Consider the following 57,671-nt stretch of genomic DNA (forward strand, 5'->3'; position numbering starts at 1 on the left):
ATGACGGGCGACCGCCTGGCGATCCCGCTTGCCGTTCACGAGGGAGGCGACCGATGAGTGCGGATGTCATCGTGGTCGGCGGCGGCCCGGCAGGTGTGTCGGCGGCGCTGGAGCTGAAAGCGCGCGGTATCGCCCGCGTGATGATCCTCGAGCGTGAGCCGGCCCTTGGTGGCGCAACCCGGCATTGCCTGCATTCGCCCTTCGGCATGCGTGAATTCGGACGCGTCTATTTCGGCCCGGCCTATGCGCAACGCCTGCAGCGGCAGGCGCAGGATGCGGGTGTCGATATCCGCACCGGTCATTCCGTGGTGGAACTCGGGCAGGATGGCGCGCTGCTCGTGACGTCGGCGCGCGGCGTCGAGACGCTGAAGGCCCGGCGTATCGTGCTTGCGACCGGCGCGCGGGAAAAACCACGCTCCGCGCGTCTTCTGCCCGGCGACCGGCCGGTGGGTGTGGTCACCACCGGCACGCTGCAATCCTATGTCGCCTTTCACGGCATCATGCCCTTTCGTCGGCCGCTCATCGTCGGTTCGGAACTGGTTTCCTTTTCCGCGCTTCTAACCTGCCTGACGCATCGCGCCCGGCCGGTGGCGATGATCGAGCCGGAACCGCATCCGCTGGCGCGGTCGCCTTTTCAATGGTTTCCCCGACTGGCCGAGGTGCCCTTTCATTGTGGCGCGGTACTTACGGATATTCGCGGACGCGGCCGGGTGGAGGAGGCCGATATCCGTCTGGCGGATGGTCGCATCATGACGGTCCAATGCGACGGTGTTCTGCTCACCGGGCGCTTCACGCCGGAAGCAGCGCTTCTCAATGCATCCGCCGTGGATGTTGCGGCAGGCAGTGCCGGGCCGCTGATCGATCAGGACGGACGGATGCCCAACCCGATATTCTTCGCCGGCGGGAATGTCTTGCGAGCCGTGGAAACGGGCGGCTGGGCGTTTCGCGAAGGGCGTCGGGTTGGCGCGGCGGTGGCCGACGATCTCGCCCGGGAACCATGCGGCGCGCCGGGAGTGCCCGTCACCTTCGCCGATCCGCTCAAGCTGGCGGTTCCCGCCATGTTGCGGCCGAGTGGGCTCGACAGACCCGCATTTCGCGATTTTCAGCTTCGTTTCACCAGACCCGTTCAAGGCCGGCTTTCGCTGCATCTCGACGGGACGGACGTGTGGAGCAAGACCGGCCGTTGGCGTCCTGAACGCCGTGTGTTGGTGCCCATTCCCGGCGCTGCGTTTGAAGCGGGGCGGATTGCTTTTCACTTTCAGGAGACCAATTGATGCGCATTGCCGCAATCGATCAGGGAACGACATCGACCCGGTGCCTTGTGGTGAGCGATGGCGGCACGGCGGAGGTCGTGGCCAGCCGGCGTCACGCACAATTTTATCCGGCCGCCGGCCATGTGGAACATGATCCGGATGAACTGCTGGGCAATATCCGCGCAGTGCTGGCTGCCGCCGGGCCGGTGGATGCCATCGCCATCGCCAATCAGGGCGAGAGTTGCCTGGCGTGGGATGCCGTGAGCGGCGAGGCGCTGTCGCCGGTCATCGTCTGGCAGGATGCCCGCACCGCCGAAGCGCTCTCCGCCCTGCCGCCTTCGGCAACGGATCGTTCGAAAGCGATTTGCGGGCTGCCGCTCGATCCCTATTTTTCGGCCAGTAAACTGGCCTGGCTGGTCAGGCACAATCCAGCGGTGGCACAGGCACGCGCCGCAGGCCGTTTGCGGCTGGGCACCACCGATGCTTTTTTTCTGGACCGGCTGACGGGCTGTTTCCGCACCGACCTTGCAACGGCGTCGCGCACGGGTCTGCTCGATCTTTCAACCGGAGACTGGAGCCCGGAACTCTGCGCGCTTCACGGCGTGCCGCTGGATTGCCTGCCCACAATCGGCCCTGTCGATGGTGGCTTCGGCGCGGTTGACGGAACGCCCATCCGCGTTTCCATCGTCGATCAGCAGGCAGCGCTTTATGGGCATGGCTGCCGCAAAGCCGGCGATTGCAAGACAACCTTCGGAACCGGGGCCTTTCTACTCGCCGTTGCCGGTAACGGGCGGCCGTTGACGGGAGAGCTTCTGCCGACCATTGGCTGGCAAATGCAGGGGGCGCCTGTGGTTTTCGCCATCGAAGGCGGGATCTATGATGCCGGCGCGGCGCTCGAATGGGCGAAAAAGATCGGCCTCTATGCTGAAAATGCCGAACTCGACGGTTTCGAGGGACCATCGGCCATTCGCCGCGGCCTTGTCTTCGTGCCCGCCCTTTCGGGCCTTGCCGCGCCCTATTGGGACAGGCAGGCGGTGCCTTTGTTCATCGGCATGGACCACGCGACCGAGCGGCGTGACATGGTGCGCGCCGTGCTGGAAGGCATTGCCCTGCTGACGGCGCGGTTGATCGAGGCGGCATCGGCGGTCGCCCCCATAGGCGATACGATCTCCATCGATGGCGGCTTGTCGAACAGCCGCTATTTCGCCCGCTTTCTGGCTGCCGCCAGCGGTCGAACCATCTGCGTGCCCGCCATGCGCGAGTTGACGGCGCTCGGCCTGGCGGAACTGTGCGGCGTCGATGTCGCGGCCCTACGAGGCGATGCCGAGATATTCGCGCCCGACGGATCGGTCGATGCCAAAGACCATGCTCGCTTCGCACGCGCCATAGACAGTGCACGGAGCTGGCAACGATCCCAAACCTGCACGAGTGCGGTTCTGTCGACCATGCCGGCAGCGGGCATCTGATTTCTCCAATTTAAAGAACAGGCGACAAAGGCGACAGAATTTGATAAATTACAAAACAGCCGGTTGCGGTTTGACGCGTCGATAGAGGTCACCGAGCGTTCCTGTACCGCCAGCCGGATCATGGCGCAGGAGGAGAAGTGCTATGACGGCATTCCATGTCATGGCCGGTGCGAGTGGCGAATTTGCCCGCCCGGAAGTCCGCAAGATTGGCATCCCGGATATTGTGGATGCGTTGAAGCTGGGACTTGAGGACTTTAAAGAAAAGCCGTCCCACTATGTTTTTCTCTGTCTTATGTATCCGATCGCCGGTGTTTTTCTGGTGATGTGGAGTTCCGGCGCCAATCTGCTGCCGGTTATTTATCCGCTGATGTCGGGTTTTGCACTGATTGGTCCGATCGCGGCCATCGGGCTTTATGAAATCAGTCGACGACGCGAGCAGGGGTTGGATAGCTCCTGGCGGCACGCACTGGAGGTTCGGCACTCTCCGGCCCTGCCGTCGATCATCGCGGTCGCCGTCATGCTTTTCGTGCTTTTCGTCGTCTGGTTGATTGTTGCGCAGAGCATCTACACTGCGACTTTCGATGCGACCGGTCCGGTTTCCCTCTCCACCTTTCTGTCGGACGTATTGACGACCTCGCAAGGTCTCTCCCTCATCGTCTGGGGCAATCTGGCCGGCTTCGTTTTCGCGGTCGTCGTGCTGGCGACAACGGTGGTGGCGTTCCCACTGCTGCTCGACCGGGATGTCGGCGCAGTTGCGGCGGTGGATGCGAGCATCCGCGCCACGCTTGCCAACCCGGTTCCGGTGGCGCTTTGGGGATTGATCGTCGCGGCCTTGCTCGTCGTCGGCACGATCCCGGTATTTATCGGCCTCGCGGTCGTCATGCCCATCCTCGGCCACGCGACCTGGCACCTCTATCGGAAACTGATCGTGTCCGATTATTCACGCCGTACGCCCTGAATTCATAGAGGAAATCTATCCGTAGATCATCCTTACTGCCGTTGCGGCCCCGCTGAGGAAGCCGCAGCGGTTGGGATGACCATGGAGAGTGCGGGGATGCCATGTGGTATCGTTTCTTCCGATCTGTCTGCTTTCCGCGAGTGCCTTCTTGATTGAGGCCGTAGTACAGGAAGGGGACCCTGCCGCAGGCGCTACCATAATTGCTCGCCCGATCAATTTATGAGATAATTCTAATATACCTCGCGATGGAGTTGTGAAGCGTTCGTGGCCGGGTCACGGGAGGAGACGATGGCTGTCGTTGTGATTCTCGTTCTGCTGGTGGTGGGATCGATCGTATTCCACCTGCTAAGCCCGTGGTGGTGGACGCCGATAGCCTCGAACTGGAGCTATATCGACAATACGATCATCATCACTTTCTGGATCACCGGCTTCGTTTTCTCGGCCGTTGTGCTGTTCGTCGCCTATTGCGTGTTCCGCTTCCGGCACCGCGCCGGAAACCGGGCGGCATACGAGCCCGAAAACAAGCGCCTGGAATGGTGGCTGGCGGGCGGAACCGGGGTTGGGGTGGCTGCAATGCTTCTGCCGGGCCTCTTCGTATGGAACCAGTTCGTGACCGTACCGGACGGTGCGAGCGAGGTGGAAGTCGTCGGTCAGCAATGGCAATGGAGTTTCCGCCTGCCGGGAGCGGACGGACGGCTCGGGCGGGCGGATACGCGCGCTATTGGACCCGGCAATCCGCTCGGCCTGAACAGGAACGATCCCGCCGGAATGGACGACGTCATCATTGAAGGCGGAGAGTTGCATCTGCCCGCCGGCAGGCCGGTGAAAATGCTGCTGCGCGCGGTCGATGTCGTGCATGATTTCTATGTGCCGGAGTTCCGGGCCAAAATGGACATGATCCCCGGCTCGGTCACCTATTACTGGTTTACGCCGACCCGGACGGGAACTTTCGAGGTTCTCTGCGCGGAACTGTGCGGTGTGGGCCATCCGCAGATGCGCGGTACCGTCGTCGTCGATACCGAGACCGATTATCAGGCCTGGCTGCAGCAGCAGCCGACTTTCTCGAAACTGCTGGCTTCGGCGGAAACGTCGGCGGCCAGATAAGCGCCGTGCAGATTGGAAGGGAAGGCCGCATCGGGAGAACAGGGAGGATGGAACATGGTCGAGATTGGATCCGGCGCCGGGCAGGTCATTCAGCCCGCTGAAGTCGAGGACGTCGAGCTTTATCACCCGAAAAACTGGTGGACGAAATATGTCTTCAGCCAGGATGCCAAGATCATTGCCATTCAATATTTCCTGACAGCCATCGCAATAGGCATGGTGGCGCTGGTGCTTTCCTGGCTGATGCGGCTGCAGCTCGCTTTTCCCGGCTATTTCTCCTTCATCGATGCGGAACATTATTATCAGTTCATCACCATGCATGGCATGATCATGGTGATCTACCTGCTGACTGCATTGTTTCTCGGCGGTTTCGGCAACTACCTGATCCCGCTGATGCTCGGCGCGCGCGACATGGTGTTTCCCTATGCCAATATGCTGAGCTACTGGCTCTACCTTTCCGCCGTCCTTGTGCTGGTGGCCGGTTTCTTCGCACCCGGCGGGCCGACGGGCGCCGGCTGGACGCTCTATCCGCCGCAGGCGCTTCTTTCGGGAACGCCGGGCGGGCGCGACTGGGGCATCATCCTGATGCTGTCATCGCTGATCCTGTTCATCATCGGCTTTACTTTGGGCGGGCTGAATTACGTCGTCACCGTGTTGCAGGGACGCACGCGGGGCATGACGCTGATGCGCATGCCATTGACGATATGGGGCATATTCACGGCGACGGCCATGGCGCTGCTCGCTTTCCCGGCGCTCTTCGTCGCCGCGGTCATGATGCTGTTCGACCGGCTGCTCGGCACGAGCTTCTTCATGCCGGCCATCGTGGAGATGGGCGAACAATTGAAGCAGGAGGGCGGCAGTCCCATCCTGTTCCAGCACCTGTTCTGGTTCTTCGGCCATCCGGAAGTCTATATCGTCGCACTTCCCGCCTTCGGCATCGTCTCGGATCTGATCAGCACCCATGCGCGCAAGAATATCTTCGGCTACCGCATGATGGTCTGGGCGATCGTCATCATCGCGGCGCTGAGCTTCGTCGTCTGGGCGCATCATATGTATGTCAGCGGCATGAACCCGAATTTCGGGTTCTTTTTCGCAACCACGACGCTGATCATCGCCGTGCCGACGGCGATCAAGGTCTATAACTGGGTGCTGACGCTCTGGCGCGGGGATATCCATCTCACCCTGCCGATGCTGTTTGCGCTCGCCTTCATCGTCACATTCATCAATGGCGGATTGACGGGTCTCTTCCTCGGCAATGTCGTCGTCGATGTGCCGCTTTCGGATACGATGTTTGTGGTCGCCCATTTTCATATGGTGATGGGGGTCGCGCCGATCATGGTGATCTTCGGTGCGATTCACCACTGGTATCCGAAAGTCACGGGCCGGATGCTGAACGAGGCGATGGGGCACGTCCATTTCTGGATCACCTTTCTCGGTGCCTATGCCATCTTCTTCCCGATGCATTATCTCGGGCTGATGGGCGTGCCGCGCCGCTATTACGAGCTGGGCGAAACCGCCTTCATTCCAGATTCGGCGCACACGTTGAACATATTCATCACCGTGGCCGCGCTCATCGTCGGTGCGGCTCAACTGCTATTCGTGTTCAATCTCGAGTGGAGCCTGCGCTGGGGCAAAAAGGCGGTCGGCAATCCGTGGCGGGCCACGACACTGGAATGGCAGACGCCGCAGACCCCGCCGGTTCATGGCAACTGGGGCAAGGAACTGCCGGTCGTTTATCGCTGGCCGTATGATTACAGCGTGCCCGGCGCGGCTGAGGACTTCCTGCCGCAAAACCAGCCGGCGGCTGCCGGGCCTTCCGAAAGAGCCGTGTCATGAGCGCCATCCTCGTCTTCATGGCCGGGATCGCCGGCATCATCGGCTGGTGGATGGCGCGGCAGCGGCTGGCCTCGAAGCCCTGGCTGGAAGTCGGTTTGGCAGGCGATGCGCAGCAGATGCAGGGATCGTCGGCGACGATTGCGAAAGTCGGACTTGGGATATTTCTGGCGGTTGTCGGTGCGTTGTTCACCTTGCTCATCAGCGCCTATCTCGGCCGCATGGGCGGCGCCGACTGGTGGGGTATCCCGATCCCCAGACTGTTATGGGTGAATACTGCGACGCTTGCCGCCAGCAGTCTGGCGCTGCAATGGGCGAAAACCGAAATCCGTCCAGATCATCGCGACAGGCTGAACGCGGCTCTTGTGACAGCCTTTGCAACGGCTGTTTTCTTTGTCGCCGGTCAATTCCTGGCGTGGCAGCAACTCATCTCCGCAGGCTATGTTCTGGCGGATAACCCATCGAACAGCTTCTTCTACATGATCACGGGCCTGCACGGCCTGCATATATTGGGCGGGCTCTTCGTGCTTGGACGCACCGCAATCCGTGCCCGGAGCGAGCCCTTGTCGGCAAGGATGCGCCTGAGTGTGGAGCTGTGCGCCATCTACTGGCATTTCATGCTGATCGTCTGGCTGGTCCTTTTTGCGCTTTTCGCCGGTTGGGCGAACAGTTTCGTCGATCTCTGCCGTCAATTGGTCACCTGAGGAGTGTCGATCATGGCCGCATCCATGGAGGAAAGACCGGTAAGTGATCCGCATCTGCGGCCGGCGGGACTGCGCGGCGTCGCCGCCGATCTGTCATCGGACCAGCGGGCGTTCAAGAACGTCTCCTGGGGCAAGGCGATGATGTGGATATTCATCCTGAGCGATATCTTCATTTTCGGCTGTTTCCTGCTGGCCTATATGGCGGCGCGCATGTCGGCCACCGCGGCCTGGCCCAATCCGAGCGAGGTTTTCGCGCTCACGATTGCCGGCCGGCACATTCCGCTGATCCTGATTGCCATCATGACCTTTGTTCTCATCAGCAGCAGCGGCACGATGGCCATGGCCGTCAACTTCGCATATCGCCGCGACCGTCGCAAAACCGCCGCGCTGATGGTGGCGACGGCAGCGCTTGGAGCGACATTCGTGGGAATGCAGGCATTCGAATGGAGCAAGCTGATCGCGGAGGGCGTTCGCCCCTGGGAAAACCCGTGGGGTGCGGCGCAGTTCGGTTCGGCTTTCTTCATGATCACGGGCTTTCACGGCACCCATGTGTCCATCGGCGTCCTGTTTCTTCTCATCGTCGCGCGCAAGGTGTGGCGGGGAGATTTCGATGAAGAAAGGCGGGGGTTCTTCACCAGCCGCAAGGGGCAATACGAGATCGTCGAGATAACCGGGCTTTACTGGCACTTCGTGGATCTGGTGTGGGTCTTTATCTTCGCATTCTTCTATCTGTGGTGAGTGAGGATGGCATTATGGCACAGCAACAGTCACAACAGGGACAGCAGCATCCGATAAGACTTTACATGGTGGTCTGGGGACTGCTTTTCGTCCTCAGCGCCTTCTCCTATATGGTCGATTATCTTGGCATTCAGAGTTATCCGAGATGGTCTCTCATCATCCTCTTCATGATCCTGAAGGCGGGGCTGATCATGGCGATTTTCATGCATATGGCCTGGGAACGGCTGGTTCTGGTCTACGCCATCCTGCTTCCGCCGGTTCTCGTGCTCGTCTTCGCAGCCCTGATGGCCTCGGAATCCAGCTATACGGCTCTTACCCGGCTGACCTTCATGGGGGCGGGTTCCTAGAACAGAGGCAAGATTTTCAGGATTGTGGAAGCAGCACGCCGACGGCGAATTCCTCTTCGGTTGCGACGTGGCCGGCCTGAGTCTTGCGATATTCGCTGGGGGTGAAACCGCGCTCGGCTCGTAGCGTGCGGGAAAGGTGCGGCGCATCGCAAAAACCGGTGGCGAGCGAAATCTGGGTGATGCTGTCACGCGTCGTGCGCAGCAGCGACAGAGCGCGATCCAGTCGAAGCTCGAGATAGACCTTCGAAGGCGTTGCGCTGAGGTCTTTCAGGAAACGCCGTTCGAGGCTGCGGCGGCCAAGGCCGAGATCATTCGCCACTTCCAGCACGGTTCTCGGAACCTCGATATTCTGCTGCATCCGCAGGATTGCTTTTTTGACGAGGGGATCGTTGGCCTTGCGCGTGCTCTGCTGGCCGGGTTGAGGCTTTTCGCCGCTCAGCGCGCTGTCGATCATCATGATGTTGAGGCTTTTGATGGCGGCGGACTGGCCGACATGACGCTCGACGAGGAAGGCTGCCAGATGCGCTGCGCCGTGGCCACCGGAACAGGTCAGCCGGTCGCGGTCGATGACGAAGATCTGGTCGGAGATCATCTGGACGGTATCGAAACGGTCGAGAAAATCCTGACGGTGGAACCAGCTTACGCAGCAGCGATAACCATCGAGCAGGCCGGCCTCGTGCAGGATGAAAACGCCGGTGCATAGCCCGACGATGGGAACGCCCGCCGCCGCCCGTTCCTTCAGGAAGCGCAGCGCCTCCTGCGGCAGGGCGCTGTGATCGCTGATCAAACCGCCGACGACGACGATATAGTCGTAGTGCCCGGCGTCCATCAGCCGTGTATCCGGCTGCACCTTCACGCCGCAGCTCGACTGCACGCTGCTCATGGTCGCCGAGAGCACCGACCATTCGCACAGGATAGGCCGTGAACGGTCCGCCTCATCGGCCGCAAGGCGCAGCACATCGACGAAATTCGCGAAGGCCGACAGCGTGAAGCGGTCGGCAAGCAGGAAGGCGACGCTGAGGCGTTTTCTGGCGCGGGGTGAGGTCATGACGCAAATATTCATGCAAACAGACGCGATTGTCCAGCCGGGGCGCGGCAAATGCTCCTAGCTTTTGCGACACGAGATTTTCCAACCATCGGGTCCGCTCATGACGCGTTTTAATGCTTTCAATCTTTTGCGGAATGCCCTGACCGGCCACAAGGACTGGGACGAGCAGTGGCCCGACAGTCAGCCGAAAGCCGAATATGACGTGGTCATCGTCGGCGCCGGCGGCCATGGTCTGGGCGCTGCCTATTATCTGGCCAGCCAGCACGGCATCACCAATGTCGCCGTCATCGACAAGGGCTGGCTCGGCGGCGGCAATACCGGCCGCAACACCACGATCATCCGCTCGAACTATCTCTATGACGAGAGCGCCCGTCTTTACGATCACGCCGTCGATCTGTGGGAGAACTTGAGCCAGGAATTGAACTACAACGTCATGTATTCAAGGCGCGGCGTGCTGATGCTGGCGCATAACGTCCATGACGTGCAGAGCTTCAAGCGCCACATCCATTCCAACCGTTTGAACGGCGTCGACAATCGCTGGCTCACCCCGGAAGAATGCAAGGAATACTGCCCGCCGCTCAGCATTGCGCCGAATGCCCGCTATCCGGTCATGGGCGGCGCGCTTCAGGAACGGGCCGGCACGGCGCGCCACGATGCGGTCGCCTGGGGTTATGCGCGCGGCGCTGCCGCCCGCGGCGTTGATATCATCCAGAACTGCCCGGTCACGGCCATTCGCCGCAATGCCGATGGCTCGGTCGCGGGCGTCGAGACGGCGAGGGGCTTCATCAAGGCGAAGAAGGTCGCGGTTTCCGCCGCCGGCCACACCTCGGTCGTCATGGACACGGCCGGCGTGCGCCTGCCGCTCGAAAGCTATCCGTTGCAAGCGCTGGTGTCGGAGCCGATCAAGCCGATCTTCCCCTGCGTGGTCATGTCGAACGCGGTTCACGCCTATATCAGCCAGTCCGACAAGGGCGAGCTGGTGATCGGTTCAGGTACGGACCAATATACCTCCTATTCGCAGCGCGGCGGCCTGCCGCTGATCGAACATACGATCGCAGCCATCGTCGAGATCTTCCCGATCTTCAACCGCATGCGGATGCTGCGCAAATGGGGCGGCATCGTCGATGTGACGCCGGATCGCTCGGCCATTCTCGGCAAGACGCCGGTTGCCGGCCTTTACGTCAATTGCGGCTGGGGTACCGGCGGTTTCAAGGCCACGCCCGGCGCTGCCCATACCTTCGCCTGGACCATCGCCAAAAACGAACCGCACCCGATCAACGCGCCGTTCACGCTGGAACGCTTCCGTTCCGGCCGCCTGATCGACGAGGCCGCCGCCGCAGCCGTGGCGCACTGAGGATAGAATCATGCTGCTGATCCGCTGCCCCTATTGCAACGAAACTCTGCCGGAAGCCGAATTCACCTATGCCGGGCAGGCCCATATTACCCGCGCCGCCGATCCCTCGTCGCAGACCGATGAGCAATGGGAAGAATTCCTGTTCATCCGCGAAAACGTGAAAGGTCCGCATTTCGAGCGCTGGCGGCACCTGCATGGCTGCGGCCGCTTCTTCAACGCCGTGCGTGATACGGTGAGCGACCGTTTCCTCACGACCTATCGGGCCGGCGAGCCGCGTCCTGAACTTTCTTCCCTGACCCGTGCACCAGCCAGTTCCGAGGTGTCGAAATGAACTCCTATCGCGTTTCCGGCCGTGGCCGCGTGGATGCCGCCCGCTCCGTGAGCTTCACCTTCGACGGCAAGACCTATCGCGGCGTGAAGGGCGATACGGTCGCCTCCGCGCTTCTCGCCAATGGCGTGCATCTGATGGGCCGCTCGTTCAAATACCACCGCCCGCGCGGCCCGGTGGCGGCGGGTTCCGAGGAGCCGAATGCGCTGATCGGCACCCGCCGCGGCGCCGGACGTTTCGAACCGAACACCCGCGCCACGGTGCAGGAAATCTGGAACGGGCTGGAAACCACCTCGCAGAACAAATATCCGAGCCTGAAATTCGATATCGGCGCGGTCAACGACATGGCCTATATGCTGTTTTCGGCGGGCTTCTATTACAAGACCTTCATGTGGCCGAAGAGCTTCTGGAACAAGGTCTATGAGCCCTTCATCCGCGCGGCTGCGGGTCTCGGCGTTTCGCCGACGGAGGAGGACCCCGACACCTATGCCTCGCGCAACCTGCATTGCGATGTGCTGATCGTCGGCGCCGGTCCCGCCGGTCTTGCGGCAGCGCGTGCGGCGGCGGTCGATGGTCTGAAGGTCGTGCTGGTCGATGAAAATGCCGAAGCCGGCGGCACGCTTCTGTCCGAGCCGCAGGCGAAGATCGACGGCAAGCCCGCATGGAACTGGCTGGCGGATGAGTTGAAGGCGCTGAAAGAGCGCGGCGTCAGGGTGATGACCCGCACGACGGCGATTGCCTATTACCACCAGAACATGATCGGCCTTTGCGAAAAGCTGACCGACCATCTGGAAACCGTGCCGAAAGATACGCCGCGCGAGCGCCTGTGGCGCGTTCGGGCGCGCCAGGTGGTGCTGGCGCAGGGCGCGCTGGAAAAGCCGCTGGTCTTCCACGGCAACGACCGTCCGGGCGTGATGCTGGCGGGGGCTGCCCAGACCTATCTCAACCGTTACGGCGTCAAGGTCGGTAACCGGCCGGTGGTGGCGACGAGCCATGACAGCGCCTGGTATGCCGCCTTCGATCTTCAGGGCGCGGGTGCCCGTGTTCAGGCCATTGTCGATATCCGCGCCAAGGTGCGCGAGGAACTGGTGAACGAAGCGCGCGCGCTCGGCATTCCGGTCAAGCTGTCGCATACGGTCACGGCGACCTCGGGCCGGCTGCGGGTCAAGTCCGTCCGGGTCAATGCGGTTAATGGCGCGTCGGTCGGTGCGGGACAGGAGATTGCCTGTGATGCGGTGCTGATGTCGGGCGGCTGGACGCCGTCGCTGCATCTCTTTTCCCATACGCAGGGCAAGATCGCCTGGGACGATGAACGGACTACGTTCCTTCCTGCCCTCACTAACGAGGATTGCGTCATTGCCGGGGCCGGGCGAGGGCTGTGGGGCATCGAGGCCGCGTTGAAGGACGGTGCGGAACGGGGTCGCGAAGTCGCCGCCGCACTCGGCAAGGCCGCCAATAGTTCCAGCCATGCGGTGGAACATGACCGTACCGGCAACGGCGTCTCGCACACGGAACTGCCGAGCGACCGCGATGCCGGCAAGGCCAAGGCCTTCGTGGATTACCAGAATGACGTGACCGCCAAGGATCTGCGGCTTGCCGTGCGTGAGGGCATGCGTTCCATCGAGCATGTCAAGCGCTATACCACCAACGGCATGGCGACCGATCAGGGCAAGATGTCCAACATCAACGGCCTCAACATCGCGGCAGAAGCGCTGGGCAAGCGCCAGCCGCAGGTGGGGCTGACCACCTTCCGTCCGCCCTATACGCCAACGACCTTCGGCGCTTTTGCGGGTTATCACCGCGGTGCGCATTTCGAAGTGACGCGCAAGACGCAGATCGACGGTTGGGCTGAGGAGCACGGCGCGGTTTACGAGCCGGTCGGGCAATGGCGTCGCGCCTGGTATTTCCCGAAGCCGGGCGAAGACATGGATGCGGCGGTCAGCCGTGAATGCCGGGCGGTGCGCCAGAGCGTTGGCATTTTCGATGCCTCGACGCTCGGCAAGATCGAGGTGGTCGGTCCCGATGCGGTCGAGTTCATGAACCGCATGTATACCAATCCCTGGACGAAGCTTGCCGCCGGCCGCTGCCGTTATGGCCTGCTGCTCGGCGATGATGGCTTCATCCGCGATGACGGCGTCATCGGCCGCATGACCGAGGACCGTTTCCATGTCACCACCACAACCGGCGGCGCCGCCCGCGTGCTGAACATGATGGAGGATTACCTCCAGACCGAATGGCCCGATCTCAATGTCTGGCTGACCTCGACCACCGAACAGTGGTCGACCATTGCGCTGAACGGCCCGAACGCGGCGAAGCTGCTCGCGCCGCTGGTGCAAGGCATCGAACTGACGGAAGAGGCTTTCCCGCACATGTCCTGCGTGGAATGCACCGTTGCCGGCATGCCGGCGCGGTTGTTCCGCGTCAGCTTCACCGGCGAGATCGGCTTCGAGGTCAATGTGCCGGCGCCGCTCGGCCGCAAGCTCTGGGAAATCCTGTGGGAGGCCGGCCAGCAATATGGCATCACGCCTTACGGCACGGAAACCATGCATGTGCTGCGCGCCGAAAAGGGTTACATCATCGTCGGCCAGGACACCGATGGCACGGTTACGCCCTATGATGCGGCGATGGGCTGGGCCGTGGGCAAGAACAAGCCGGATTTCGTCGGCAAGCGCGGCCTTGCCCGCCCCGATCTCGTCGCCAAGGGCCGCCGCCACCTCGTCGGTCTTCTGACCGAAGACCGCTCCAAGCTGGAAGAGGGCGCACAGATCGTCTTCGACCCGAAACAGCCTATCCCGATGAAAATGGTCGGCCACGTTACATCATCCTATCACTCGGACGCCGTCGGCCAACCGATTGCGCTGGCGCTGGTTGAGGGCGGCCATGATCGGATGGGCGAGACCGTCTACATTCCGATGCTGGACCGCACCATTGCCGCGAAAATCACCGGAATGGTCTTCGTCGATCCCGAAAATACCCGCCTGAAGATTTGACTAGCGCATATCCAGCGAACACAAGTTCGCCAAATATGCTATAACTCTTTGTTTTTGCGCATTTTCCGGACGTAAAGGCGAATTCGCCTTTACTGGAAATGCTCTAGGAGATGACAATGAACATGCGCGTTTCCTCCCCCGTTCCCGGCACGCTGGCCGAGAGCAAAGCAGTCCGGGTCAGCATTCTGGCCGCGCAGGCGCGGCTGTCGCTGCGGGCGCGCGGCGATCTCGCCCCGCTCAACGCCGCCCTTGGCCTTACCCTGCCGGACCGGATCGGCCTCCGCGCCGCTTCAGGCGACATCGAAGTCCTGCGCCTTGGCCCCGACGAATGGACCGTGCTTGCACCTGTCAGCGCGGTCGATGGGCTGATTGCCGCCTGCGCAGGCGTTTACGCCAGCCATCCGCATAGTCTCGTCGATATTTCCGGACGAGAAGTGACGCTCCTGATCGAAGGTCCGCAGGCTGCCGAATTGCTGACGCTGGGCTGCGCCCGCGACATCGATACGATTGCCGTCGGCGAGGGACGCCGGACGATTTTCGATGGCGTCAGCGTGGTGCTCTGGCGCGATGCGGAAAATCGTTTTCGCATGGATATCTGGAACAGTTTCGTATCGCATCTTGGCCATCTGCTTGAAACCGGCTGCAAGGAACTTGCGGCGGACATCGCCTGATCTCGAAGGAGGAAACAATGCTCAACCGACTGTCGCATAATACCGTTTCGGACACGGTGATCGCCGACGCCATCGCCGAGGAACTCGACCGCCAGAAGACGCAGATCGAGCTGATCGCTTCGGAAAACATCGTTTCCGCCGATGTTCTGGCGGCGCAAGGCTCGGTGTTGACCAACAAATATGCCGAGGGCTATCCCGGCAAGCGCTATTACGGCGGCTGCGAATTCGTCGATAAGGTCGAGGCGGTCGCCATCGACCGGCTGAAGCAGCTCTTCGGCGCGGAATTCGCCAATGTGCAGCCGCATTCCGGCGCGCAGGCCAATCAGGCGGTATTTCTGGCGCTGCTTCAGCCCGGCGACCGGATCATGGGGCTTTCGCTGGCCCATGGCGGCCACCTGACGCACGGTTCGCCGGTCACCATGTCCGGCAAGTGGTTCGATGTGGTCTCGTATGAGGTCGACGCCGAAACTCATCTGATCGATATGGAGAAGGTGCGGGCACGGGCGCTGGAGACGAAACCGAAGCTGATCGTGGCGGGTGCATCGGCCTATCCGCGCCAGATCGACTTCGCCGGCTTCCGCAGAATAGCCGACGAAGTCGGCGCTTATCTGATGGTCGATATGGCCCATTATGCCGGGCTGATCGCCGGCGGCAAATATCCGAACCCCGTGCCGCACGCCCATGTGGTCACCTCCACCACCCACAAGACCCTGCGCGGTCCGCGCGGCGGCGTTATCCTCACCAACGATGCCGATATCGCCAAAAAGCTCAATTCGGCGGTATTCCCCGGCAATCAGGGCGGTCCGCTGATGCATGTCATCGCCGCCAAGGCCGTGGCTTTCGGCGAGGCGCTGCGCCCGGACTTCGCGGATTACGCCGGCCAGGTCATCGCCAATGCGCAGGCGCTTGCCGCCGTGTTGACAAAGGGTGGTCTGGGGATCGTCTCTGGCGGAACTGATAGCCATATGGTGCTGGTCGATCTGCGCCCGAAAGGCGTGACCGGCAAGATCGCCGAAATCGCGCTGGAGCGGGCGGGGCTTACCTGCAACAAGAACGCCATTCCCAACGATCCGGAAAAGCCCTTCGTTACCTCGGGTATCCGGCTCGGCAGCTCCGCCGGCACCACGCGCGGCTTTGGCGTCGCCGAATTCGAACAGATCGGTGCGCTGATCCTACGTGTCATCGATGCGCTGGCGGCTAATGCCGAGGGTGACGCCGCAGTCGAGGCCGACGTGCGGGCGCAGGTCGCAGCACTTTGCGACGCCTTCCCGATCTACGGTTCGTAAGCGGCCCTGCCGGGCTTCGGCAAGTCTCAATCGCCGTCCTGGTCACGGCCGGCGGTTCATCGGCAATCGGCGCGAAAGCGCGGGCGATCCGTCCGCGCCGCAAAGACCCAGGGGAGCAGGATTTGACCACCTATATCATGAAAGTCGCGTGTCCGGCGCGCAGAGGCATCGTCGCCGCCGTCTCCGGTTATCTTGCCCGGTCCGGCTGCAACATCAACGACAGTTCGCAATTCACCGACCAGGAGACCGGCCGCTTCTTCATGCGGCTGAGCTTCGTTTCCGAACAGGGATCGGGACGCGATGCACTGCTTGACGGGTTTGGTTCCGTCGCGGCCGATTTCGATATGGATTACGATATTCATGACCTTTCGCGAAAGACGAAAGTCGTGATCATGGTCTCGCGCTTCGGCCATTGCCTGAACGATCTGCTGTATCGCTCCCGCATCGGTGCGCTGCCGGTCGAGATCGTAGCCGTGATTTCCAATCATCTGGATTATCAGAAGCAGGTGGTGAACGAGGATATTCCCTTTCACCACATTCGTGTCACGCCGGAAACGAAGCCCGAGGCGGAAGCCGCGATCCTGCAGGTGGTGCAGGATACCGGAGCGGAGCTCGTGGTGCTGGCGCGCTACATGCAGGTCCTGTCGGACCGGCTATGTCAGGAAATGTCAGGCCGTATCATCAACATCCACCACTCCTTCCTGCCGTCTTTCAAGGGCGCCAATCCCTACAAACAGGCCTATGAGCGCGGCGTGCGGCTGATCGGCGCGACGGCCCACTACGTCACCGCCGATCTCGATGAAGGGCCGATCATCGAGCAGGATACGATCCGCGTGACCCATGCCCAGAGCGCGATGGATTATGTCAGCCTTGGCCGGGATGTGGAAAGCCAGGTGCTTGCGCGGGCCATCCACGCCCATATTCATCACCGGGTCTTCCTGAACGGAAACAGGACGGTCGTCTTTCCCGCCTCTCCCGGAGAACATGTGTCCGAACGCATGGGCTGAATGCGGGTTCTTGCGGAACCGCGATTTGCGTCTTTCCTCAGTGGCTCGTCGTCATGTCGTCCCGCCAGTAACAGGCGTTGAGATAACGTTTCTTGGACAGGACCGACAACTTGTCCCGAAAGTCCTGCCATTGGGAGAATGCATTGGCGAGCCACAGGAAATAATCATTGGTGGAAGCGGCTGTCTCCATCGCTGCACCGCCAACATGTTCGATGAATTTTGCGGGTGATACCGTCGAGCGCGGCAACCAGCATATTTGCATGCCGGGCGGGGCGACGATGTCATATCGGCAATTCTCGGCCCGAAGGAAAATCTGGCCGTTAACATCCCCGGGCAGGTTCTCGCAGATGCGGGCAATGGCGGGTAAGGCCGTTTCATCCCCGGCCAGCAGATAGTTTTTTGCCGGCTTCATTCCCAGTCCGCATGGGCCGGACATGCCGCAAAGCGCGCCGGGACGTGCATTCCGGGCAAAGGAACATCCCGGCCCCGCATCCTCATGCAGAACGAAATCGATATCGATAAAACCGCTATCGGGATCTATCGCCCGGATCGTGTAATAACGGACAGCAAAGGCATCTGCGTGTTCCGCAGCATTTTTCGTGGCGGGCAGATTGCGGTCGAAGCTCTTGTTCTGCTTTGAGAAATAAAGCCTGACATGGAGGTTTTTCAGCGTATTGAAACGGTGAAGCCCGGTGCCGGTAAAGCGCAGACGCTGCATGAAGGGGGCGAGGCGCTGGCTGTCGACCACTGTCAGAATCCTGAAGCTGTCATCCGCGAATATGGTCATGCGCGCCTTCCGATAAGTACAAGCAAAAACGGCCCGCCAACCACCGTCGCCAGGAGGCCCGCGGGTATCTGAAACGGGAAGATAAGGTTGCGCCCCAGCCAGTCGGCGATGAGCAGGATAAGTCCGCCGATCAGCGCCGCTGCCGGCAATTGCGTGCCGGCGCGCTGGAAACCCGCAAGCCGCGCCAGATGCGGTCCCATCAGTCCCGCGAAACTCAAGGGTCCGACGAGGATCGTCGCGCTTGCGGTGAGAATGGCGGAAAGCGAATAGAGACCGTTACGGCTCGCCACGACAGAGACGCCGGTATTTCGGGCGATATCTTCGCCAAGCGGCAGCACTTCCAGCCAGCGGCGAATGAAGGGAACGAGGGCAAGCCCGCCGGAAAGCAGGAGCGTCGCCATGATGGCTTCGCCCGGCGCGACGGCATAGGTGGAGCCGGAAAGCCAGGCGAGAAGCTGACCGAGCCTCGGGTCCTGCGATGTCATCAATACCGCCATGACGAAACCGGAGACGGAACTGAGCGCAATGCCGATCAGCAGCAGCCGGTCGCCGGAAAAACCCGGCTTGCGCGACAGGGTCAGCATCAGCAGCAAAACCGTCAGCGAACCCACCGCACCTGCGAGGATTTGTGCGCTACGGGTGGGGGCGGCAAGGGTGAGAAGAACCAGAATGACGCCGAGCATCGCCCCGGAAGAGACACCCAGCACCTCCGGCGATGCCATGGGATTGCCGGTGACGCGCTGCAGAATGGCGCCGGCAAGCGCCAGCATCGCCCCGCCGCTGAAGGCCGCGAGCGCCCTCGGCCAGCGCCAGCCGAGGCCATGCAGATCGTAAAGTCCCGATAAAAACCAGCCCTCCGTGTTTTTCCCGACGGAGAGTGCGACACCTGCGGCGACGCAGAAAATGGCGATGAGACCGAGCAAAGCCGGAATGGGTGAGGCGAGACGGGCTGCCGCTGGCTGCGCGCTTGGCTGCGGTGGGGCCGGCATCTCCAGCCGCCGGATCAGCGCGAACATCAGCGGCGCGCCGAGAAGAGCGGTGACGGCGGCGGTCGGGAACAATCGATAGGTGACGGGAAAAAACAGGACGATCTGGTCGGTCAAGGTCAGCAGCAGCGCGCCAAGTGCTGCCGAATAACCGAGCTGCGCCGCCATTCGTCTTGCGCCGCAGGCGCGCGCCAACGCAGGGGCGGCAAGGCCGATAAAGCTGATGATGCCGACGGAGGCGGTGACCACCGCCGTCAAGGCCGCCGCTACCACCAGCGTCATGAGCCGATAAGTGGCAAGCGACAGGCCGAGGCTTTTTGCATTGGCGTCCTCAAGCGTCATGATCGTCAGGGGGCGAAGAAGCAGCACGACTGCAAGGGCGAGCACGGCGAGACGAGGGGCCAGAAAGGAGACGGCGCTCCAGTCCTGCTGATCTAGATATCCAGCACCCCATAAGAAGATGCTGACGAGAAAATCGTGGTTGAACAGCACCAGAACGGCGCTCGCAGCACCGCAATAAAGGCTTACGATCATGCCTGCCAGCGTGAGGGTGACGGGCGACAGGCCTTTGCGCCAGGAGAGTGCGAGGATTGCCAGAAGCGACAGCGCCGCGCCCGCAAAGGCGATCCATTCCCGTGCGCCTATCCATTGCGGGAACCAGAGCGTGGCAATGGCAAGCAGCAGATAGGAACCGGCCGAAATGCCGAGCGTCGCCGGCTCGGCAAGCGGATTGCGCAGAATGTTTTGCAGTATCGCCCCGACAAGTCCGAGCGTCGCACCAGTCATCAGCGCCACCACGATCCTCGGCAGCAAGGTATTGTGCAGCAGCACCTGCGCCGTCATGTCGGGATCGGGGAAAAACAGGGCTGCAAGCGGCGTCCCATCGGGCATGCGCAGGAACAGGTTGAAGCCGGTAAGGCTGGCGCAGACGATGGCGAGCGATGTGACGACGATCGCGGATATGTTCGCCGTCCTCTTCATGGCGATGCCTCACCGACAAGGGCTTCGGAAACGAGGCGGGCGAAACGTCTTGCCGGCGGCAATCCGCCGTAAAACAGCACGTCCCTGATACGCACCAATCGGTTTTCGCGAATGAAGGGCAGGCTTTTGATGACCGGCGCGTTGAGAAGCGTATCCAGCTTCTCGCTGCTGGTATCGCCGATGCACAGAAGCCGCGCCTGCGGATGGCGGGAAAGCTGGTCGGCCGTCACTGTCGTATGACCATATTGCGAGGTGTAGCCATCCCAGGCGTTCTCGATGCCGAATTGATCGAGAACATTCTGGAAAAGGCTGTTCCTGCCGAAAACCAGCAGTCGCCTGCCATCTATGACCGTCGCCAGCAGCAGAGGCCGTCCGTCATAGGCGGAGAGCCGTGCTCGTGCCTGCCGCATCTCCGCGTCGAAACTTTCCTGAAACGCGTCAAACCGGCCGGGATCGCCGATCCGCGCGGCGAGCGCGATGAGAGCGTTTCTGCCACTGACTAAATGGTTTTCACCCGCAGTGACGCCGGAATCGAAAAGGTGGGTGGGGGCGATGGCGGCAAGCCGGCCGGCAGCCATGGTGAAATCGTCGCTGTGCAGGATGAGGCTTGGCCGAAGATAGTCCACAAGTTCCAGATTGGGCTCGGACCGCAATCCAAGCTCGGCGACCGAGGGCGACAGCGCCGGTTCGACGACGAGGCTGCCATAACGTTCCAGTTCCGGCATGGCTGCGGGCTGCACGCCAAGCGCCAGCAGGTTCTGCCCGCTCACCCAGTCCATGGCGACGATGCCGCCGGAACGGGCGGCCGATGACGGCCGGTTTGTAAGGAAAAAAGCACCTGTCCCGCAGAGCAGCGCTCTGCGGGACAGGGAACCGCGCAGCATCATCAGAATTTCGCCTGAACCGAGAAGGAGACGGTTCTCGGCGCACCGAGATAATAGCTGTTCTGCCAGTAGTTCTCATCGGTGATGTTGCTGACATTCAGCCGGAATGTCAGCGGATTGCCGAAGTTTTCGGTGGTGTAACGCAATCCGAGATCGGCGGTGACATAGGAGGAAAGGCGGTCGTTGTTTTCGGATGTCGCCCATTGTTTGCCGGTGTAATAGAGGCCGCCGGTCAGGAAGAGACCTTCGACGGTGGGAACCTCATATTCGGCATAGACCTTGGCGAGAACATTGGCGACGTTCATGGGCCGCTTGCCGTCATAGGTTCCGCCTTCGACCTTGGCGTCAAGGAATGTCACGCCGCCGAGAATGGTAAGGTCATCCGTCACCTTGCCGGTCGCCGTGAACTCGATGCCGCGATGGCGCTGGCGGCCGTCCTGCGTGTAGACATTGGCATCCGTCGTCAGTTCGTAGGCCTTGGAGATGTCGAACAGCGCCGCCGTCAGCAGCATGTCGCCGACATCGCCCTTGATGCCGATTTCCTTCTGCTTGCTGACCATGGGGGCGAGAATCTGCCCGCTATTTGCGGCCGTGTCCGGCGCGACGCCGCCCTGCTCGAGGCCTTCGATATAGCTGCCGTAGAGCGTCACCGCCTCCACCGGCTTGAAGAGCAGCGACGCCGAGGGCGAGAGCCTTGCTTCATCGTAATCCGGTGCGGAGCGGGCGCCGCTGCTGTCCAGCGACTGGCTCTGGATCATGCTGTAATTGGCGCCGACGAGGGCCGACCATTGTTCGTCGAATTCGATCTGGTCGCCGACGACGAAGTTATGATTGCGCACATAGCCGGACTTGTAGAGCGTACCGGTGTTTGGCGGGAAAGTCGGCTCGGCAATATGCCGGGGAGAAGACAGGGGGAAAGACGGCTGCCAGCCGGTATTGGGATTGTAAGTCGTACCCCAGTCCTTGCCCTGATACATGTAATATCCGGCGGTCAGCTTGTGGGAGACCGCGCCGGTCTCGAAGGAGACGTCCGCGAAAATATTCGCGGCGTCGAAGACGTTTTTTGTCCTGCCGGAGCGAATTGCGATCTGGGAATATTCCTCCGCGGACTGGACAAGATTCATCGTATGATCCTGAACCGGCCGGTCGATATATTCCCGCATATATCCACCGCGCAGGGTAATGGCGTCGTTCACATCGTAGGTGAGCTTGGCCGAGTATCGTTTTTTCTCGATTTCGTCGTGAATCCAGGGCTGGCTCCAGTTCCTGCTGGCGTCGGGCGCATCGCCATGCAGCACGCCGTCTGCGAAAGCCCAGTAGGAGTTGGCGGCGTCCAGCTTGTATTTGCTGTAGGAAGCATTGAGTTCGAGCTTCAGCCGGTCGGTGATGTTCCAGTCGAAAGCGCCGCTTGCCAGAAAGCGGTCGACATTCTGGTCGTCGATGGCCGTGTCGCCCGCCGAACGGACGATATTGAGACGATAACCCATGTCGCCTTCCGGATCGATGCGGCCGCCGAAATCGCCATGGACGAAGGCCTGCGCGCCGCCGTAATTGCCGACCGTCACGCTGTTCAAACGTTCCTGCGTCGGGCGCTTGTAGACATAGTTGATCATGCCGGCCGGCGAGGCCGCGCCATAGAGAAAGCCCGAAAGGCCGGAAAGAACCTCGGTGCGTTCCTTGTCTTCCAGCACCGTCGCGTGGCTGTAGGAGCGGCGGAAGCCGTCTTCGGCGGTGTCATAGGTGGTGAAACCGCGAATATTGGCCATCGGCGCCCAGCCGGACATCTGCGGCGTCTGGCTGCGGATGGTCGGCAGGACGCGGTAGATGTCTTCCGGGGATTGCGCCTGGATATTCTGGATCAGCTCCCTCGGCGCGACAGTGACGGAAAACGGCGTATCGCGAATGGCCGTCTGTCCAAGCAGGCCGAGAGAGGACAGTGTCTCTGTCCGGTAACCATCCTGCGCCAGCCCGTCCTGCTGCAATGCGGATGCGCCGCGCGTGCCCTGAACCGTAATGGGTGCGAGGAGGGTGGAGTTTCCGGCTGCCGCAGCACTTGCGGCACTGACCGGCGCGGCGATGACGACGGAGGTGGCGTCGGTGAAGGAATAAACGAGGCCGGTGCCGCGCAGAAGCTCCACGATCGCCTGCTCGCGGGTTGTTGCGCGGCTGACCCCATGCGAAAGTTTTCCGCGTGCAATCGAGGCATCGTAGGAAATTTGCGTCCCCGACAGTTTTCCGAAGGTTGCCAGCGATTTGTTCAGTGGGCCGGCCGGAACCGGATAAACCGCCTGCGCAAAGGCCGGCTGTACCGCGGTGCCGGCGGCGAGCGCCGTGGTCGTCGCCAGAAAGGCGAAAAACAGCGCGCCACGACCCTTACGACCCCTGTTTGTACCCTTATGAGCCGATGAGAACTCATTCCCCATGTGAAAGCCACTCCATTAAATCTGTCCCCGGAGACCGGCCGGCCTATGCTGGCGACGGGTTCTCTGAGGACAATACGAATGGCGTTCGAAAATTTTCCTCTTTTTCTCAAGTTTTCTTAGATGGATGAAATAACGGTCAAAAACGGCGTGACGGCCCGCACCTTGCCGCCGAATGGCCGCACCACCGCATCGAGCGCGCGGATGGGGTCGGCAAGATCGAAGACGCCGCTGACGACGTTGTTTTTCAGGGCAGGGGTGGCTATGACCACCTTGCCTTTTTGCCAGCGGGCGATGCGATTGACCACCGCCGCGACCGTCTCCTTCTCGGCAATGAGCATGCCCGTGCGCCATGCCGCGATTTCAAAAGCCTCCCTGACACCGCGATCCATACGGCGCGATGCCTGGTCGTAGGTCAGCCAGTCGCCTGCAGCCAGTTTCTCTCCGCCGGGAGAGGGCAGATCGGGCGATGTGGCCAGAACCAGCCCATGATCGACGGAGACGGAGATGGAGAGATCGTCGCCCGAAACGTCGAAAGCGGTTCCGAGCGCTGTGACGGTCAACGGTCCGTAGGCGACGGAGAAGGGGCGCGAGGCATCGGGCCGGACATTGAAATAGGCCATGCCGGCGAGGAGGTTCACCCGTCTTGCCCGCTCACCGAAATCGATGGCGATTGCGCTGTCCGGTCCGAGCGTGACCATGCTGCCGTCCTCGAGGGGAATTTCTCTGATCTCGGCCGTCGAGGTCAGGTAGTCGGCGCGGGCGCGTAACGTCACATAGGGTGCCAGCACCGAACCGCCAGCCGCCGCACCGAGACAGAGCACGCCGCCGACAAGCAGAAGACGCCGGTTGGGGTCGAAGCCCTTTTGCGAGGAACGGGCCTCCTCGGCCAGAATCTGGCCGGTCATGCCGTGGATCGCGGCGACCTTCGCCCAGGCGGCGGCATGGGCTGGCCCGCGCTCGATCCAGGCGCGTGCCGTTTCGATGGCGACGGGATTGCCGGGATCGTTCTGCAGGCGAATGGCAATATCCGCAGCTTCACGAAACAGGCGCCGTTCTTCCGACACTTCGTTCATAGCGAGCCTTTCAGGATTGCCGGAGACCGGACAATGTCACAGCCTTTGATATATACGAATGAGAGGCCGCATATTTCCGAATGAAAGAAGTTTAATGCGCAGGCCGGCGATTAAACGGCGATATCTGGAGCAAGACAACGGTTCCCGTCCTCTACAGACCGTTCAGCCGGTCTTCTATGTGTTCATAGGCGTCGCGGATCAAAACCCAGGTGCGGGTGGTGGACATGCCGAGCTTCTGCGCCACTTCGCTGATCGTCAGGCCGCCCATCCGGTGCAGCTGGAAGGCCTCGCGTACTCGCCGCGGCAGTTCCGCAAGCGCCTGTTCCACCAGCTGCAGCCGCTGGCGGTCATAGACGATGGTTTCGGCCGATGGCGACGGATCGATGATGGCATCGAAGGCATTTTGCGGCAGGTCAACACGGCGGAGACTGCGTTCGCGGCGATAATGATCGATGCTGAGATTGCGCGCCACCGTATAGAGATAGGATTTGGGATTGTGGGAAGCGGCACTTGCCGGCGGCGGTGAGGCAAGCACCTTCAAAAACGCATCCTGCGCCAGATCGGATGCCGTTTCAGGATCGATGCCCCTGCTGCGCAGGGACCTGACAATGCCCTTCGCATATAGCCGGAACAATTCCTGCAGATCCCAACTCAAGAGCCTTGCCTTCCGGTAATCGACCCCGTGCCTGCCCGGTGAAGGGACGGTCGGTGTGTCGAACGATGCAGCCGTCGGTCGATTATGTGCAATCGGTGCCGAATTCGAGAATATGCGAAGCGACGGCTTCGATAAGCAGGATCGCCCCGCAGGCATGATATCATCGGCCGTTTATGTTGCCGGTATCATGCTTGCGGGGCGGCGGTAAAGTAAAACAGTCTCTGTACTATGGATTAGTCTGTGACCTTTCCTCCGTATATATCAATTACCGCGCCGAACGATGCAGCGTGCGAGTAAAGGTTGTTATTCGGCGGGCTGCGCCACGGCCTCCATATCCGTCCGTCCGCGATCTCCGGAGAGGCTGCGCTGGCCGAGCGCGATGATGGCGACTGTCGAAAGGCTTGCGGCGACGGAGACCCAGAAACCGTTATCCGGGCCGAAATTGTCGATCACCCAGCCGGAGACGAAGGCGCCGAGCGCCATGCCAATACCGATTCCGGTCATCACCCAGGTCACGCCTTCCGTCAGCATCGATTCCGGCACGCGGCGCTCGATCAGGCCGAATGAGGTGATGAAAATCGGCGAGATTGCAACGCCGCTGAGGAAAACGGCGAAAGCGAGGAGTGCTACCGAGGTGTTGGCGACAAGCAGCGGCAGGGCGGTGAGTGCAAGCACGCTGACGGCGATCAGCAATTGCCGTTGCAGTGGCATTTTGGGGTTGAGCGCGCCGAGAATGAGGCCGACCACGAAGGAGCCAATGGCATAGACGCCGATGACGAGGCTGGCGGCTTCCGGTTGACCAAGCGCCTTGGTGATTGCGACGGCGCTCACCTCGGCCGTGGCGAAAGTGGAGCCGACGAAGATCAGCGCGAGCGTGATGATCTGGACCGGCCGCAGGAAGATGGCCGAACGCTGCCGGCGGCCGCTTTCAACCGGCCGCACCTTGGGCTCGGTCGCGCGTTGCAGAAGGAAGGCAAAGGTGCCAAGCGCCAGGAAGGTGGTGCTGATCATCATGCCCGCTTCCGGAAAGAGCGAAACCGCAAGGCCAACGGAAAGCGAGGCGCCGGAGATGTAGACAAGTTCGTCGGCGGCGGATTCAAAGGCGAAGGCGGTGTTCAACTCCGGCCGGTCGCGGAAGATTTCCGTCCAGCGGGCGCGCATCATGGCGGGAATGCTCGGCATGGCGGCGGCGAGGAAGGCGGAAAGGAACAGTGTCCAGGCGGGCCATCTCTGATTTGTCGCGATAATCAGCGCCGCAAAGGCGATGACCGAGACGATGGTCGCCGGGATGAGGACCTTGCTCTGCCCCTTGCGGTCCACCAGCCGGGAGATTTGCGGGGAGAGGGCGGCGTTGGTCAACGCGAAGGTTGCCGAGACGGCGCCGGCCAGCCAATATTCGCCATGAGTCTGGGAAAGCATGGCGACGATGCCGATCGGGGCCATGGCAATGGGAAGGCGGGCGAAAAAACCGGCGGCGGAAAAGCCTTTTGCGCCTGGAGCCCGGAAAATTTCTCTGTATGGATTAGACATCGGGATGCACCTTGTTCTAAGGGTGTCCACCACATACATACGTGGCGTATGTGAATGAGATAATTGCATACGACGCGTATGTCAACTAATATACGCGTCGTATGTGGAAAATGGAGAAGAAATGCGCAAACCTCGCAGTGAAATGATTGCCGAGACGCGGGCGAAGCTTCTGGCTGCCGGCCGCAAGGCCTTTGGCAGCATCGGTTATGCGGAAGCGTCGATGGACGACTTCACCGCCGAAGCCGGTCTCACCCGTGGCGCGCTCTATCACCATTTCGGCGACAAGAAAGGCCTGTTGCTGGCGGTTGTGGCCGAGATCGATGCGGAGATGACGAAGAGGCTCTGTGACATCTCCTCGAGGGCCGCGACCCGATGGGAGGGTTTCGTCGAGGAGAATGTCGGTTATGTGCGCATGGCTCTCGAACCGGAAATCCAGCGGATCATGTTTCGTGACGGGCCGGCCGTGCTCGGCGATCCGTCGCGCTGGCCGAATGCCAATGGCTGTATCTCGGCTGTCGCCCGAAGCCTGGATGCGCTCCGGGAAGAAGGCACCATCGGCGACATCGATCCGGAGGCATGCGCCCGCTTCATCAATGCGGCGAGCAGCAGCGCCGCCCAATGGATAGCCAATTCCGACGACCCGGAAACGACCTCGAAACGGGCTGTCGGAAGTTTCCGAACCTTTCTGGAGGGATTGCGGGTCAGGAAAGACTGACCCGCAAAGCTGCCGATCTGTTATTCCGCGTCGGCTGGGCGATCATCACGGAAAATGTGTAGAAAGATCTGGAATAGACACAGATCATGTTATTGGTAGCACTTGTTGTGACACTCATGAGGCCAAGGTGATGGTCGGCAAGAAGTCAGACAAAGTCTCCGGAAGCGAGCCATCGGTTGCGACGCCGAAGCTTCTGTCGGGCGGCAATCCCCAGATTGCAAAAGGATATGGCGACGCGCCGGTGCAGGCCTATATCGCCGCCATGCCGGGCTGGAAGAGCACGGTCGGTGGCCGTATCGACAGGCTGATCGAAGGTGCCGTGCCCGGTGTGCGCAAGGCTGTGAAGTGGAATTCGCCCTTCTACGGCATGGAGGACGACATCTGGTTCCTCAGCCTTCACTGCTTCACGAAATATATCAAGGTGACCTTCCTCAACGGCGCATCCTTGCAGCCTTTGCCGCCCGGCACCTCCAAACATCCGAAAGTCCGTTACCTCGATATCCGCGAGGATGCGTTCGATGAAGCGCAGTTCGTGGAGTGGGTGAGGCAGGCAAGCGTGTTGCCCGGCGAAAAAATGTGAGCGAACGGGTTTACCGGTCCCAGAGGCTTTCAAGCACGCGATGATCGCGAAATGGGCGGACGAATCATGCCGGTTTTCCTGCCTCTTGAGGATAGTGTCGCGCCGCGGATGATGAGAAATCGCGGGCTGTCCGATACAGTTTTTCCGGAGCGAAGAAAAACCGGCCGTTCCGGCCGATTTCTGTTTACTTTTGCCGGGGTTGCACGCCATCACGCTCACTGAATTCGCTGCCAGACGTATCGCAAACCACGGAGGATGAGATGAAGGCACTGGTGCTGGAAGAAAAGGGCAAGCTCTCGCTCAGGGATTTTGACATTCCGGGTGGAGCAGGATCCGGTGAACTCGGGCCCAGGGATGTGCGCATCCGCACCCACACGGTCGGTATCTGCGGCTCGGACGTCCATTATTACACCCATGGCAAGATCGGTCATTTCGTCGTCAACGCGCCGATGGTGCTCGGCCATGAAGCGTCTGGAACGGTGATCGAAACCGGCGACGAGGTGACGCATCTGAAGGTGGGCGACCGCGTCTGCATGGAGCCCGGCATTCCCGATCCCACATCGCGCGCCTCCAAGCTCGGCATCTACAATGTCGATCCGGCTGTCCGCTTCTGGGCGACGCCGCCCATCCATGGCTGCCTGACGCCTGAGGTCATTCATCCCGCCGCCTTCACTTATAAGCTGCCCGATAACGTGTCTTTTGCCGAAGGCGCCATGGTCGAACCCTTCGCCATCGGCATGCAGGCGGCGCTTAGGGCACGTATCCAGCCGGGCGATATCGCTGTCGTCACGGGGGCAGGTCCGATCGGCATGATGGTGGCGCTGGCAGCACTTGCCGGCGGTTGCGCCAAGGTCATCGTTGCCGATCTCGCCCAGCCGAAGCTCGATATCATCGGTGCATATGATGGCATCGAAACCGTCAACATCCGCGAACGCAATCTCGCCGAGGCCGTCTCGGCGGCGACCGACGGCTGGGGCTGCGATATCGTCTTCGAATGCTCGGGCGCAGCACCCGCCGTGCTCGGCATGGCGAAGCTGGCGCGGCCGGGCGGCGCGATCGTGCTGGTCGGCATGCCTGTCGATCCGGTTCCGGTCGACATTGTCGGCCTGCAGGCCAAGGAACTGCGGGTCGAAACGGTTTTCCGTTATGCCAATGTTTACGACCGGGCAGTTGCGCTCATCGCCTCCGGCAAGGTTGATCTGAAGCCGCTGATTTCCGCGACCATTCCCTTCGAAGACAGCATTGCCGGTTTCGACCGTGCGGTTGAAGCACGGGAAACGGATGTGAAACTGCAGATCGTGATGCCGCAGTAACGAAGCCAGCCGCTGATGATTGAGCGGCAAAGATGTTGCGGAAAAGTATGAGTGTAGCCTGCCGGCATCCGGCAGGCTACACGTCAAAATTTCAACGAAAATCGCTTCTGGTTGCGCATTGTTTGAGCGCATCACGCCAAATTGAGCGGAAAAATCGGCCCCATCGCCGCGTTTATGGTCAGCCCTTTCGGGCGACTCTTCAATTTTCGACAAAAAAGAGTCAAAAAAGTATCGGCAATTTCTTCGGCGTGATGTGGATGTACCGCAGCCGCCCGCCATATGCTCCTCATCAACGCCTGGGACGAGCCATAAAGAGGAAATGGCTCCTGTCCGCAAATACGGCGGACGCGACTGATGGGAGGAACTATGATGCAGCCCGATCTGGAACTGGTGCACATCCGCAAGGGCGAATCCTTCGCCGCCTGGCGGCATGGCTATCCGTTCCGTACCGTGCGCTGGCATTATCATCCCGAATACGAAATCCATCTGGTCGTCGCCACGTCAGGCACGTTTTATATCGGTGATTTCGTCGGCCGTTTCGGCCCCGGTCAGCTCATCATGACCGGTCCCAATCTCCCCCAGAACTGGATCAGCGAGATCGAGCCGGACGAGATCGTGCCCACACGCTCTCTCGTGATCCAGTTTCCGGAGGCTTTTATCGAGGATGCCTGCGCCTCCATGTCCGAGATGGAGGTGGTGCGTGCGCTGCTGGACCGCAGCCGCCGCGGCATTCTGTTCGACGATGAGACAAGCGATCGCGTTCGTCCGCTGATCCTTCGGCTGATCGAGGCGCAGGGGCTGACGCGGCTCGCGCTTTTCTGGGAAATTCTCGATCTGCTGGTCAACGCGCCGTCGTCCGAGGTGCTTGCAAGCCTGAGCTACGAGCTGGACCTGACCGGCATCGGCGATAGCGGCATCAACCGCGCGCTGTCGCATCTGCGCCAGCACCTGACCGAACAGGTCGAGGAAATAGACCTCGCCGACATGGTGGGCCAGAGCCAGAGCGCCTTTTCCCGCGCCTTCAAGCGTCACACGGGAACGACGCTGGTGCGGTATCGCAATCAGTTACGCATCGATCTTGCCTGCCAGATGCTGCTGGCGGATCAGGAGGTCAAGGTGGCGGAGGTCTGCTACGATGTGGGCTTCTCCAATCTTTCGAATTTCAACCGGCATTTCCTGAAATTGAAGGGAATGTCGCCGTCGAGGTTCCGCACGATATTCGCAGCCCAGAAGGCAGCGGTCATGGCGGATTAAACCAGCGACACATCGCCAATTTCTAAGAATTCGGGCAGAGGGCTGTCCGGAAACGGGGTCTTGTTGCCCCAATTTTCCAACCGGGAGGAAGAGTGAGATGAAAATGAAGTCCAAGTTTCTGATGGCGACAGCCGCAATTGCAATGATGGCCGCTCCGGCGCTGGCGCAGGAAAAGCTGAAGATCGGCATGACCTTCCAGGAGCTGAACAACCCCTATTTCGTATCGATGCAGGAAGCGCTGAAGGAAGCCGCCGCAAGCATCGGCGCAGATGTCGTCGTGACCGATGCCGGCCACGATGTGGCAAAGCAGATTTCCGACGTCGAAGACATGCTGCAGCAGAAGATCGACATTCTGCTTCTCAACCCCACCGACAGCGCCGGCATCGAAGCCGCCGTTCACGCTGCCAAGGCTGCCGGCGTAATCGTCGTTGCGGTTGACGCCAACGCCAACGGCCCGGTCGACACCTTCGTCGGCTCGAAGAACCGTGACGCGGGCTACAAGTCGTGCAAGCATCTCGGTGAGGCGCTCGGTGGCAAGGGTGAAGTCGCAATCCTCGACGGTATCCCGGTCGTGCCGATCCTGCAGCGCGTTGAAGGCTGCAAGGCAGCGCTTGCCGAATTCGCCGACATCAAGCTGGTTGATACGCAGAACGGCCGTCAGGACCGCTCCGTTGCTCTCGGCGTCGTTGAAAACATGATCCAGTCGCGTCCGAACCTCGCCGGTATCTTCTCGGTGAATGACGGCGGTGCGATGGGCGCTCTGGCTGCGATCCAGGGTTCCGGCAAGGACATCAAGCTGACCTCGGTCGACGGTGCTCCGGAAGCTGTGAAGGCGATTGCAGAGGGTGGTCCTTTCATCGAAACCACCGCGCAGTTCCCGCGTGACCAGGTTCGTGTCGGCCTTGCCATGGCGCTCGCCCAGAAGTGGGGCGCTCGCGTCGTGCCGAAGGAAGTTCCGATCGACGTCATGGTCGTCGACAGCAAGAACGCCGGCGAGTTCAGCTGGTAAAGAACTCCTCCCAGGCCCCGTCCCCATCTCGTATGGGGGCGGGGTTAAATCCCGACCATTGAGGAGGGTGAAATGCTGGAACTGAATGGAATAAGAAAAAGCTTTGGCAAGATCGAAGTCCTGCGCGGCGTCGACCTTGAGGCGCGCGCCGGTGAGGTGCATGCGCTTCTGGGAGAAAACGGCGCTGGCAAGTCGACGCTGATGAAAATCCTGTGCGGCATTTTGCAGCCATCGGAGGGAACGATCCGCATTGACGGCAAGGATCGCCGCTTCGCCAATTACGATGAGGCGATTGCCGCCGGCGTCGGCATCGTGTTTCAGGAATTCAGCCTGATCCCTTATCTCAACGCCGTTGAAAACATGTTCCTCGCCCGCGAAATCCGCGGGCCGCTGCGCCTTCTGAACAAGAGCGCGATGCGCAAGCGCGCAGCGGAAATCATGGGCCGGCTCGCCGTAGATGTTCCGCTGGACGTGCCGGTGCATCGCCTGTCCGTCGCCCAGCAGCAATTCGTCGAAATCGCCAAGGCGCTGTCACTGGATGCCCGCATTCTCGTGCTCGACGAGCCGACGGCGACGCTCACCCCCTCCGAGACGGAACACCTGTTCAAGGTCATGCGCGAGCTGCGGCGTCAGGGCGTGGCGATCATCTTCATTTCGCATCACCTCGAAGAAATATTCGAGATTTGCGACCGCATCACCGTTCTGCGCGATGGCGAGTTGATCGGTTCCTGCCTGACGTCGGAGGTCGATAATGACCGTCTGGTCGAGATGATGGTCGGCCGGCGCATCGAAGCCAGTTTCCCGCCGAAGCCAGAGCTCGATCCTTCCGCCGCAAAGGTTATCGAGGTGGAAGAGCTGCAATTGAAGAAGGGCGGTCCTGTCTCGCGTTTCGCGCTGCGCAAGGGCGAAATTCTTGGTTTTGCCGGGCTTGTTGGCTCGGGCCGTACGGAAACTGTTCTCGCCATGCTCGGGGCGCATTCAGCCTCGCGTCGCAAGATCAAGCTCGATGGTGTGGAGACGCGTTTTTCCGGCCCTGATGAAGCGCTGATGCGCGGCATCGGCCTGCTGCCGGAAAGCCGCAAGGAGGAGGGGCTGATTACCAGCTTCTCCATCCTGCAGAATATTTCGCTCAACAATTACCGCAAATACCGCAAGGCCCACTGGTTCCTCGATCTCAAAAAGGAACTGGAACACACGACAAAGGCCATGGCGCAGGTGCAGGTGAAGGCGCAGGGGCCTTATGCCCGCGTCGACACGCTATCGGGCGGCAACCAGCAGAAGATCGTCATCGCCCGCTGGCTGAACCATGACATGCGCGTGCTGATCTTCGACGAGCCGACACGCGGCATCGATGTCGGCGCTAAGGCGGAAATCTATGCGCTGATGCGGGAATTCGCCGCCAGGGGCCATTCGATCATCATGATCTCCTCGGAGCTGCCGGAAGTGATCGGCATGTCCGACAGGGTCTGCGTCTTCCGTTCCGGCGGCATCGTCGCCACCGTCGAGGGCGAAGACATCAATTCAGAAACAATAATGACAAACGCCACCACCGGGAGAGTTGAACATGTCGCTTGATGCAAACACCGGCGTTGCCGCGAAAACGGGCGGTTTCAGTTTCAGCGCCATGCTGCGTTCGCCGCTTGCCCTGCCTCTGGCGGGCCTGATTGTCGTATCGATCCTCATGGGGCTTGCGAGCGACAATTTCTTCAGCCTCAACAACATCATGAACGTGCTGCGGCAGGTTTCTGTCGTCGGCATCCTCGCCGTCGGCATGACCTTCGTCATCCTCACCGGCGGCATCGACCTGTCGGTCGGTGCGGTCATGGCGCTGATCGGAACGTTGTCAGCTGGCCTGATGGTGAATACCGGCCTCTCGCCTGCAATTGCCCTGCCGGCCGGCCTGTTCATTGGTCTCGGCATCGGCATCTTCAATGGCGCGCTCGTCGCCTGGGGCAAGATGCCAGCGATCATTGTCACGCTCGCCACCATGGGCATGGCGCGCGGTCTCGGCCTCATCTATTCCGGTGGCTACCCCGTCAGCGGCATTCCGAGCTGGATTTCCTGGTTCGGCGTCGGCCGTATCGGTGTCGTTCCGGTGCCGGTCGTCATCATGGTGGCGATCTATGCCATCGCCTGGGTGCTGTTGCAGCGCACGGCTTTCGGCCGCCATGTCTATGCTCTCGGCGGAAACGAACTGGCGGCCCGTCTTTCGGGCGTGAAGACGCAGCGCGTCAAGCTCGCCGTCTATGGCATTTCGGGTGTGACGGCCGCTTTCGCCGCGCTCATCCTCACCGGTCGCCTGATGAGCGGTCAGCCCAATGCCGGCGTCGGCTTCGAACTGGACGCCATCGCAGCGGTGGTTCTCGGCGGCACGGCGATTGCCGGCGGCAGGGGCCTCATTCTCGGCACGCTCATCGGTGCGGTGCTGCTCGGCATCCTCAATAACGGCCTCAACCTGATGGGCATCAACCCCTATCTGCAGGATGTCATCAAGGGCGGCATCATCCTGCTGGCCATCTATATCGGGCGCGAATGGCGCTAAGCCGGCCCGGAAACATCTTCATAAACGCAGGAGAATTAAATGTCTGAATCGCTGCAAGGCAAGATTGCGGTCATCACCGGCGCCGCATCCGGCATCGGGCTTGCCACCACAGAAGCGCTGCTGGAGCAGGGCGCAACCGTGGTCATGGTCGACTGGAATGAGAAAGCCTTGAATGATCTGGTCGCCAAGCTCGGCGACCGCGCCATCCCGCAGGTCACCAATCTGCTGGATGCCGACAGCTGCAACGCGATGATCCCCGAGATCCTCAAAAAGGTCGATCATATCGACATTCTCTATTGCAACGCCGGCACCTATATCGGCGGAGATCTCACCGAAACGACGCCCGAAGCCATCGACAAGATGCTGAACCTCAACGTCAACGCCGTCATGAAGAACGTCCATGCCGTCGTGCCGCATATGTCGGAGCGCAAGACCGGCGATATCGTCGTCACCTGCTCGATTGCCGGCCACTTCCCCACCTATTGGGAGCCGGTCTATTCGGGTTCGAAATGGGCGATCACCAGCTTCGTTCAGGGCATGCGCCGCCAGATGATCCCGCACGGCGTGCGCGTCGCGCAGGTGTCTCCCGGCCCGGTCGTTTCCGCACTTCTGGCGGACTGGCCGGAGGAGAATCTCCGCAAGGCCAAGGAATCCGGCAGCCTCATCGATGCGAGCGAAGTGGCCGATGCCGTCGTCTACATGCTGACGCGCAAGCGCACGGTCACCATCCGCGACATGCTGGTCTTGCCGACCAACTTCGACCGCGTTTAAAAATCTCTGGAGCGGCGGGACAACCGGAAACGGTCCCGCCGCTCAACCCTGTTCAAGCACCGGATGATCCGCTCCGAGGAGTATCGCAAATGGCTTCCTATCTGATTGGCGTCGATGTCGGGACCGGCTCGGCGCGCGCCGGTGTCTTCGACCTCGCGGGAAAGCTTCTCGCCACCGCCAAACGCCCGATCGGCATGCATCGCGAGGATGGCGGCATTGCCGAACAATCGAGCGGCGAAGTATGGCAGGCCGTTTGCGACAGCGTTCGGGAAAGCGTTTCCCGCACCGGCATCGATCCCGCCGAGGTCGCCGGTATCGGTTTCGATGCCACCTGCTCGCTGGTGGTGCGCGGACCGGAAGACGAGACCCTGCCGGTTGGCGCGCCCGATCATCCCGAGCGCGACATCATCGTCTGGATGGATCACCGCGCCGTCGAACAGGCGGAGCGCATCAATGCCGGCGAACACGCCGTGCTGAAATATGTCGGCGGCCGTATTTCTCCGGAAATGCAGACGCCGAAACTGCTGTGGCTCAGCGAAAACAGGCCGGACATCTATGCCCGGGCAGAGCACTTCTTCGATCTCACGGACTTTTTGACATGGAAGGCTTCGGGAGCGCTCGATCGCTCCGCCTGCACGGTGACCTGCAAATGGACTTATCTGGCCCATGAAAACCGTTGGGATGCGGAATATTTCACCCGCATCGGGCTTGGCGATCTCGCCGAACAGGGTTTTCGCCGCATCGGTCAAAGCGTCGTCCATCCCGGCACGGCGCTGGGTAACGGTTTGACGGAAGACGCGGCAAACGCCATGGGTCTGGTTGCGGGCACTGCGGTTGCGGCAGGTCTGATCGACGCCCATGCCGGCGGCGTCGGCACGGTGGCTGCGGGCGGCGATGCGTCGCGATGCCTCGGTTATGTTTTCGGCACCTCATCCTGCACCATGACGACCACCACCGAACCCGCCTTCGTGCCCGGCGTCTGGGGACCCTATTATTCCGCCATGGTTCCGGGCGCGTGGCTCAATGAAGGCGGCCAGTCCGCTGCCGGCGCTGCCATCGATTACCTGGTGCAGTTGCACCCGGCCTATGCCGAGGCGAAGGCGCTTGCCGCTAAGGAAGATAAAGCATTGCCGGTTTGGCTCGCTGACCGGGCGCTCAATCTTGCCGCATCCGCGTCCGCTGCCGCAAAGATCGCCGAGGATTTTCACGTGGTGCCGGAGTTTCTCGGTAACCGCGCGCCGTTTGCCGATCCCCATGCCCGCGCCGTCATTGCCGGTTACGGCATGGAGACGGGTGTGGATTCCCTTGTCGCGCTTTATGTGGCCGGCCTTCTCGGCCTCGGTTACGGGCTTCGCCAGATCATCGAAACGCAGGCCCGCAATGGTGCGCCGGTGGAAACCATCAGCGTCAGCGGCGGGGCGGGTGCGCATCCGCTTGCCCGGCAGCTGCTGGCGGACGCGACGGGGCTTCCCGTGGAACTGACTGAATGCGAGGAGCCGGTGCTTCTCGGCTCGGCCATGCTGGGCGCCGTCGCCGCCGGAACCTATCGGGACCTGATGGTCGCCATGCCCGCGATGTCGCGTATCGAGAGCTGTGCTGCGCCAGATCCAGATTTTCAGAAGGTTCATCAGGCGCGTTACGACGCGTTTCTGGCGCTACAAAATGCGGCGCGCGCCATTCGTTCTGCCAGCCATTCCTGAGCGCTGTCAAAAGTTTAGATCATCCGGCCGTCAGGGCCGCAAAATAAAGAGGATTCCATGCAGTTTTCCGGAAAATCCGTCATCATCACCGGCGCAGGCAAAGGCATCGGCCGCGCCTGCGCTCGCCTGATGGCCGCGCGCGGTGCGGAAGTGGTGGCGATCAGCCGCACCCAGTCCGATCTCGACAGCCTGAAAAGCGAAATTGGCGGCCGTTCGATCCGCGTCGATCTCGCCGATGTCGCCGCCACCCGCGCCGCCATGAAGGAAGCCGGCCCTTGCGATTTCCTGATCAACAGCGCCGGCATTAACGTGCTCGAAAGCGTGCTGGATATGAGCGATGCGGGTTATGAAGCCGTTCTCGGCATCAACCTGCGCGCGGCCTTGGTCGCATGTCAGGAATTTGCCCGCGCCCGCGTTGCAAAGGGCGGCGGTGGCGCCATCGTCAACATCACCTCCATCGCCGGTCACCGCGGTTTTCAGGATCACCTCTGCTACGCGGCGTCCAAGGCCGGGCTGGAAGGGGCGACCCGCGTACTTGCCAAGGAGCTTGGCCCGCACGGCATCCGCGTCAACGCGGTTGCACCGACCATCACCCTCACCGAACTGGCCGCGGAAGCGTGGAACGACCCGGCGAAAAGCCAGCCGATGATGGTTCGCCATCCGCTCAACCGGTTTGCCGAAGCGGAAGAGGTGGCTCAGAGCATAGCGCTGCTCCTGTCGGATGATAGCCGCATGATTTCCGGAGCCGTATTGCCGGTCGATGGCGGTTTCCTCGCCGTTTGATGTGCGCGGGGGGCTGACGCGCAAACGCCTGCCCGAAAATAAAAGAACGCCCGGCAAACAGCCGGGCGCTCCTCTTAGTGAATGACAACGCTGTTAATGACGATGCTCGGGCATGTCCTTCAGCTGGTCCTTGGTCCATGAAGTGACCGCGTGGACATCGCCGTCCTCATCCCGCATGAAATCAAGATCGCTGAGCGGTACTGCGACCGGCTTTGCGCCGATACCAAGAAAGCCGCCGACATCGATGATGGCGGTGCTGCCGGCCCCGACGCCGTGGACATGATCGACCTTGCCGACCTTGTGATCGTCTGCACCATAAACGGTGGCGCCTTCAAGAACGGAGGGCGTCAGTTCGGTTTCAACCAGGCGTACGTGATTGGTGTGATCCATTGTTCTTGCTCCTGTCTTGGTTTGCAGAAAACAAACTCCTCGACTGCAAAACCGTTCCATCGAATGTCGACGGGCCGGTGCCAGTCGCTGAGGACCGGTCATTTCTCATCGGTACATTGTTGGGGTTTGCGACGGGCGGTTCCGAAAAGGTTGCGGAATGGTCACACCTTTTCTCCGGAAGACAAGTTTTCGCTAAATTGCAACCGCTAAAGTTGTTGCGATGACGTGTCTGGATGTTATCTCTGCGTCAGGTTGAATCATCAAGGGGATGAGGGATGAAAAAGTTGGGGGCGGTTTTGCTGGTGGCTCTTTTGAGCGCATGTGCAAAGCCATCTGACGGACCGACCGCAGGCAATATCCGATCTGCGACTTTCCCTCGAACCAACGAAAAAATCCCCGTCATCGAGCTGGCGAATGCACCGGCGGCGACGGTATCCGCCGGAAGCCTGCAGAATGCCTCCGGCCCCGGCCTCACAGCACTTCGCAACACCGGTTACAACGCCCAGAGATTGCGTCGCGGCGACGTGATCGACATCACCGTGCTCGATACCGGCGAAGACGGGCTTTTCTCCCCGACGCAAAGCAAGACGCTCAATCTTGGACGCTTTACGGTGGACCAGAGCGGATCGGTGAATATCCCCTTCGTCGGCAAACAGAGGGTGGTGGATTCGACGCCCGAGGGGCTGCAATCGCAGGTCGTTGCCGGGCTCAAGGGATCGGCCGTGAACCCGCAGGCCGTCGTCACCGTCGTCGACAAGCCGACGAGCGCCGTCATGCTGAGCGGTGCGGTGAAAAATCCCGGAAAAATAACGCTCACCGCCCGTCAGGAGCGGGTGCTCGATGCGCTCAATCAGGCCGGTGGCCCGACCGTCGCTCCGGATGCTGCCACGGTTACCGTCGTTCGCGGCTCGCACAGGGCGAGCGCGCCGCTTGACCGCGTCATGCGGGAAGACCGCCAGAATATCCGCCTGTCGCCGGACGATCAGATCATGATCGATGGCGATGCGGCGAGCTACACCGCGCTCGGCGCTTTCAAGAGCGCCGGCGAATTCCAGTTCGAAGCCGGAAAACTGACCCTCGCTCAGGCTGTCGGCCGCGCCGGCGGGTTGCTGGATGACCGTGCGGACGCGCGCAATGTCTATGTCTTCCGCAACGAGATCATTCAGGTGCCGTCGGCAACCGTATCGGGCGCGAAAGGCCCGGTCGCGACGGCCACGACCATGCGGCCGGTGATTTATCACGTCAATATGCGCGATGCTTCCAGCATCGCCCTCATGCAGCTCTTCCAGATGCAGAAGGGCGATGTGCTCTATGCCAGCAACGCGCCGCTGGTGGATTCGGCCAAGCTCCTGACCGTGTTCCAGAAGAGCGTGCCGACGGCGGCAGCACCGCTTCCTGGCAGCGGCAACTGACCAGTGAAGCGCTACAGAAGCTGTAGCGCTTCCATCGCCGATTGCGGGCGCGACGCGGGTTCGTCCTGGCAACAGGCGTCCGCAAAATCCGCCAGCCTTTGCGTTGTTCGCATCTCATCCGTCGCGATAAGCCGCCGGGCAAGCCGCCCCACGGAGAATATATCCTGATCCGGCTTCGCGGTTGCGTCCCGCATCCGTTCCGGCGCTGCAAATTCGCGCGAGGCGGCAAAGCTCATGCCCCGATCTGCGTGTTTTTGGCCGATCTCCAGCGCAATGCCGAAATCGCCAAGCCTGCCCGTTTCGAAATCGCCGTCCTCCAGCAGAATATTGGCTGGCGTTACATCGCAGTGGACGTACCCCCGTGCATGCATGGCGCTCAGCCCTTCCAGCAGGCGGCGAAGGATTGCGATCGCCTGCGGCGCGCTAACCGGCCGCTGCGATGCAAGCGACGCCAATGATTGCGGAAACCATGGCTGCAACAGGCCCGGTCGGCCATCGGCCAGTCTCAGCAGCGCCGATGTTTCCACCAGGCAAGGATGGCGCAATGTCAGGCCGAGCTGCGCCTCCTCGCGTGATCTTTGCAGCAGCGCCGCATCGTTTCTCAACGCCGGCGGCGTGGTTTTCAGGGCGTGAAGGGAGCCGAGATCGCGGTGCCGCACCTGCAGCAGCAGGGTGTTTTCACTCTCGTAGGCAATCCGTTCGAGGGCAAAACTGTCGGCGATCCAGCTTGGTTTTGCATCGGAAAAATGCGAGATTTTCCGGTCCAGCGCATTTCTGACCTGATCGATGAGGTCTTTCTGTTCTTCGGCTGGCCTTTCCCGCGTGCCGTCATGGCGAATGCTTTGCCACAGATCGGAGAAGCGCTCGGCAACCTGCGGATAGGCAGGCCCGTCGCCCGGTTGTCTACCCTTGCTCAAGGCGGTTTCCAATCACGATGGCGCTGACATTCTCGCGTGCGTCCTCGATCAGCGCTTCCTGGATCAGGGCGCTGGCGCAGTCCTTGATCGGGGTTTTGCCGACAATCTCGGCAATGGCCCGCTCCTTCAGGATTTGTACCAGCGGATAGCTGCACAGGAGCAGCCTGTCCTGCGAACCCCAGTCTTCCCCGACGATATCCGGGCGGAACTGCTGGGAAAGGCCAACACATTGCGCGAGCTGCCTTTTCATCCCGACAACGACGTGATCGCGCGAAAGCTGATGCATGGTTCCGTTTTTCAGGAGATAGGCGCGCGCGTCGCCGGACCACAGGACGCTCAACCTTCGGCCGATAATGGAGGCAATGATGACGCTTGCCATCGGCCTGCCGCCAGCGCCCATGGCTTGTCGGGAAAGAAGCAGGCTGTTGACGGTGCCGAGCTTTCCCCTGATCTGCTGCGCCATCACCTCGGGGCTTTCGGCATCGGGCGTCTCGGCAAGAATATTTGTGGCCAGACGTGCGGCTTCCACGGCGCTGTGCGTGTCGCCCTGTCCATCTGCTATGGCGAAGAGGGCAGGGCTCTGGGAAACGAAGAGCGAATCCGCGTTCAGGGAAAGCCGTGTTCCCGGGTGTGTGGCATAGCTGTAGATGACCGATGACGGTTGTTCGGTTGCCGGCGCGGGCGGTTGCGTCATCACCGGCGGAGTTTTGTGTTTCGCACTCTCCTGCGCCTGTACGGGTATCGAGCCGTCCTCTTCGCCCTTGCCTGCCATGTCGCTGAAGAGGCGCAGGAAATCGGAAGCTTTCGGTTTGCCGTCGAATTTGAGGCCGCGGGCGCGGCGGCTGACAGGATCGATGCGCCACCAGAGGCTCGTCGGTGCGCGGCTGCGCACCATTTCCGGCGCGTCATCCTCTTCGCGTGGTTTCGGCAGGCGCAGTTTTTTAACGGAGGTGTTAAACCGGGACATGTCGAAATCGCCCGTCATGGATGTCTCGGCCAGCGCCTCGGCGGCCATGAACCAGGTGTCGTCGAGATAGAGCGTTCTCGGATGTTTCCGGAAGCTATTGAGCTGGGCAATGATGGCAAGCGGATATTTGCGCCCCACCCGGTCTGCACTGGGCGCCAGCACGCCGGCATAGGCGCAGTTTCCCCATATGCCGCTTTCGATGATGAAGCGTATGGGCGGCGATGCCGTGAATATTTCGGGCCATCGGCCCAAAAACAGGTCTGCGCAGGCATGCAGGCCGGATCGCATCCAGTCGTCAAATGTCCCGATCAGCTCCCGTTCAAGCCCGTCGGAAATGAAGTCGCCATGGCTGGGGACCTTGCCGAAGAAACCGATGCGATCACTTTCCGTTGCGGTTTCCGCGGGCCTCGATGCCTGATTGGCCATCAGTCGTTATTGACCGCGGTGCTTTTCGTCTTTGCTTTCATCATAGATCCCCTCCTTGAAAAAAAACGGTGCGCTGCCCCGCGGCTAAAATTGTGCGGGGCAGGCAAAGCCGGCGATGGCGTCCAGCCTGAACGGGTTGAGAACCGAGCCGAACTGAATATCGAATTCGGCAGCCTGAGCGTCATTCGCAAATCGCACCCGCAGCAGGTCACCCGACTGGTTTTCGATATCGGCGCCGTCGAACAGCCGGAATGGTGACCAGTCGCCGTTTTCGGTTTTCGCCTGCTGCCAGCCGCCCGGCTGGAAGGCGATGCGCGACAGGCTGGCCGTGTTTTCACGCGAGGGCCAGGTGATCGATTTCGCCTGAATGGGCCCGTGATAATAAACCACCCGCTCGCCTTCGATTTCCAGCATCACCGCGCTGGAGGCATTGGTGAGCGAAACGGGTTTGACATTGATCGACACCGCCGGCGTCTCGCTGCCATTCGGGAAAAAGGCGCGCGAAATCTTGTCGGCATTTTCGAACTGGGCGACGGCGCTGCTTGGAATGCCGGCGGCGCCGAAAGTGCCTTTCCAACTCCAGGGGTTGGTGGTCTTGTCGACAAAGGCTTCCATTCGCTGTTTGAAGAAGGACTGGAAAACCCCGGTCGGACCGAAAAGACGGGTGAAATCCGCGATGGCGACATCGCGGGAAGACGACCTGTCGAAAGGATAACGCCCGGTCACGATGGAAGAGCACAGCGATGCCGCATCGGCCGCCCAGAGTTCGGCAATGCGGCTGCGGGCGGATTTGACCGCAAGCGAGCCGACATCCGCCGCCACGCCCGCCACCCACACATCGAGGGGTGCCGGCAATTCACGGGCCTGCTGCAACAGATCCTGATTGGCCTTGGTGAGTTGACTATCCACGTCGAACACCTTGGCGACTTCGTCGGAGGTGGTCGCCGAGCGGGCAAGCTGCTCGTTCAGCATCTTGAAGTGCGTGAGCAACTGTTCCGATGGCGAGCCTCCGGCCTTGCCGCCATTGGCCTGCTCGCCCGTTGTGGCCGCGCCTTTCGCCGCCAGCATGTCGCGCAGTCTCGCATAGGGATCGGCCGCGTTCACCGTGGCGGCCAGAACGGCCGCGGTCGCGTCGCCTTCAGCGGCGGAGGCGAGGGCGGCGGGGTTTGCTCCGGGGCGCAGATCGGTCGCCTCCGCGATCGATCTGGCAGCCTCCGCCACGATATTGCGTTCATTGGCAAGCGCGCGGGTTGTTTCCACCGCGTCGCCAAGGGTCTGGGACGGCTTGACCCGAAGGTCGGCCAGCGTATCGGCCCATTTTTTCTCGAAACGGTCGAAATAGATTTGCAGCGCGGCCTGCGCCACCTGCTCGACGGTTGCGCCACGGAGTGCATCATCGGAACCGCGCACCCACCCTTCGGAAAGCGCGATACGCGCCGCATGGGCGACCTGTGGAATGACGACGCTGCGATATCCTTCCGCCGTGAAAAGACCTTCGATGCCTTCCGCCATCGGCGCTTTGCTGCGCCGCTCGAAGGCGCGCTCTCCCAGCGGGCCGAAGGCCGTGGCTGGTGTCCATTCCATCAGTTCCCGCGCCTGCGGAAGACCGGCGAGAATATCATAGGCGCGCGTGCCGGCGGCCTGGTCGCGGATGGTTTCACGGGCAGTGGCGATGAGCCGTGCGTCCAGCTCAATCGGGGCGAGCACGCCGTCCGCCAGCGCTTTCGCATGCTGGTCGAGCGCTTCTCTCGCCGCCGCCCTTCCATCGCCGGGATAGAGGGATGCGAACATCTGGTGCGTCTGCACGGTCAGGAAATCGGGGTCCAGTGTACCCATGCCGCCAAGCATTCCGTAGAGCTTCAGCGAATTGAAGGTGCGCGTGACATCCTTTTCATCCTTGAGCTGTTTCTGAAGCTGCACGATCATGCGCGGCAGGAGCAGGGCATTGAGCGCGCGCTGATAGGCGTCACGCTGCCGTCCGGCGATCTTGTCTTCCTGATCAAGCCCGAAGCTGACATTCCAGACTCTCTCGCGGGCAAAGCCGGAATTGACGTCACGCAGATTGTCGAGCGCCGGAAGGATGCGGAGAAAATCGGCGTCGGAAACATCGCGCACGGGAACGCCCTGAACGAGCTGTTCATAAGCGCCAAGTTTGCGATCCGCTTCGGCAAGCGCCTGCGTATTGGCGAAATAGGTGAAAATCCAGCCGGTGAAGACGATGGCGACTGCGGCGGCCGATATGCCATAGGCGATGCGCCGCACCAGCAATTGCCGTCCGGAAAGGCGCTTGTCGCGCATCACCAGCGCGGCTTCGGGGAAGATGACATCCTTGAACAGCCGCGACAGGAAGTAGCTTCGGCGGGTCCTGGCCGCTGCGGGAGACCTTTCCGTTTCCGGCTGCGTTCCCGAAGCGAGATAAACGCCCCGCAAAAGCGGGGCTTCGATCAGCGGAGACCGTGCGCAAAGTTCGGTCAGGGCCTCATGGAGCCGGTCTTTCAACCGCGCAAGTTCGGCGGGGAAGCGGAAGATGCGCCCGCGCGTCTCGGCATTCTGCTCCTGCTGCAGGCGCTCGATCAACATCGCATCGACCCGTTGTTGCAGCAGTTCGAACTCTTCCGTCAGGCGTTGCGGCAGGTTCTCGGCGGTATAGCTCTCATCCAGCTTGAAGGTGGTGCCCCATACCTGCTGGCGGTCGGTCTTGTTGAAACCGTCGAAGAATTCCACGAAACCATGCAGCAGATCGGCCTTGGTCAGCACGATATAGACTGGAACGCGGGCGTGCAGATATTCGTCCAGTTCCGAAAGCCGCTGGCGGATGGAGCGCAGTTCCTGCCGTTGTTCCTCGGGATCGCGGGTGAGAAGATCGGGGATGGACAATGTCACCAATGCGCCGTTGATCGGCTGCGACCGGCGATAGCGTCTCAGAAGACCGAGGAAACCTTCCCAGCCGGCTTTGGATGAGCCATCGAGATCGTCCTGCGTGGTGTAACGGCCGGCGGTGTCGATCAATATCGCCTCATCGGCGAACCACCAGTTGCAGTTGCGCGTGCCGCCGATGCCCTTTACTGCGTTTTCGCCGAGCGCATCGCCGAGCGGAAATTGCAGGCCGGAATTGGTGAGTGCCGTCGTCTTGCCGGAGCCGGGTGCGCCGAAGATCACGTACCAGGGAAGATCGTAAATATAACCGAAACGCTTTTTCGTGACCCGCCGCAGCAGCGCCAGCGCTTCCTTGAGACGCATCTGGATTTCGCCGACTTCGGCCTGGCGGTTGGCGAGCGCTTCGCGCTCGATACTGTCGACAAGTTCCTTGTCCTGCTTGCGCCCGCGATAAATCGTGACGGCGATATAGACCAGCCATATCGCCACAATGATGCCGATGGCGATGAGCCGGGCCTGCGTCGTTCCCAAGGGCTTGAAATCGCCCAGCGCGACCAGATAGCCGTAAAACCAGATGACGATGCAGAGTGCGACCACCCATAACAGCGACAGGAAACGGCGGCCGATGAGAGCGGCATAGCTCTCGACATAGGATCGGATCGTATAAAAATAGCTCAATGGATTCATGGCTGTGCCTCTTGCGGCTGCTGTCCCGAACTGTTCTCTATGGTCGGCGAGAGAATGCCGGCGTCGCTCAGTTTTTCATCGGGATTGGTCAGGACCATGATTTCCGTTCTGCGGTTGATCTGGCGGCCTTCCTCCGTTTTGTTGTCGGCGATCGGGTCGCTGTCGGCACGGCCTTCCGTCAGGATCGCTTCCGGGCCGGTGAATTGTGAAAGAATGTCCCCGACCGCCTTGGCGCGGGCTTCGGAAAGGTGCCAGTTGGACGGAAATTCCACCGTCTTGATCGGCACGGTATCGGTATAGCCGATGACGACGGCGCGGAATTTTTCGGCCGCAAGCGCGCCGCCGATACGCTGGATGAGATCGCGGAACTGCGGGCTGACATCGGCGCTGCCGGTGGAGAACAGGCCCGAATTGTTGATGCGAATGCGCAGCCGTCCGTTTACATCCGCCAGCGTGACAAGCTTCTTTTCGACTTCCGGCTGAAGGAAGGCCATCAGCTTTTCAAGCCGTGAGGGTTGCCGTGGCTCCACCGTCTTCGGCGGTTCCACGACCTTGGGCGTTTCGACCTGCGCCGGTGGCTGAGGCGGGCTTGCGATCAGCACGCTCGGCGTCTCGTTCGGCGGCAGATGAGCGAGCTTCTCGAAAGTGACATCGGATGCGTCGTTGAGCGACAGCGTGAAGAAGAGATAACCAAGCGCGAAGGCAAGCGCCATCAGGGACAGCAGGGTCCACAGCGCGGCCATCGTGCGCAATGGCGTATGACGGGCTTCCACGCCTTTCCAGTGTGGCGAAAGCTCCCGTTCGAAGGTGCCGTATTGGCCGATCAGCGTCTTGTAGAGGCTGTCGCGGATGCGCGAAAGCTCTAGCGCACCCTTTGGTGAAACGCGGGTGCGCCCTTCGAAAGCCAGCGACAGGCACAGATAGATCAGCAGCAGCAGATCCTTGCTGGCGCCGGGCGACTGATGGAAATGGTCGAGAATGTCGAAAACCCGGTCGCCGCCGGTGACATCGTTGTGGAAGGTGGAGACAAGGCCGGAGCGCGCCCAGCCTGCCCGCACGCCCCAGGGTTTGCTCAGAACCACATCATCCACCGTGGCGCAGACGACATAATGCGCCGCTCTTGCCCGCTCGGGGCTGATGCGGGCGGAAGCGAGATCGCGCTCATAGCGGGTGATCGCCTCAATGCAGGCGCGGCGAAGCTGATCGGGATCCGGCTCCGCATCGCTGAAGCGCAGGAGATGCGCTAGGTTGAGGAGGGGAGCGGCCGATTGCACGAGCGTCGGCACATCGCCGCCGCCGAAATGGAAACCGGAGAGCAGCTGATCGACCGGCATGGCGGCCCCGCTTGCCTTCGGTCGCCCGGCCGGCCCGTCGGTCTCGACAATGTCTTCGAGGATCGCCGCCATGTTGCGGGCGTTCTGGTTGCGTCTGCGGCTTTCCTCGGTGATTTCAACCACCGTCGGCAAATCCTGCCAGGAAGAGGGGTTTTCCTTGCTCATTCGCGTAACGCCCACATTTCCATCTCAAGCCCGGGGAACTCGCCCGCCAGATGCAGGGCAATCGCGCCGGAGGTCTCAAGCTGCTTCCAGAGGGGTGATTGCGTGTCGATCTCGAAATAGACGGTGCCGGACCGATAGGGCAATTGCCGCGGCAGGACCGGCAGGGAGCGCACGGGAATGCCGGGCAGCGCCACGTTGACCAGTTCGGAAATCCGCTCCACCGGCCCGACCTTGATCTGGGCCGGCAGGCGGCGGCGAATGTCTTCGGCGGCCATATCCGCGCGCACGGCAAGCACGAAACCGGCATCGCGCAGCAGCGTGCGGTCGTGGATAGTGCCGACGCGGACGCCGTGGCGGCGCTCCACCAGCTCGATCGCAACGGCCGCCTGTTCCAGGACCGCTGACAGCGATGTGCGCAGATCGTCGAAAACTGCCGCGAAGGTGGCTTTCAAGTCCTCGTGCCGATAGGGCGGGAAATCCGTCGCCCGCTTTTTGTCCGTGGTGAAGGTTGCAAGCTCGCCAGCAAGCTGGATGCAGTCTTCGTAAAACCGGATGGGGTGAAAACGCGTGGCGTTGGCGCAGCGATGCGCCAGCAGCGGATCGGCCCGGTTGAGGATTTGCAGCAGGAAATAATCGCCCACTTCCGCCGTTCCCCTGATCGTCGGATCGCCGATGCGTTCGGCAATCGCCTGGGCGCGGTGGCGCACGATCCCCAGAAGCTCCGTCAGCAATTCGTTGAGGCGGGGCGCCGCCGCGCAGCTCAGGCTCGGAGGAATGAAATCCGGGTCCAGAATGACCGCGCGGTCTGAGCGGACCTCGATGACCCTTGCAAGGCCGATGAGATCGTAACCGGAAAGATCGTCGCCGGTTTTCAGGAATTTCAGGCTGAGACGGCCGACATCGATGGGGGCCACGAAGTCCGTCTCGATATTGGTGTCGGAGACCTCATAGCTTGAGGCGGTGAAGCGCACATTGTTCGCATCGTTGCGGCCGCTGGCGGACATGTCGGCCTTGCCGGGTTGCCGGGCCGGCAGGGCGAGATAGATAACGGCGTTCTTGACGCTTTCGTCGAGATCGAGCGGCGGCGGCAGGTCGGAATCCTCCGGCGCCTCGAAGGGCGTTCCATCGGGAAGAACGCCGCGCAGGTTCGACAGGGCGAATTGCCCTATCGACAGCGCGCTACGGTCCACGCCGATTTCGGCGATGCCCCACGGGTAGGGCGAGAGGTTGCGCGTGGTGTTGCGCACCAGCCGTTCGGTCCATCGGTCGGATTGCTGAAAATGCTGAACGCGAAGAAACATGCCCTCGCTCCAGGCAACACGGTTCTCATGTCTCATCGTGGTTGTTTACCCCCTTTGCATCGGCCGTTATCGCGTCAGGTTCCTGCGTGGGCGCGGCCTCACCGCGCGCTGCCCGCTGCAGGAACTGCCTGACAGGCAATGGACGGCCGTTTTCCTCAAATTGCTTTTTGTAAGTGGACCAGTAATCGGTCTTCATGATCAGCCCCTGCCAGTCGCGGCGCTCGATTTTGGCACGAAGATCGTTACCGGCATCGACGGCGGCTTCGAGAAGCCTCGGCTCGAGTTTTTGCGTGCAGCCGTGGATCAGGGTTTCAAGAGAGGCGGCGAGCCGCCGTTGCTGGCGGATGAGCGTTTCCACCCGCTCGCTCAGGGAGGCTGACGAACCGTGGCCGGTGCGCTCGCCTTCAATGTCGAGAATGGCCAGACAATCGGCGCTTTCCTGCTCCAGCGCGGTCAGAAGATCGCCGATCTCCTGCGCGGTCGAAGCGTCCGCAGCCGAGGCGCCCTCTGGGGTCAGCTCTTCGTCTGCTTCCGGGAAAACGCTGTCGAAATCCTCGTTACCTGAGGCCGAAACCGGACGAGAGATCATCACCGGCGTGTTCAGCGCGTCGGTATGTTCGTGTTCGCTGCTCGCAACCGGCTCCTCGTCCCAGTTATCAGGCAGAACCGCGCCAATTCCGCGCGCCGCGGGCGGTTCGCTCCACCCGATCTCGACATTTCGCGAAATGGATTTCGCCTTCCGCTTCGCGCCCTCGCGCCATGTTTCGGACCAGTCGTCGGCGGAGGCGGTGTTGCCCATCACGCCGCCGGCCGAACGGCCATTCGGGGCGATGTCGGCAAGGATCGCCGAAATGGTCAGCGGCTCGTCACTCATGCGCAGGGAAGTGTCGGGATCGGAAAAATCCAGCTCGGCATCGCCGCTGATGGCGACCTGGAAAACCTGCCCGCCAATGTTGATTTGCGAACCGTCGCGCAGACGCGCGCTTTCGCCTTCCAGCAGCAGGCGGCCATCGACCAGCGTGCCGTTCGCGCTCTGGTCAAGGATCGTAAAACCTTCGCCATCGCGGCTGAGCGTGCAGTGCAGCTTGGAAACGCGCCGCTCATTGTCATCGATCTGCCAGTCGCAATCGCGAGACCGGCCGATGACGCGGCGGCCGCGCTCGAAGCTCCACTGACTGGCTCTTGCGGCTCCGATATTTCGTGTGTCCTTGAGTGCAAGCTTCATATCCATGCCCTCACGCGGAAACCGCCGAGCCTTCGCGCTCGGTCACCACGGCATCGGCGCTGTCTTTTTCTGCGGGCGCCACGCGAGCCCAGCTATTCCAGCCGAGGCGGGCGGGGGCATCGGACTGGCCGAGGCGGCAAAAGGGAATGTCCTCCTTTTTCAGGATCACCTGCACATCGAAATGCAATGCGCTTCCGACGAACAGGCGTGTCAGCGAAAATATCTCCGCAAGCCGTTTCGATCCGGGCGTCAGGGCCAGATAATCCGCATAGGCGACGGGACCGATCACGATCCGGAAACCGCCGCTCATATCTTCGACAGCGCTTCCCGCCGTCGTGTTTTGTCCCAGCCTCAGCCCGGATGCCTGTCCGAGCTGGCTTTGTTCGTGAAGCGGCAAAGCCACCCATCGCCGGCGAAACTGTTCGACATGGACCGGAAGTCCCGTGAATTCACAAAGCATGGAGGTCAGGGCCGAGACATTGCGGTTGCGGCCGGCCAGAAGACCGCTGAAACGCAGGAGCGCATCTTCGCTCACGCCTGCCTTTTCCACCAGACCGGCAGTACAGAACCCGGTGAGTGCAAGCAGGGTTTTGCGAAAACCGTTCTCCCGCTGCTCGGCCGACCAGCGCAATCCCCTTGCGAGGCGGTATTTTTCCGTTGCGGATACGAACAGTTCGCTGAACCTTGCGGCGAACAGATTGAAGAAGCTTGCCAGCGCGCCGGAGCGATTGCGCTCTTCCCGCTGCAACAACTCGCCATAGGCCGGCGGCAGCGAACCGAGCGGCCCGACAATGGGGGCGAAGGCGGATTTCAGTTCGGCCTGGCCGTGTTTGCGGTTGAAGCCGCTGATCGCCAGCGGGGTCGGCTGTGTTCCGCCATGAGCGCCAACGACAATCCCGTCATCCGCCGAAACGAGCTGGGCGACGCGAAACGCGGTGGCGGGCTCAAAACGGCCGGGATCGTCGCTGAGAAGCGCCGCCTGCCGGTCTTTCATGGTTGGCGTCTGCTGTTCCATCCCGGTCTCCTAGAGCAGCGGCCGGTCGGCCGCGCGGGCAGGCCAGCGGGCAATCGGTTTGGAATGGCCGCGCATCGTCGCCGTCAGCCGTGTGAAACTGTTGATCGAGGTGTAGAGCCCGAAGAAATGATTGAGGACATTGGCGAAAACAAATGCGGCGGGCCGGGCTATCAGCGCGGGGTCGAATTCCACGGTGATATCCGTTCCCGGCACCATGGCCGAGCCGATCCGGGCGTGGGAATTCTGCGCCTCGACATTGCTGATCGCCTCCACCAGCTGCCGCGTTTCCGGGCTGTCCCTGAAGGAATAGAGCGAGAGAATGTCCTTCAGCGGCGCGCCGCCGCTGTCGGTGAGGGAGAGATGGTTGAGGAGGAGATGCGAGATCAGCCGCCATTCACGCGCCGAGCGCTCGTTGACGCGGATCGCCGCCGTCGGCGGCATCAGCGCATGGATGGATTTTATAGCCTCATTGCCGGACGAAAGCTGCAGGAAGGGGTGGCCGCCCCCAAAGGGAAGCTGGCTCGGCAGTTCACGATTGATGCACAGCGTATCGATGCTCGCCACCATGTCGAGCGGTCCAAGCGGTCCGCGCTTCTGATCGACGAAGGCGATGTCCGTATCGGAAGAACCGTCGTCATCGAAACGGCGCTGTATCTGCCAGAAAACGTTCGCGCCGTTATTGCGCTGGGTGCGGCCGAAGAACGGGGAGGTCTTTTCCGTCTGCCCGGCGCGGCTGGTCAGTTGAACATTCTCGACGGCATAGATTTCGCGGGTCCGCTGCCGTCGTGCATCCGGCAGCAGCCGGTATTCCGTGCGCGTACCATCGAGGCTCAGCGGTTCGCAGCTCTGTTTGAACAGGTTGATGACCGGCGAGGCGTTCAACACGAAATCCCGGATCGACACCATGCGCTCAAGCTGCGTGTCCGCCGCATCCAGATAGATGTAAAGTTCGCAATCGCTGCCGCTCCATCTTCCCAGCCCGTGGATATCGAGAAAGAGAAATTTCTGCGGCAGCGCGAAGAATTCCGTGAGAAGCCGGTATCCGTCAAAACTGTTGGCCGGATAGGGCAACATGGCCTGATCGCGCATATAGCCGGATGGCGTGAGATTGCCGGCGGGCAGGAAAACGGCTTCCTTGTCCTCGGCGTGCCGCGCAAGCGCCATGCCCACGCAATGATTGGTCAAAAGCTCGTAAAGCGCCGTGGCCTGCTGCCAGGCGGCGGACAGAAAAATCTGAAGCTTCGTCAGACCCATTTCCGGGAAGGTGCCGCCGCGCGGCGCCGTGCTGCGCAGCGAAAGCCGCAGGCAGCTGGCGGCGCCGGCAAACGAGGCCGAAAAAGGCGCGTCGATCGGCTGGCCGGACAGCGTTGCGGCTGCGATTTGCAGCGGCGCGATTTCCACTGCCTGCGTGGTGCGAAAACGGCAGCTTTCGCCGCCAACGGGTTCGGCAAGGATTTCGCTGTGCCGGGGAAGTGTCTGCACGGTTGCGAGCGCCGTGCTTGGGGTGAACTGAACCACGCTCATGGACGGGATCGGCGCAAGATAATGCGGGTAGAGCGTTTCCAAGAGGCTGTCCGACAGTTCGGGAAACTCGTCGTCCAGCTTCTGGCGCACACGGGCGGCGGAATAGGCGAAACTCTGGATCAGCCGCTCGACATGCGGATCGTCGGCGACATCGCCCGTCATGCGCAGCCGGCCGGCGATCTTCGGAAACGCCGCTGCGAAACGCGATGCGCGTTTTCGGAGCGCAAAGAGTTCATCATTGTATTTTTCGAGAAAGCCGTCAGCCATTCGTCGCCTCTACCAGGAAACGCTGCGTTGACGGATCGATCCGGGATTCGAAGCTGATCGGCGGCATGCCTTCCTGAAGACGGAAGCTTGCCTGTATGCGCATGCGAAGCGCCCGGTCGCCATCCGTGCGGTTTTTCAGGATCGTCACATGCACATCGCCAAGGCGGGTTTCGAACAGGGAAATCCGCCGCTCGATGCTGCGTGCAAGCCGCGCCTTGGAGGCATCCGTCACCAGATTGGCCGAAAGAATGCCGTCCACGCCATAGCTCACCAGCGCATCGGACAGTTCCTTCAGCGCCGCCGGCGGACCGGCGGGGTTACGACGGGTATTGAGCAATGCCTCGAGATCGCGGCGGATCACCTCGCGCATCTCGCGCGCCTGATCCTTCAGGCTGACGAGCATATCGGTTTCCGCATCCGGCGCGTCATCGAGCAGCCGGTCCAGAACGGAGCGTGACAGCGTTCTCTGCCGCGCGCGATATTGCTTGAGCGGATCAACCACGGGCGATCTGCCTTTCATCGTCGGAGGCGGCGGAAAGGGAACCGATCTCGTGGAACGGCACCACATCGTCGCCAATCAGCAGGCAGCGCTGGCCTTGCCCGGTTGCCAGAGGCTGGTCTTCCTCGCTCCATCGGGTTTCCCGGCCGAGGAGGAGGCTGACATCGTCCTTCGCACCGTGATAAATGGCCGGAAGCAGTACGGATGCGACCGCGCCGTCGCGCAACGTCAGCTCAGCCCCGCGGAAAGCGAGGTCGCGCGGGCGGCTCATCGGGTCGATGGCGAGGCTTTCTATGCGGCCGTAGTCGATCCACAGGTAGCGACCGCCATTGGTCAGCACTTCCAGCGCATGCGGAATCCGGTCGTCCAGATCGCGAATATCGCCGGCGCTCTTGCCGTTGCGGCCGATCGGCACATTGCCGCGCTTTTCATCGAGTTCAGCCAGCGCGGTTCTGGCGGCATCCGCATCGCCGCTGCGTGCGGCGATATTCGCCCGGATGGCCAGCTGATCGAGTTCGGACGGACCGCCGGGGAAATCCGGCACCGCGCCGGTTTCGAACCACGCATTGCGTGCGGCCATGGCGCGCAGCTGGTGGCGAAAGAGAGAAAAGCCGACGCTTTCCTGCGGCGAGAATGTTGCGGCCAGATTGCATTGCGCATCGGCCTTCTCGTAGTCGCCGGCAAGGACTAGCAGGTCAATGTAGAAATGGCGGCCATCCTTGTCGGCGGGCTTCGTTTTTACGTGTTCGCGCGCAAGACCGATCGCGTCCTGCAGCCGGTCATCGTCGAGAAGGCGGGAAATATCGTCGCGCAGCGTCATGCGGGTATCCTTTGCGGCTCGGCTGAAGACCGGGATGCGGCGGCGGGCGGCATCATGGTTTCGGCAATGAGATGGAAGCTCGTGGAGACGTCATCGAGCTGGAAATGCGGCTGAAGGCGCACGGTGCAGGAGAATGTTCCGGGCTTGCCGGGAACCTCGAAGACGTTGATGCCGGCAGAACGCAGCGGGTAGCGCGTGCGCAGCGCCGCTTCAGCATCGTCATTGCCGAGCGTGTAGGAGGAAAGCCAGCCTTCCAGCTTGCGCTCTATCGTCGAGGCATCGCTGAGCTGGCCGATATCGTCGCGCATGATGACCTTGAGGTAGTGCGAGAACCGGGAGGCGCACAGCACATATTGCAGCATGGCCGCGAGGCGGGCGTTCTGCCTTGCCGCTTCGCTGGAATAATGGCCGGGTGCATGCAGGGACTGGTTGGCGTTGAAGATCGCCATGCCGGAGAGATAGGTGGTGGAGACGGGCACAATGCCGAGATCGGAAAATTGCTGTTCCTGTCCGGTCGTCAGCTGCACCTCGACGGGTGGCTGCGCGGAAAGGCCGTTGCTTTCGATGCCGAGATCGAGCGGCGGCAATTGCCGGGAAGAGAGCATGCCGCCATCCACGGCATCCTGCGTCACACCGCGCAGATCCGCAAACCAGCCGGAATCGACGAAATTGCGCACCACCACCGTTGCAAAAGCGAAGGCGGCATTGCCCCACAGCAGGGTCTCGCCGCTTTCCGCCACATGCTCGCGGAATGGAAATCCGTCATCCCGCCCCCGCGCATAGGGCCTGTAGGGCGAGCGCAGCAAAACGCGCGGCGCGACAAGGCCGACAAAGCGGGAATCGTCGCGTGCGCGAAGCGCATTCCACCGCAGCCGCGATTTATCCTGCTTCAGAGAGGAAAAGTCGTGAACCCGGCTGAGTTCGGCGAAGTCCTGCAGGCCGACGGCGGAAGGTGCTGCCGCCGCGACGAAGGGGCAGAAGGCGGCCGCAGCCACCATGCCGATCTGCGACAGCGTCGTGATGGAATCGGCGCCCTGAAGATCGTCGGGGGAAAAGGCGTAGTCGCCGATCAAAAGGCCGACCGGCTCGCCGCCCGGCATGCCGAATTCGCGATTATAGACGACTTCGAAAAGATGGCTCTGGTCGAAGTCGGTAGCGCGTTCCGTGTTGCGGGCAAGATCGCGCCAGCTGGCGTTCAGCAGCTTCACCTTGACGTCTGCGCCGCGGCCAGCCTCACGCACGACCATGGCCAGACCGCGCCATCTCGCTTCCATCGCCTGAAAATCAGGGTGGTGCAGAATGGCGTTCACCTGGCCGGTCAGCGCATCGTCGATGAGAGCGATGAGCTGGTCGGCGAAAATGCGGGCATCCGGAAAGGACTGATGCGCCATGAGCGGGCTCCGGGTGACGAACGGGGCCGGGGTGGCGGACCACCCCGGTCCGGGCTCAGTTCTTGGACGGAATACGGGCGACCATGCGCAGCGAGGTCGTCAGTTCTTCCATCTGCAACCAGGGCCGCATCCATGCGACCGCATTGTAGGCGCCGGGTTTGCCCGGCACTTCCTGCACGGTCACCTTGGCGTCGCGCAGCGGATATTTCGCCCGGCTTTCTTCGCCCGCTTCGTCATTGGCGTTGACGTAGTTGGCGATCCAGCGATTGAGCCAGACTTCGCAGTCGGACGCTTCCATGAAGGAGCCGATCTTATCGCGGCCCATCACCTTGAGGTAATGCGCGAAGCGCGACGTGGCCATGATATAGGGCAGGCGGGCTGAAACGGCGGCGTTGGCCGTGGCTTCCGGCTTGTCGTAAAGCTTCGGCTTGTGCGCGGTCTGGGCGCCGAAGAACACCGCATAATCCGTGTTCTTGTAGTGGCAGAGCGGCAGGAAGCCGAGTTTGCCGAGTTCGGCGTCGCGGCGGTCGGTGATGCCCACTTCAGTCGGGCATTTCAAATCGAGATCGCCGTCATCGCTGGAGAAGACATGCATGGGCAGGTTTTCCACCTTGCCGCCGTTTTCAGCTCCTCGGATAGCCGTGCACCAGCCGCTTTTTGCGAAGGCATCGGTCAGCTTGGTGCCCATCACGTATGCGGCGTTCATCCAGCAATATTCGTCATGTTCAAGGTCACCATTCACCGCACCCCTGGTTTCGTCGTAGGCGAAATCGTCAATCGGGTTGGTTTTCGGGCCATAGGGCATGCGCGCCAGAACACGCGGCAAAGCGAGCGTGACGAAACGGGAATCGTCGCTTTCGCGGAAACTGCGCCACTTGGCATACTCCACGGTGTCGAAAATCTTCTCCAGATCGCGCGGACGGGCGAGATCGCGATAATCTTCGAAGCCGAACATGTGCGGGCTTGCCGCCGAGATGAACGGAGCGAAAGCCGCCGCCGCAATCGATGAAACGCCCTGAAGCAGCTGTACGTCATCGAAGGAATTGTCGAATTCGTAATCGCCGATGATCGCGCCGAGCGGTTCGCCGCCGGGGGTGCCGAATTCGTCTTCGTAGATCGCCTTGAAGAGGCGCGACTGATCGAATTCCACGGCCTTTTCCAGATCGCGCGCCAGTTCCCGCTTGCCGGCGTTCATGACGCGGATCTTCAGGTTGACGCTCGTTTCGGAATTCTTGACGAGATAGTTGAGCCCGCGCCAGGTGCCTTCAAGCTTGGCGAATTCCGGCGCCTGCATGATGGCGGCGAGCTGTTCGGAAATCGTCCGGTCCAGTTCGGCAATGGCATGGTTGAGGGTGACGGTGAGGTTGCGGTCGTATTTGACCGTTCCTTTCAGCGCCTGGTCTGTCAGCGTGCGCAGAAGATTTTGCGCGCGGTCCGGTTCGGTCTGGCGGGTTGCGGCAACCACCTTGGACAGCAGTCCCTGATCTTCGGCGGTCGTTGCCTGTGCTTCGTTTTTCAGCAGGCTTTCAGCGCTCATGTTTCAGTCCTTCCACATGCGGCTTCGAGAAATGCCGCTTGAACAGTTGAAGCCCCGCAATCGGGGCCGTTCGGGGAGGTTTTCCTCCGCACAGGCGATTATTTGCTCTCGCCGTTCTTTTCCTTGAGTTCGGAAACCAGCGTTGCGAGATCGGTCTTGTTCTGCAGAATATCTTCCAGCATCCGCTCCAGATCTTCCGAACGGTCGGCCTTGGAAAGCAGGTCGCGCAGTTCGTTGCGGGCGTCCAGAAGCGCCTTGAGGGCGGGAACCTGCTGCACCACGGCGCCGGGTTCGAAATCGTCCATGCTTTCGAACTTCAGGTTGACCTGCATGTCCGTGCCGTCTTTCTGCAGCGTGTTGGCAACGGCAATGTTGAGGCCAGGCGTCATGCGGCGCATCACCTCATCGAAATTGTCGCGGTCGATCTGAACGAATTTGCGTTCGCCGAACGGCTTCAGCGGCTGGGTCGGATTGCCCGAGAAATCGCCGAGTACGCCGACGACGAAGGGCAGTTCCTTGACCACCATCGCGCCTTCGGTTTCGACTTCGTATTTGATGTGGACGCGGGGCTTGCGAACCCGTTCCAGCTTTTCGTGTACACTTGCCATTTCAACCTCCTTGATGCCCCTTGGCATGGCTGACTGTTACGGGACGGTGTCTCCGTCCCTTGCCTCGTTATTTTCCGTTGTTGTCTCCACCGGGCTTGATCCCGGCGGCCGTCAGGACTGCATTGCGGGCCTGTGCCTCGGGCAAAAGCTCCGCCAGCAGTTCGGAAAAATCCATGCGTCCCCTGCGAACCAGCGTTTCGATGGAGAGCGAGATCGGCGAATGCGGTTCGGTCCGGCGAAAGTAACGCGCAACCGAAAGAAGAGTTTCAAACGCTTCATCGCGTGAAGATATGCCTTCCGGTGACGTCGTGGGTGTTCGTACCGCCGGTTGCCCGTTGTCGTTGGTTCCAGGGATAGCGGCTGCCGTCTGCTCGACCGGTGCCGGCTCCTGCTCGCGCCCGCCCAGCGTGCGAATGGCCGCAGCAGCTTCGATGAGCGTGTTGCGGATATTGGAACTGGGTGGCGCAGACTGGCCGCAGCGTTCGGAAAGAACCGCCATGATGGCGTCGAAGCTCGAGAGGCAGGCGTTGACCTCGGCCAGATGGGAAGACATGGCGGCAACGCCTGCTTCCGACGCCAGCCGATACAGTTCTTCGCGCCGTTTGCTCTCGTTTGGCCGCTGTGCCAGCTGGAAATCCCAGAGACTGTGCTCTCCAAATTTCCCTCCGGGGATCAGCGGCGCAAGCCGGAGCGGCTGCACAAGCGTTCCTTCGGTGCCGATGCCGTTCAATCCCGCAAAAGGTGCAAATTTTTCCTCATCATTATCGTCGCTGATGGAGCGCAATGAGTCCCAGTGGTTGTAAAAAAGATCGCCACAAAGCTCATAGATTTCTCGCAATCCAGGAAAGCCGCGCAGCCGCAGGCTTGCTTCGGCAAGCCACGCCAATATTTCTATGTCCTTGCTTTCGGAATATATAATCTGCAATCCAAGATTGCTGACACTGTCCCAGCTACTGGAAATCTTTAAGTTATCCTGTGGGGACGCGGCGCGCTCTTCTGTGCGTGCCTGGTTTCTTTCATCCTTAATTCTGTAGTATATTTCACGCGTTCTTGAATCGATGCGGATGTTTTCTCCGCAATCTCCAAAAAACTCTATATCTCTTTTAACATGCGGCGCGTTCAAGAGCAGTCTATCCCCAGAAAATAGTAATGGATTTTTCGCAGTTACTTCCCTTACGTAAGGCTATTCCTCAGACAGACTTATTCAAAATGTGTCTAAATTGTGGCGTCTACTGCCTA

The 57,671-nt window shown here is 61.2% G+C and carries 49 protein-coding genes (1 of these 49 only partly in view); 26 read left to right on the forward strand and 23 right to left on the reverse strand.

The window, feature by feature from the left end; translation table 11 throughout:
- The 9 genes from AGR7B_RS21110 to AGR7B_RS21150 all read left to right on the forward strand — a co-directional run.
- Positions 1-57, forward strand: the 3' end of a protein-coding gene (locus AGR7B_RS21110) for an NAD(P)/FAD-dependent oxidoreductase (protein WP_080858197.1). Its footprint begins 1,341 nt before the window's first position; the window shows 57 of its 1,398 coding nt (coding positions 1,342-1,398); its start codon lies off the left edge, out of view; it ends in the stop codon at positions 55-57.
- Positions 54-1,274, forward strand: coding sequence for an NAD(P)/FAD-dependent oxidoreductase (locus tag AGR7B_RS21115; protein ID WP_080857783.1), 1,221 nt, complete (start codon positions 54-56; stop codon positions 1,272-1,274). Before AGR7B_RS21110 ends, AGR7B_RS21115 begins: the two co-directional genes overlap by 4 nt.
- The gene (locus tag AGR7B_RS21120; protein ID WP_080857784.1) at positions 1,274-2,719 is read left to right on the forward strand and encodes an FGGY family carbohydrate kinase; all 1,446 of its coding nucleotides are present in this window, start codon (positions 1,274-1,276) and stop codon (positions 2,717-2,719) included. Before AGR7B_RS21115 ends, AGR7B_RS21120 begins: the two co-directional genes overlap by 1 nt.
- A 142-nt stretch (positions 2,720-2,861) precedes the next feature.
- A complete protein-coding gene (locus AGR7B_RS21125; protein WP_080857785.1) occupies positions 2,862-3,677 on the forward strand; it encodes a DUF2189 domain-containing protein in 816 nt (271 codons plus the stop codon).
- A gap of 288 nt (positions 3,678-3,965) precedes the next feature.
- Positions 3,966-4,781: a cytochrome c oxidase subunit II gene (locus tag AGR7B_RS21130; protein WP_080857786.1), complete on the forward strand. Its 816-nt coding sequence runs from the start codon at positions 3,966-3,968 to the stop codon at positions 4,779-4,781.
- A 54-nt stretch (positions 4,782-4,835) separates the two neighbouring features.
- Positions 4,836-6,614 carry a cytochrome c oxidase subunit I gene (locus AGR7B_RS21135; RefSeq protein ID WP_080857787.1) on the forward strand — a complete coding sequence of 593 codons (1,779 nt, stop codon included), beginning with the start codon at positions 4,836-4,838 and terminating at the stop codon, positions 6,612-6,614.
- On the forward strand, positions 6,611-7,315 hold the full coding sequence (locus AGR7B_RS21140) for a cytochrome c oxidase subunit 3 (protein ID WP_080857788.1): 705 nt from the start codon (positions 6,611-6,613) through the stop codon (positions 7,313-7,315). Before AGR7B_RS21135 ends, AGR7B_RS21140 begins: the two co-directional genes overlap by 4 nt.
- A 12-nt stretch (positions 7,316-7,327) precedes the next feature.
- Positions 7,328-8,053 (forward strand): heme-copper oxidase subunit III family protein, encoded by a 726-nt coding sequence (locus AGR7B_RS21145; RefSeq protein WP_003521989.1) that lies wholly within the window; start codon positions 7,328-7,330, stop codon positions 8,051-8,053.
- Positions 8,054-8,067: 14 nt separating this feature from the next.
- Complete coding sequence (locus AGR7B_RS21150; protein ID WP_080857789.1) at positions 8,068-8,400, forward strand: cytochrome C oxidase subunit IV family protein; 333 nt, start codon at positions 8,068-8,070, stop codon at positions 8,398-8,400.
- A 16-nt stretch (positions 8,401-8,416) separates the two neighbouring features.
- Here AGR7B_RS21150 and AGR7B_RS21155 read toward each other — a convergent pair whose 3' ends face one another.
- Positions 8,417-9,463, reverse strand: a complete 1,047-nt coding sequence (locus tag AGR7B_RS21155; protein WP_162934218.1) for a GlxA family transcriptional regulator — start codon at positions 9,461-9,463, stop codon at positions 8,417-8,419.
- Positions 9,464-9,548: 85 nt separating this feature from the next.
- Here AGR7B_RS21155 and AGR7B_RS21160 point away from each other — a divergent pair, with 85 nt between their 5' ends.
- The 6 genes from AGR7B_RS21160 (at position 9,549) to purU (ending at position 17,084) form a co-directional block, all read left to right on the forward strand.
- Entirely contained in the window at positions 9,549-10,802 is a 1,254-nt protein-coding gene (locus tag AGR7B_RS21160; protein ID WP_080857790.1) for a sarcosine oxidase subunit beta family protein, read from the forward strand.
- Positions 10,803-10,812: 10 nt separating this feature from the next.
- Positions 10,813-11,133, forward strand: coding sequence for a sarcosine oxidase subunit delta (locus tag AGR7B_RS21165; RefSeq protein WP_003504489.1), 321 nt, complete (start codon positions 10,813-10,815; stop codon positions 11,131-11,133).
- Positions 11,130-14,120 carry a sarcosine oxidase subunit alpha gene (locus tag AGR7B_RS21170; RefSeq protein WP_080857791.1) on the forward strand — a complete coding sequence of 997 codons (2,991 nt, stop codon included), beginning with the start codon at positions 11,130-11,132 and terminating at the stop codon, positions 14,118-14,120. The genes AGR7B_RS21165 and AGR7B_RS21170 overlap by 4 nt, the downstream gene beginning before the upstream one ends.
- A gap of 116 nt (positions 14,121-14,236) precedes the next feature.
- On the forward strand, positions 14,237-14,791 hold the full coding sequence (locus AGR7B_RS21175) for a sarcosine oxidase subunit gamma (RefSeq protein ID WP_162934219.1): 555 nt from the start codon (positions 14,237-14,239) through the stop codon (positions 14,789-14,791).
- Between the two features lie 17 nt (positions 14,792-14,808).
- Positions 14,809-16,077, forward strand: a complete 1,269-nt coding sequence (gene glyA, locus AGR7B_RS21180) for a serine hydroxymethyltransferase (protein WP_080857793.1) — start codon at positions 14,809-14,811, stop codon at positions 16,075-16,077.
- Between the two features lie 122 nt (positions 16,078-16,199).
- Positions 16,200-17,084 (forward strand): formyltetrahydrofolate deformylase, encoded by an 885-nt coding sequence (gene purU / locus AGR7B_RS21185; RefSeq protein ID WP_078052859.1) that lies wholly within the window; start codon positions 16,200-16,202, stop codon positions 17,082-17,084.
- A gap of 37 nt (positions 17,085-17,121) precedes the next feature.
- Here the strand turns inward: purU and AGR7B_RS21190 are convergent, their stop codons facing one another.
- From AGR7B_RS21190 to AGR7B_RS21220, 7 genes are all read right to left on the reverse strand, one after another.
- Entirely contained in the window at positions 17,122-17,871 is a 750-nt protein-coding gene (locus AGR7B_RS21190; RefSeq protein WP_078052858.1) for a siderophore-interacting protein, read from the reverse strand.
- Entirely contained in the window at positions 17,868-19,838 is a 1,971-nt protein-coding gene (gene fhuB, locus AGR7B_RS21195) for a Fe(3+)-hydroxamate ABC transporter permease FhuB (protein WP_080857794.1), read from the reverse strand. The genes AGR7B_RS21190 and fhuB overlap by 4 nt, the downstream gene beginning before the upstream one ends.
- Positions 19,835-20,725 carry an ABC transporter substrate-binding protein gene (locus AGR7B_RS21200; protein WP_080857795.1) on the reverse strand — a complete coding sequence of 297 codons (891 nt, stop codon included), beginning with the start codon at positions 20,723-20,725 and terminating at the stop codon, positions 19,835-19,837. The genes fhuB and AGR7B_RS21200 overlap by 4 nt, the downstream gene beginning before the upstream one ends.
- Positions 20,725-23,145, reverse strand: coding sequence for a TonB-dependent receptor (locus AGR7B_RS21205; RefSeq protein WP_080857796.1), 2,421 nt, complete (start codon positions 23,143-23,145; stop codon positions 20,725-20,727). The genes AGR7B_RS21200 and AGR7B_RS21205 overlap by 1 nt, the downstream gene beginning before the upstream one ends.
- 116 nt (positions 23,146-23,261) lie before the next feature.
- Entirely contained in the window at positions 23,262-24,218 is a 957-nt protein-coding gene (locus tag AGR7B_RS21210; protein WP_080857797.1) for a FecR family protein, read from the reverse strand.
- A 151-nt stretch (positions 24,219-24,369) separates the two neighbouring features.
- Positions 24,370-24,873, reverse strand: coding sequence for an RNA polymerase sigma factor (locus AGR7B_RS21215; protein ID WP_020812324.1), 504 nt, complete (start codon positions 24,871-24,873; stop codon positions 24,370-24,372).
- A gap of 303 nt (positions 24,874-25,176) precedes the next feature.
- Complete coding sequence (locus AGR7B_RS21220) at positions 25,177-26,403, reverse strand: MFS transporter (protein WP_080857798.1); 1,227 nt, start codon at positions 26,401-26,403, stop codon at positions 25,177-25,179.
- A gap of 121 nt (positions 26,404-26,524) precedes the next feature.
- Between AGR7B_RS21220 and AGR7B_RS21225 the strand changes: the two genes are divergently transcribed.
- The 10 genes from AGR7B_RS21225 to AGR7B_RS21270 all read left to right on the forward strand — a co-directional run bounded on the left by AGR7B_RS21225 (position 26,525) and on the right by AGR7B_RS21270 (position 37,070).
- Positions 26,525-27,118 carry a TetR/AcrR family transcriptional regulator gene (locus AGR7B_RS21225; protein WP_020812322.1) on the forward strand — a complete coding sequence of 198 codons (594 nt, stop codon included), beginning with the start codon at positions 26,525-26,527 and terminating at the stop codon, positions 27,116-27,118.
- Positions 27,119-27,248: 130 nt separating this feature from the next.
- Positions 27,249-27,698 (forward strand): DUF1801 domain-containing protein, encoded by a 450-nt coding sequence (locus AGR7B_RS21230; RefSeq protein ID WP_080857799.1) that lies wholly within the window; start codon positions 27,249-27,251, stop codon positions 27,696-27,698.
- Positions 27,699-27,958: 260 nt separating this feature from the next.
- Entirely contained in the window at positions 27,959-29,011 is a 1,053-nt protein-coding gene (locus AGR7B_RS21235) for an NAD(P)-dependent alcohol dehydrogenase (RefSeq protein WP_080857800.1), read from the forward strand.
- 369 nt (positions 29,012-29,380) lie between these two features.
- Complete coding sequence (locus AGR7B_RS21240) at positions 29,381-30,265, forward strand: AraC family transcriptional regulator (RefSeq protein WP_080858199.1); 885 nt, start codon at positions 29,381-29,383, stop codon at positions 30,263-30,265.
- Between the two features lie 97 nt (positions 30,266-30,362).
- On the forward strand, positions 30,363-31,274 hold the full coding sequence (locus AGR7B_RS21245) for an ABC transporter substrate-binding protein (RefSeq protein ID WP_078052849.1): 912 nt from the start codon (positions 30,363-30,365) through the stop codon (positions 31,272-31,274).
- 72 nt (positions 31,275-31,346) lie between these two features.
- On the forward strand, positions 31,347-32,849 hold the full coding sequence (locus AGR7B_RS21250; protein WP_065654940.1) for a sugar ABC transporter ATP-binding protein: 1,503 nt from the start codon (positions 31,347-31,349) through the stop codon (positions 32,847-32,849).
- Positions 32,839-33,816 carry an ABC transporter permease gene (locus AGR7B_RS21255; RefSeq protein WP_080857801.1) on the forward strand — a complete coding sequence of 326 codons (978 nt, stop codon included), beginning with the start codon at positions 32,839-32,841 and terminating at the stop codon, positions 33,814-33,816. Before AGR7B_RS21250 ends, AGR7B_RS21255 begins: the two co-directional genes overlap by 11 nt.
- 39 nt (positions 33,817-33,855) lie before the next feature.
- Positions 33,856-34,587, forward strand: coding sequence for an SDR family oxidoreductase (locus AGR7B_RS21260; RefSeq protein ID WP_065654942.1), 732 nt, complete (start codon positions 33,856-33,858; stop codon positions 34,585-34,587).
- 89 nt (positions 34,588-34,676) lie between these two features.
- The gene (locus AGR7B_RS21265) at positions 34,677-36,287 is read left to right on the forward strand and encodes an FGGY-family carbohydrate kinase (protein ID WP_080857802.1); all 1,611 of its coding nucleotides are present in this window, start codon (positions 34,677-34,679) and stop codon (positions 36,285-36,287) included.
- Positions 36,288-36,344: 57 nt separating this feature from the next.
- Entirely contained in the window at positions 36,345-37,070 is a 726-nt protein-coding gene (locus tag AGR7B_RS21270) for an SDR family oxidoreductase (protein WP_020812313.1), read from the forward strand.
- A gap of 93 nt (positions 37,071-37,163) precedes the next feature.
- Here the strand turns inward: AGR7B_RS21270 and AGR7B_RS21275 are convergent, their stop codons facing one another.
- On the reverse strand, positions 37,164-37,460 hold the full coding sequence (locus tag AGR7B_RS21275) for a PRC-barrel domain-containing protein (RefSeq protein ID WP_003522015.1): 297 nt from the start codon (positions 37,458-37,460) through the stop codon (positions 37,164-37,166).
- A gap of 275 nt (positions 37,461-37,735) precedes the next feature.
- Here AGR7B_RS21275 and AGR7B_RS21280 point away from each other — a divergent pair, with 275 nt between their 5' ends.
- On the forward strand, positions 37,736-38,872 hold the full coding sequence (locus tag AGR7B_RS21280; RefSeq protein ID WP_080857803.1) for a polysaccharide biosynthesis/export family protein: 1,137 nt from the start codon (positions 37,736-37,738) through the stop codon (positions 38,870-38,872).
- A gap of 11 nt (positions 38,873-38,883) precedes the next feature.
- Here the strand turns inward: AGR7B_RS21280 and AGR7B_RS21285 are convergent, their stop codons facing one another.
- The 14 genes from AGR7B_RS21285 to tssA form a co-directional block, all read right to left on the reverse strand.
- Positions 38,884-39,789 carry a protein kinase domain-containing protein gene (locus AGR7B_RS21285; protein ID WP_080857804.1) on the reverse strand — a complete coding sequence of 302 codons (906 nt, stop codon included), beginning with the start codon at positions 39,787-39,789 and terminating at the stop codon, positions 38,884-38,886.
- Positions 39,776-41,182 (reverse strand): type VI secretion system-associated protein TagF, encoded by a 1,407-nt coding sequence (tagF, locus tag AGR7B_RS21290; RefSeq protein ID WP_080857805.1) that lies wholly within the window; start codon positions 41,180-41,182, stop codon positions 39,776-39,778. Before tagF ends, AGR7B_RS21285 begins: the two co-directional genes overlap by 14 nt.
- Positions 41,183-41,266: 84 nt before the next feature.
- Positions 41,267-44,746 (reverse strand): type VI secretion system membrane subunit TssM, encoded by a 3,480-nt coding sequence (gene tssM, locus AGR7B_RS21295; protein WP_080857806.1) that lies wholly within the window; start codon positions 44,744-44,746, stop codon positions 41,267-41,269.
- Complete coding sequence (gene tssL / locus AGR7B_RS21300; protein WP_080857807.1) at positions 44,743-46,245, reverse strand: type VI secretion system protein TssL, long form; 1,503 nt, start codon at positions 46,243-46,245, stop codon at positions 44,743-44,745. The genes tssM and tssL overlap by 4 nt, the downstream gene beginning before the upstream one ends.
- Positions 46,242-47,582 carry a type VI secretion system baseplate subunit TssK gene (gene tssK / locus AGR7B_RS21305; protein ID WP_078052839.1) on the reverse strand — a complete coding sequence of 447 codons (1,341 nt, stop codon included), beginning with the start codon at positions 47,580-47,582 and terminating at the stop codon, positions 46,242-46,244. Before tssK ends, tssL begins: the two co-directional genes overlap by 4 nt.
- Positions 47,572-48,777, reverse strand: coding sequence for a type VI secretion system-associated FHA domain protein (locus AGR7B_RS21310; RefSeq protein WP_162934220.1), 1,206 nt, complete (start codon positions 48,775-48,777; stop codon positions 47,572-47,574). Before AGR7B_RS21310 ends, tssK begins: the two co-directional genes overlap by 11 nt.
- A 4-nt stretch (positions 48,778-48,781) precedes the next feature.
- Entirely contained in the window at positions 48,782-49,786 is a 1,005-nt protein-coding gene (gene tssG, locus AGR7B_RS21315) for a type VI secretion system baseplate subunit TssG (protein WP_080857808.1), read from the reverse strand.
- Between the two features lie 9 nt (positions 49,787-49,795).
- Positions 49,796-51,577, reverse strand: a complete 1,782-nt coding sequence (gene tssF / locus AGR7B_RS21320) for a type VI secretion system baseplate subunit TssF (protein ID WP_080857809.1) — start codon at positions 51,575-51,577, stop codon at positions 49,796-49,798.
- The gene (tssE, locus tag AGR7B_RS21325) at positions 51,570-52,079 is read right to left on the reverse strand and encodes a type VI secretion system baseplate subunit TssE (protein WP_080857810.1); all 510 of its coding nucleotides are present in this window, start codon (positions 52,077-52,079) and stop codon (positions 51,570-51,572) included. The genes tssF and tssE overlap by 8 nt, the downstream gene beginning before the upstream one ends.
- On the reverse strand, positions 52,072-52,896 hold the full coding sequence (locus AGR7B_RS21330) for a type VI secretion system accessory protein TagJ (RefSeq protein ID WP_080857811.1): 825 nt from the start codon (positions 52,894-52,896) through the stop codon (positions 52,072-52,074). The genes tssE and AGR7B_RS21330 overlap by 8 nt, the downstream gene beginning before the upstream one ends.
- The gene (gene tssC, locus AGR7B_RS21335) at positions 52,893-54,287 is read right to left on the reverse strand and encodes a type VI secretion system contractile sheath large subunit (protein ID WP_080857812.1); all 1,395 of its coding nucleotides are present in this window, start codon (positions 54,285-54,287) and stop codon (positions 52,893-52,895) included. The genes AGR7B_RS21330 and tssC (AGR7B_RS21335) overlap by 4 nt, the downstream gene beginning before the upstream one ends.
- A 55-nt stretch (positions 54,288-54,342) precedes the next feature.
- On the reverse strand, positions 54,343-55,824 hold the full coding sequence (gene tssC / locus AGR7B_RS21340) for a type VI secretion system contractile sheath large subunit (RefSeq protein WP_080857813.1): 1,482 nt from the start codon (positions 55,822-55,824) through the stop codon (positions 54,343-54,345).
- A gap of 98 nt (positions 55,825-55,922) precedes the next feature.
- Positions 55,923-56,432 carry a type VI secretion system contractile sheath small subunit gene (gene tssB / locus AGR7B_RS21345; RefSeq protein ID WP_078052929.1) on the reverse strand — a complete coding sequence of 170 codons (510 nt, stop codon included), beginning with the start codon at positions 56,430-56,432 and terminating at the stop codon, positions 55,923-55,925.
- Positions 56,433-56,499: 67 nt separating this feature from the next.
- Positions 56,500-57,555, reverse strand: coding sequence for a type VI secretion system protein TssA (tssA, locus tag AGR7B_RS21350; RefSeq protein ID WP_080857814.1), 1,056 nt, complete (start codon positions 57,553-57,555; stop codon positions 56,500-56,502).
- Between the last annotated feature and the right edge of the window lie 116 nt (positions 57,556-57,671).

This window comes from Agrobacterium deltaense RV3, from assembly GCF_900013505.1.
Taxonomy (GTDB): domain Bacteria; phylum Pseudomonadota; class Alphaproteobacteria; order Rhizobiales; family Rhizobiaceae; genus Agrobacterium; species Agrobacterium leguminum.

Coding starts and splice junctions, on each gene's coding strand:
- AGR7B_RS21115 (WP_080857783.1), top strand. CDS start 54: ATGAGTGCGGATGTCATCGTGGTCGGCGGCGGCCCGGCAGGTGTGTCG.
- AGR7B_RS21120 (WP_080857784.1), top strand. CDS start 1,274: ATGCGCATTGCCGCAATCGATCAGGGAACGACATCGACCCGGTGCCTT.
- AGR7B_RS21125 (WP_080857785.1), top strand. CDS start 2,862: ATGACGGCATTCCATGTCATGGCCGGTGCGAGTGGCGAATTTGCCCGC.
- AGR7B_RS21130 (WP_080857786.1), top strand. CDS start 3,966: ATGGCTGTCGTTGTGATTCTCGTTCTGCTGGTGGTGGGATCGATCGTA.
- AGR7B_RS21135 (WP_080857787.1), top strand. CDS start 4,836: ATGGTCGAGATTGGATCCGGCGCCGGGCAGGTCATTCAGCCCGCTGAA.
- AGR7B_RS21140 (WP_080857788.1), top strand. CDS start 6,611: ATGAGCGCCATCCTCGTCTTCATGGCCGGGATCGCCGGCATCATCGGC.
- AGR7B_RS21145 (WP_003521989.1), top strand. CDS start 7,328: ATGGCCGCATCCATGGAGGAAAGACCGGTAAGTGATCCGCATCTGCGG.
- AGR7B_RS21150 (WP_080857789.1), top strand. CDS start 8,068: ATGGCACAGCAACAGTCACAACAGGGACAGCAGCATCCGATAAGACTT.
- AGR7B_RS21155 (WP_162934218.1), bottom strand. CDS start 9,463: ATGAATATTTGCGTCATGACCTCACCCCGCGCCAGAAAACGCCTCAGC.
- AGR7B_RS21160 (WP_080857790.1), top strand. CDS start 9,549: ATGACGCGTTTTAATGCTTTCAATCTTTTGCGGAATGCCCTGACCGGC.
- AGR7B_RS21165 (WP_003504489.1), top strand. CDS start 10,813: ATGCTGCTGATCCGCTGCCCCTATTGCAACGAAACTCTGCCGGAAGCC.
- AGR7B_RS21170 (WP_080857791.1), top strand. CDS start 11,130: ATGAACTCCTATCGCGTTTCCGGCCGTGGCCGCGTGGATGCCGCCCGC.
- AGR7B_RS21175 (WP_162934219.1), top strand. CDS start 14,237: ATGAACATGCGCGTTTCCTCCCCCGTTCCCGGCACGCTGGCCGAGAGC.
- glyA (WP_080857793.1), top strand. CDS start 14,809: ATGCTCAACCGACTGTCGCATAATACCGTTTCGGACACGGTGATCGCC.
- AGR7B_RS21190 (WP_078052858.1), bottom strand. CDS start 17,871: ATGACCATATTCGCGGATGACAGCTTCAGGATTCTGACAGTGGTCGAC.
- fhuB (WP_080857794.1), bottom strand. CDS start 19,838: ATGAAGAGGACGGCGAACATATCCGCGATCGTCGTCACATCGCTCGCC.
- AGR7B_RS21200 (WP_080857795.1), bottom strand. CDS start 20,725: ATGATGCTGCGCGGTTCCCTGTCCCGCAGAGCGCTGCTCTGCGGGACA.
- AGR7B_RS21205 (WP_080857796.1), bottom strand. CDS start 23,145: ATGGGGAATGAGTTCTCATCGGCTCATAAGGGTACAAACAGGGGTCGT.
- AGR7B_RS21210 (WP_080857797.1), bottom strand. CDS start 24,218: ATGAACGAAGTGTCGGAAGAACGGCGCCTGTTTCGTGAAGCTGCGGAT.
- AGR7B_RS21220 (WP_080857798.1), bottom strand. CDS start 26,403: ATGTCTAATCCATACAGAGAAATTTTCCGGGCTCCAGGCGCAAAAGGC.
- AGR7B_RS21225 (WP_020812322.1), top strand. CDS start 26,525: ATGCGCAAACCTCGCAGTGAAATGATTGCCGAGACGCGGGCGAAGCTT.
- AGR7B_RS21230 (WP_080857799.1), top strand. CDS start 27,249: ATGGTCGGCAAGAAGTCAGACAAAGTCTCCGGAAGCGAGCCATCGGTT.
- AGR7B_RS21235 (WP_080857800.1), top strand. CDS start 27,959: ATGAAGGCACTGGTGCTGGAAGAAAAGGGCAAGCTCTCGCTCAGGGAT.
- AGR7B_RS21240 (WP_080858199.1), top strand. CDS start 29,381: ATGCAGCCCGATCTGGAACTGGTGCACATCCGCAAGGGCGAATCCTTC.
- AGR7B_RS21245 (WP_078052849.1), top strand. CDS start 30,363: ATGAAAATGAAGTCCAAGTTTCTGATGGCGACAGCCGCAATTGCAATG.
- AGR7B_RS21250 (WP_065654940.1), top strand. CDS start 31,347: ATGCTGGAACTGAATGGAATAAGAAAAAGCTTTGGCAAGATCGAAGTC.
- AGR7B_RS21255 (WP_080857801.1), top strand. CDS start 32,839: ATGTCGCTTGATGCAAACACCGGCGTTGCCGCGAAAACGGGCGGTTTC.
- AGR7B_RS21260 (WP_065654942.1), top strand. CDS start 33,856: ATGTCTGAATCGCTGCAAGGCAAGATTGCGGTCATCACCGGCGCCGCA.
- AGR7B_RS21265 (WP_080857802.1), top strand. CDS start 34,677: ATGGCTTCCTATCTGATTGGCGTCGATGTCGGGACCGGCTCGGCGCGC.
- AGR7B_RS21270 (WP_020812313.1), top strand. CDS start 36,345: ATGCAGTTTTCCGGAAAATCCGTCATCATCACCGGCGCAGGCAAAGGC.
- AGR7B_RS21275 (WP_003522015.1), bottom strand. CDS start 37,460: ATGGATCACACCAATCACGTACGCCTGGTTGAAACCGAACTGACGCCC.
- AGR7B_RS21280 (WP_080857803.1), top strand. CDS start 37,736: ATGAAAAAGTTGGGGGCGGTTTTGCTGGTGGCTCTTTTGAGCGCATGT.
- tagF (WP_080857805.1), bottom strand. CDS start 41,182: ATGGCCAATCAGGCATCGAGGCCCGCGGAAACCGCAACGGAAAGTGAT.
- tssM (WP_080857806.1), bottom strand. CDS start 44,746: ATGAATCCATTGAGCTATTTTTATACGATCCGATCCTATGTCGAGAGC.
- tssL (WP_080857807.1), bottom strand. CDS start 46,245: ATGAGCAAGGAAAACCCCTCTTCCTGGCAGGATTTGCCGACGGTGGTT.
- tssK (WP_078052839.1), bottom strand. CDS start 47,582: ATGAGACATGAGAACCGTGTTGCCTGGAGCGAGGGCATGTTTCTTCGC.
- AGR7B_RS21310 (WP_162934220.1), bottom strand. CDS start 48,777: ATGGATATGAAGCTTGCACTCAAGGACACACGAAATATCGGAGCCGCA.
- tssG (WP_080857808.1), bottom strand. CDS start 49,786: ATGGAACAGCAGACGCCAACCATGAAAGACCGGCAGGCGGCGCTTCTC.
- tssF (WP_080857809.1), bottom strand. CDS start 51,577: ATGGCTGACGGCTTTCTCGAAAAATACAATGATGAACTCTTTGCGCTC.
- AGR7B_RS21330 (WP_080857811.1), bottom strand. CDS start 52,896: ATGACGCTGCGCGACGATATTTCCCGCCTTCTCGACGATGACCGGCTG.
- tssC (WP_080857812.1), bottom strand. CDS start 54,287: ATGGCGCATCAGTCCTTTCCGGATGCCCGCATTTTCGCCGACCAGCTC.
- tssC (WP_080857813.1), bottom strand. CDS start 55,824: ATGAGCGCTGAAAGCCTGCTGAAAAACGAAGCACAGGCAACGACCGCC.
- tssB (WP_078052929.1), bottom strand. CDS start 56,432: ATGGCAAGTGTACACGAAAAGCTGGAACGGGTTCGCAAGCCCCGCGTC.